Below are 57,671 nucleotides of genomic sequence, written 5' to 3' on the forward strand. Positions count from 1 at the left end.
TTCGCCCGCCGCTTGCAGGGCACGCAAGAGGGTTTCCGAGGCTTGGTCGGGCTGGCGTAGGTCGAAGAACTCGATGCGCCCGGCCAGTAGATAGGACTCGGCAAGGGCGCCGGCCAGGGTCTGGCGAGCAGGGTTCGCCGTCTCCGGCAGGAGAGCGCATCCCAGACGGGCGTGCTCCAGCACTGCGGGGTGCAGTACGGCGGGCGCTACGGACCAGTAGAGGTGCCGGTGAGAACGAGTGACGGCCTCGAAGTCCATGCCCACTGTAACTGGCTGCGTTGCGGGGCCAGCCTGGGCGGGGACGTTAGCTAGCCGCGCTCCCTTCAGAGGCGCATGCGGGGTGTTGCGGACCGTCGAGCCCGCGTGGCGGCTCTCATTTCCCCAGGGCGGGGTGAATCCCAAGTCCTCCATGCTCTGGCCCAGGAGGTGGGTCAGGACTCGGTGGACGTCAGGCTGAGGCCAGGGTGGTGTGGCGGACTCCCAGCGTCGGATCTGACGCACGCCAACAGCAAGCCCCCTGATGCCCAGCTTGGGTGCCGTCTTGGTGATGGCGTCGGCCAGAGCCTGTTGTGAGTTGTATCCGGCCGCCAGGCGGGCGGACTTGAGTCGGGTGTTGCCTGCGGGACGGGACATGGATCTCCTCCGGGGACGAGTTCTCGTCAGAGAGTGACATGCGATGTCCCCGCCGCGGCGCAAAATCATCCGCTGGATCCCAACAAAGCCCTGTGGAAGTCCTCTTGATGACCTGTCAGAGCCCTCGAATAGGACCTGGAGGGCCAGGAAGATGGCATCCACGGGCCGAGGACATCGGCCTCGTCACCACCCACGGCACCTACCGCTCGTCCAGGCGTTCTGCGCCTGCGCTCATCCCCTTCTGTCCACCCTGAACGGGAGTTCGTGATGCTTCGCACGAGCACGACCATCGACAACAGCCACCTCGTCATCGAGACGGGCGGTTCCGCCCCGGACGCCACGACCATCGTGGAGCGCAAGGGCCTCGGCCATCCGGACACCCTCGCCGATCAGCTGGCCGAGCGGCTGTCCCGCGCGTACAGCGCCTACACCGTGCAGAACTTCGGCGCGGTCCTGCACCACAACTTCGACAAGCTCGCCCTGCTGGGCGGAGCGAGTGAGGTCCGGTACGGCGCCGGCCGCATGACCGCCCCGGTCCGGGTGCTCGTCAACGGCCGTGCCGCGCCCACGTGCGGCGGTGAGCGGATCCCCGTCGAGGAGATCGTGGAGGCCGAGGTGCGGGCGTTCTTCGCCCGCCGGCTCCCCGAGGTCGCCGACCACCTCGACATCACCTTCAACATCACCAGCAACTCCAGCCCCGGTGCCGTCCTCACGGGCGACGAGGTGCCCGACCGGACACGCTGGTTCAACCCGCGGTCCATCGACGACCTCCGGGAGCGGCGCGTGCGGCTCTCCAACGACACGTCGCTGGGCACCGGCTGGGCGCCGGAGAACGTCTTCGAGTCCTTCGCGCGGGAGCTGGTCGACCACTTCTCCGGGGAGAGCGACTTCACCCTCTCCCACGCCTGGTGTGGATCGGACGTGAAGCTCATGGGCTACTGGGACGGGGAGCGGGCGGATGTCGTGCTCTGTGTGCCGCAGAAGTCGCGGCTCGTCGCGAGCCGAGCGGAGTACGTCCAGAACACAGAGAGCGTCCTGGCCGAGTGCTACCGGCTCGCCGGCCTCCACCTGCCCGGCGCCGAGGCGAGCTTCCGGCTCAACGCACGCGACGTGCCGGAGAAGGACGAGCTGTACCTCACCTACACCGGGAGCTCGATCGAGTCCGGCGACGAGGGCGTCGTCGGCCGCGGCAACCGCGTCAACGGGCTCATCACCCCCCTGCGACCGATGAACCTGGAGGGCGCCAACGGCAAGAACCCCGTCTACCACGTGGGCAAGCTCTACAACATCGCCGCCCGCCGGCTCGCTCAGCGGCTCCACGAGGCGACGGGAGGGCACGCCGAGGTCCATCTGGTGAGCACGACCGGGCAGCGCCTCGACCAGCCGTGGCGTGTGCTCGTCCGTCTGTCGTCCCCGGACGCCGAGGTGGACAAGGTGCAGGCGCTGGTGGCGGAGGCGCTGGGCGAGTTCCCGGCGCTCACCGACGAACTGGTCTCCGACGGGATCGTGCTGAGCTGATGAAGAAGCGGATGCTCGGCGAGGTCTCCCCGGAATGTCGGCGTCGGCTGGTCACTCACTACGGCCCCGAAGTCTCCGGGTGGCTCGATGCGGTGCCCACCCTGCTGGAGGAGGCTGCGGATCGTTGGAAGCTCACCCTCGATGGCTACCACGACGCCGGGTATGCCTCCGTGGTCGTCATGGCCGGAACCCTCGAAGGTCGTCCGCTGCTCCTCAAGGCGTGGGCCGATCCCACGCGGTTCCGCAACGAGGTCACCGCCTTACGTCTGTGGGCGGGCGGGCCGACCACAGGCGTCGTCGAGGCGGCGGACGACCTGGCCGTGGCGGCCCTGGAGATGATCGGGGGCCGCCCCGGTGGCGACGAGCGGCCGCCTCGGGAGCTGCAGACCGTGGCCGCCGCCCTCCAGGGCCTCCACACCATCGGCCGGCGCCAGCGCCGACCGCGTGAGCTTCCTTCCCTGACCTCGTACCTGCATCAGGAGGTACGTCCGAGGGTGCGCCGCCGTCTGGAATCGGTCGATGCCGGCCAGTGGCAGGAGCATGTCGACGCGGCTCTCCCGGCCCTCGTGACCCTGGAGGAGGACGGCGGTCGGGCGACGGTCCTGCACGCGGATCTCTACCGCGAGAACGTGCTCTTCGACTGGCTGGGCCACCCTCGCCTGATCGACCCCCTCCCGATGGTGGGCGATGCGGCCTTCGACTGGGCCTTCTGGACCGTGTACTACGAGCTTGGACACGGCACGGACGCCCGCCTGGCTGCTGCCGCCCGGATTTCCCGCATCCCCGTGCCCGTCCTGGCGCCATGGTGCCGAGCCCTGGCCCTGGACGGCCTTCTCTTCTACCTCGAAACCGGTGATCCGCGCGGAGTGACGATGGCCGAAGTCCTTGCGTGGCTGTCGGCGCCGACCCCAAGGAGCCGAGTATGACGACCTACGTCCTCCGTCACGGACAGACGAATTACAGCCGGCGCTACCTGGTCAACGGCGACCCGACGAAGCCCATCCGCTTGAGCGAGGACGGCCGTCGGTCGCTGAGCAAGGGCTGGAGCAGCGTTCCCCTCCACAGCGTGAAGACGTGGCTGGCCAGCGATTTTCCCCGCGCCCAGCAGACCGCCAACCTGCTGATGGGAGTCCCCGGACCGGAACTGATCACCGATCCGCGGCTGAACGAACTCGACTACGGGGAATTCGAGGGAAGCCCGTTCCTGGAATACGCCGTCTGGCTCGACGGGCACGGCGCCCACGAGCGGCCGCCCGGCGGCAGCGAGTCGCAGCGCGAGGGCATCCGCAGGATGCTCACCGGGGTGCTCGCGGCCCTGGAGCACCCGGGCCCCCGCGTCCTGGTGGCCCACGGCCTGCTGGTCTCCGTGCTGCTGTGGCACCGCGAACGGACTCCTGGCGGGGCCATGTCCCTCTTCTTCCCGGAAGCCCCGTACATCGAGCCCGTCGCCATCCCCGATGACGAGTTGCCGGAATTCATTGGGGCCCTGATGAACGATCTTGAAACTGGCGTTCTCGATCACGCGGTCGGCTCCGGTGGCAGGAAGGTAATGCGGATCGGCGAAGGGGCCGCGGTTGCTACCGTCGATCCCGTATCCCACCACTCGCCGGATCAGAAGGATCTTCCTCATGCATGATGCCCGCGCCCTGATTGAAATGGGTGCCGAAGCGGTTCGTCGGCTCGCTCGTCGCGGTTACTCCCTGGACCTGTCCGAGCTGGAGTCCCTCCAGTCTCGTCGCAACCAGAGCATCCGCTCGGCCGATGAGCTGCGGGCCGAGTCCAAGCGGGTGGCGAGTGAGGTTCAGCAGATGGCCAAGCAGGGCGGCGACATCAGCAAGCTGAAGGAGCGCGCCCGCGAGATCAAGGAGCAGGTCCGCGACATCGAAGCAGGGCAGGAAGAGATCGAGGCCCAGCTCCGTGATCTGCTCCTGAGCATCCCGAACCTGCCGGACGATTCAGCGCCTGATGGCGACTCCGAGGAGTTCGCCATCGAGATCCGGCGCCACGGCACGCCTCCAGCGTTTCCGTTCGAGCCGAAGGACCACGTCGATCTCGGAGAGGCCACGGGCATCCTCGACTTCGGCCGCGCGACGAAGCTGTCCGGCCCGCGCTTCGCGGTCTCCCGCGGCGCCGGCGCCGCCCTGGAGCGGGCCCTGGCCACGCTCTTCCTCGACATCCACACCCGCCGACACGGGTACACCGAGTACGCGGTCCCCTACCTGGTCACCCGCAAGACCATGACCGGTACCGGACAGCTCCCGAAGTTCGAGGAGGACCTGTTCAAGACCGGCGTCGCCGACCGCGAGCTCTTCCTCATCCCGACGGCCGAGGTCCCGCTGACCAACCTCTACGCCGACGAGATCATCCCGCCCGCCGAGCTGCCGCTCGCGTTCACGGCGCACACCCCGTGCTTCCGGTCCGAGGCCGGCTCGTACGGCCGCGACACCCGCGGCTTGATCCGCCAGCACCAGTTCGCCAAGGTCGAGATGGTCAAGATCGTCGACCCGGAGACGGCTGACGCCGAGCTGGAGACGATGGTCGGCCACGCTGAGGCGTGCCTCAAGGAGCTCGGCCTCGCCTACCGGGTCATCAAGCTGCCCGCCGGCGACACGGGCTTCTCCGCCCAGCTCACGTACGACCTCGAGGTCTGGATCCCGAGCCAGAACACGTACCGCGAGATCTCCTCGGTCTCCAACTTCGGCACCTTCCAGGCCCGCCGGGCCAACATCCGAACCCGAGGCGAGGACGGCAAGCCCAAGCTCGTCGCCACCCTCAACGGTTCCGGCCTGCCCGTCGGCCGCACTCTGGCCGCGCTCCTGGAGCAGTGCCAGCAGCAGGACGGCTCGATCGTCCTTCCCGAATCTCTCTTCCCGTACCTCGGCTTCCGCCGTATCTCGGCGGACGGAACACCGGAGGCATAACGTGCTCGTCGGCGTCTGCGACTTCCCTGGTAGCTACGCCTTTCCGCCCGCCGGTTACGGCGGGATCGAACGATGGCTGTGGGCGGTCGCCGTAGGCGCCCGTGCCGCAGGCGCCGACGTACACCTCCTCGGGCCGGGCTGGCTCACGGACCTGGAACACGACTGGGTCCGCAAGCCGGTCCGCCTGGAGGACCTCACCCCCGGCTCGCTCGCCGAGGGCGACCTGCGTGACAGCGGGTACGACCTCCTGGTCGTCGGCCACGAGTACCCGTCGCTTCCCGCGTGGACGCGCACCTGGAACGAGCTGGACTGCGACGTCGCCACCTTCCAGCACTCGCCGGTCTTCAAGCACGCCGCCACCGCCTTCGATGGCCGGCGGTCGCGCCTGTACTGCTACTCGCCCGAGATGATCGAGCGCTACGCCGAGCATCAGCCGATCCCTGAGCTCGCCGTCCACCTCGGCCTCCACGAGGAGGAGCCACCGGCCACTGCGGGCACGGACCTCGTCTGGCTCGGCCGGATCGATGAGGAGAAGGCGCCGCACATCGCCGTACGCGCCGCGCAGATCCTCGGCCGCCGCATCCGGATCGTCGGCCCCGTCTTCGACGAGGAGTACGTGCGCCGGCACGAACGCCTCCTGACCGCCGGCCACGTGAAGTGGGTCGGGGAACTCGGCGGCCCCGCCAAGACCGCCGCCATCGCCGATGCCTCAGTCTTCGTTTACACCTACGCCCGTGACTACGTGGAAGCCGGTGCGGCGGTCTTCGGCGAAACCCTCCGCGCTTGCACCCCCATGGCCGCCCTGACCTGGCGCGAAGGAACCTGCGCCCACGCTGCCCTGTGCGACGAGACGGGCGCGGTCGCGGTCGTTGACCCCAGGGAGGAGGACGAGACCGCGGCACGAAGCCTCGCCGACGCGATCGAACAGGCGGAAAGCCTCGACCACCAGCGCGTCCAGGCGATCGGAATGCAGCGCTTCGACCCGGCGCGCCACTTCCAGGCGATGTCGGCCCGATCGTGCTGACCCGCGCGGCCGGCACCGTCGGAGACGACCTGGCCCAGCGGATACCCGGCGTACTGAGCGCCGCGTTGGGCCCCCACTGGGAGTTCACCGCCGACGGCCCCCACATCGAGATTCTTCACCCGCACCGGGGCAGCCCCTACCAGCCGCCACGCAGATCACCCACGTGGAGGGAGATCCTCGACTCCCTGGAAGCCGGCTTCGCGCGCGACGGCGCCCCGCGTGACGCCTGCCTCCCGCTCCGGTGGGGCAAGGAGACCGAACTGACGATCTCCGCTATCCAGGCCCTGGATCCGCTCCTCAAGGACGGCCAACCCCGTACGTATCGAAGCGGATTCATCCCGCAGCCGGTCGTCCGCTTCACCGGCCAGCGGGACGCGGAAGGCCAGTTGAAGGACGGCTTCCTGACCTCCTTCGTCAACGTCTCCCGAGTCCAACCCATAGGCGGCCTGGACGAGTACGGCGCCATCCTCGACAGCTGGCTGACCGTCCTCTCCCAACTCGGCTTCCACGCACGACACCTGAGCATCTACGGAACGCTCACCCCGTGGCGCCGACGGCAGGTCGAAGGCATCACACTGCGCTTCCGCCACCTGGACCTCACCCTCGGCGACATCGTCCTCCTGTGGAACACGGACTACCCGGACCGGATGGCCGTTGATCTCGGCACTGGGCTGGAACGCCTGGCATGGGCGCGGACCAGGGCGAGCTGGCACCCCCTGATCTTTGGGCGCTTCGCACGGATGGCGACACCACCGACGCTGGATGCCATCCGTACCGCCACACTCCTGCTCGGCCACGGGATCGCCCCAGTAGCTCGGGGTGCCGGCGGAATCACACGGCGCGTCATAGGTGCCATCGATCCCGAAGCCGCCCGCCTCGGCGTCAGCGCCATGGTTCGAGCCGCCTACGACTACTGGTCGCTCTTCGGTGCCTTGCGCGCTCCGTGGCCGGAGATCGCTCGCGTCATCGAGGGAGAGTGGGAGGCGACACACTCGGCCCTGGCGGCATAGCAGTTGTGTGCATCGCTCGTTCTCGACCCAAGCCTCGAAACGGCTGAAGCCGGTAGGTCGAGCCGTAAACGCGCAGGTCGAACGACGAGCGACGGATAGGGTGCGGGGTTCTTCTGACCGAAAACCCATCACTCCCGGTGATCGACTTATTACATGCTGTCGGTGGTGCGTGCTGTCATACGACCGGCGCGGGGATGCACCAACGGTCTTGGACAGAGGGGGAATTCCTTCATGGCGGTTCAGCTTGCGGACCACGTTCGGGGTGATGTCCCGGTGTGGGCTCAGACACGGTGGGATGTGGGATCAGCCGCGGTAGGCGTTGCCACGTGCACGCCGCACCTGTGTGCTTCCTCCGCCTCGGTGCAGCTGGGCGGGACTCGATGAGCCGCCGCCCGATACGGCGCTCGGCCCGGCGCCGACCGGTCCGCGGTTCCAAGAAGCAGGACGAGCAGGTCGCCCTGGTCGTGGGTGTGGTCGTGGCGGTCGGCTTGGTCGTCACCGTCGTCCAGTGGCTGCTCACGCACTGGTGGGTCCTCGTCATCGTCGCCGTGGCCGCCTCGGCTGCGGGTGGCCTCTGGTACCAGAAGGCACAGCAGCGGGCAGTTTGGGCTCGCGTACGCGCCCAAGCCTTGCGGCTGCGGATTGCCGAGCTCGACGCACTGGATCACCGCGCCTTCGAGTTCGCTGTACGGGACCTGATGCGCCGCGACGGCTGCAAGGCCGCGCAGCTCGGAGGTGCTGGCGACAACGCTTGCGATGTACGCGCCGTCGACCCCGCCGGTCGCGTCTGGGCGATCCAGTGCAAGCGCCGCCGGGATGGGGATCGTGGTGCCGCGGTCGGTGTCGGGGTGCTGCAGCAGGTCAACGGCACTGCACGCCAGATCCACGGGGCGGACGTCGCGGTCGTGCTCACCAATGGCCGCTTCTCCTCCAAAGCGATCCCCTGGGGTAAGCAGAACCGAATCCACCTCGTCGACCGCCGCGTGCTCGGCGAGTGGGCCGCAGGCTCCCGCCCCTTGTGGGACCTGCTCGACCGCATCCCACCGCCGCGCCGGCCGACTGCTCTGTCCTGACGTGACAGGTGCCTGGCAAATCCAGCCCAAGACCAGCGCTTTGTTGCCAACCACTGGTGACCGAACCCTTGCACCGCCCAGTTCGGACTATGCAGGAAGGCTGGGATGTCCGTTGTCTTGCCTGACAGGAGGGCTGGCAGGGTGATTCTGACCATCAACGTGGCGGTCCTGCTGGCTGTCGTCATCGTCCTGCGACTACGCCGACGCACACAGGCCCGAAGCCGATTGGACGAGAAGCTGACCGTGATCGTGGTGCTGGTGTTCGGCGTCTCGGGACCTGTCCCCGAGTGGTGGACACCTCTGAGCCCGGCCCCGGCAGGGGCCGGGTAGGAGGCATCTTTTATGGTGATGAAGGTCTACTCGCCCGAGTTCAAGGCGAACGCTGTCGCGCTGTACCTGTCGTACCCGAGCCACACCTTCGAGGGCATCGGCAAGGATCTGGGGATCAGCCGGGAGACGCTGCGCAACTGGGTGCGGGCCGAGCGGGCCCGCCGAGGTGAGAGCGGCACGACGAGCACGAACACGAAGGACGTCCCGGTGAGCGAGGCCACGAGGCAGGACCTGGAGGCCGAGATCGCGGCCCTGCGAGCGGAACTGAAGAGCGTGCGCAAGGAGAACCAGAAACTGGCCACTGAACGGGACATCCTGCGCAAGCCGACGAAGTTTTTCGCACAAGAGATGACCTGGTGACCAGCCGCTTCCAGTTCGTCGAGGACCACCACCGCGCCTGGGGCGTGAAGCGGCTGTGTCAGGCGCTGGAGGTCGCCCGCTCCAGCTTCTACAAATGGCGGGCCACCCGCGCGGCCCGCGCCGCGCGCGAGCGGGCCGACGCGGCGCTTGCCGAGCGGATCCGGGCCGTGCACGCCGAGTGGGACGGCACCTACGGCCGGCCGAGGATCACCGCGAGCTGCACGGCGACGGTGAGCGCGTGAACCACAAGCGCGTCGGACGGGTGATGCGGAAGTACGGCATCGCCGGGCTGCGGCTGCGCAGGCGCCAGGTCACCACGGTGCCCGAACCGTCCGCCACACCGGTGCCCGACCTACTGGGGCGCGACTTCACCGCGAGCGCACCAAACACGAAGTACGTCGGCGACATCACCTACCTGCCGGTGGGCGACGGCGAGTTCCTGTACTTGGCGACCGTGATCGACTGCTTCTCGCGCCGCCTGGTGGGCTGGTCGATCGCCGACCACATGCGCACCTCGCTGGTCACCGACGCGCTCCGGGCAGCCGCTCAGGTCCGCGGCAGCCTATCCGGCGCCGTCTTCCACAGCGATCACGGAGCCCAGTACACCTCTCATGAATTCGCCGGTTTCTGCGCCGAGTTGGGAGTGCGGCAGTCCATGAGAGCGGTCGACACGAGCGCGGACAACGCGCTCGCCGAGTCGTTCAACGCGACCCTCAAACGCGAGACGCTCCATGGTGCCCGCCGTTTCGACAGGGCCCGCGCCTGCCGCCTGACGGTCTTCCGCTGGACCACCCGCTACAACACCCGCCGACGGCACTCGGCAAACGGACAGCGGGCACCGATCGTCTACGAACAACAGTCAGCTACCCTGACACTTGCCGCATAACAACACGAACGGGTGTCCACCCTCCAGGGACAAGGCCCTTCCCGTGCAGCGGCTTCTCGGTGAACACCTTTACTTGGACCAGACCGTCGGCGAGCTGTCCGCGCAGGGCCTCCAGGGTGGCGCGCCCCTGTTTGGTTGCCAGTCCGCGCATCAACTGGTTGCGCAGGTGCTTGACCAGCTGCTCCTTGCGCGAGTGTGCCGTCTGCATGTCGTGGTACTGCTCGTCGTCGCTATGGGGGGACTGCACGTCCTGCTGCAACGACTCGAGGATGGTCTCTGAGTCGCTTGGGGCGACCATGCCGACGAGCAGGCGAACCACCGGATCCCCGGCTGCTTTGGCTCCCTCAGCGTCGCGCTTGGCCTCGACGAGGTCTTTGAACGAATCCCAGCCGCGCATGTCGAAGTACCCGGTCGCGACGTCGACGGTCGTGAAGCCGGCCAGCGACTGCTTTAGGGCGGTCCCCAACTGTTGGTTGTCGAGGTTGTCAAAGATCTCAGAAGCCGTATCTCAACCGATCATGGAACGCGCGGTTCGAACAGGCTTCCCACCCGGGTGATCTTCCCGTTGTACGCGCATGAAGACAGGGCCTCTCGGTAGCTCGGGGATGCGAATCTGATCGAGCAGTACCGGGAGGCCCTGGTGTCCTTGTTCTACGTGTCCGAGCCCGTCCAGTTCAACTCGGCCGCACCATCGTGTGATTGCCTCGCGCACGTGTACGGCAACGCGGCGGACCATCCCGACCGGGTGCGGCGGTATCCGTCGGACATGACGGACGCGGAGTGGGCGGCCGTGCGGCCGTTGCTGCCGGTCCCGGCCTGGCTGAACGGGCGGGGTGGACGCCCCGAGGGTTACTGCCACCGCCAGCTGCTGGACGCAATCCGCTACCTGGTCGCGGGCGGGATCTCCTGGCGGGCGATGCCCGCGGACTTCCCCGCCTGGGGCCGGGTCTACGCCTTCTTCCGCCGCTGGCGCGAGCACGGGCTGATCACCGAGTTCCACGACCGGCTGCGCGGGAAGGTCCGTGAACGCGAAGGCCGCGAGGCCGAGCCCACGGCAGGGATCATCGACGCCCAGTCGGTGCGGGCCGCCGCGACAGTACCGGCCGCCTCACGCGGCTACGACGGCGGAAAGAAGGTGCCGGGCCGCAAGCGCCACATCGTGACCGACACCCTCGGCATGCTCCTGGTCGTCGCGGTCACCGCCGCGAACATCGGAGACCGGGACGCCGCGGCAGGACTGCTGACCCGCCTGCGCCGCCTGCACCGCGACATCACCCTCGTCTGGGCCGACGGCGGCTACACCGGAGGCCTGGTCGACTGGTGCCGGGACAAACTCGCCCTGACCCTGGAGATCGTCAAGCGCACCGACGACATGACGGGGTTCGTGGTGCTGCCCAGACGCTGGGTGGCAGAACGCACGTTCGCGTGGTTGATGAACTCCCGTCGACTGGCCCGGGACTACGAGACGTTGCCGGCCAGCAGTGAGGCCGTGATCCGGTGGTCGATGATCACGCGGATGAGCCGGCGTCTGGCACGGCCACAGGCCGCCGGCCGGCACTGAACATCCCCGACGCCTCCAAGAGGAGCCACCCACGTTCCGCCAGGCGCCTGGCCTTCGACCGCACCCCCTCGACCTTCCCCGGCGCCGCCCCAAGGCCCAGCTCCGCCGCGATCTCCTTGGCCTTCACCGGTCCCTTGCCCGCGGACCGCCGCTCCTCCAGCACGCCCAGAATCCGCCGGTAGTCGGGCGCGAGCACGGCCACCGACAACCCGTCCCGCCAGGGCGGCACCACCGACCCCGGCACCGGTGAGGACACCGCTTCCTGCTTCGCCTCGGTCACGGCAGTCGTCTCGGCGGCGGACACGGCCAGGGCCTCGACCAGCTCCTCCCGCGCGATCACCCGCCGGTCCAGCTCGATCTCCGCGGCCTCCAACACCTCAGCCAACCGCGCGACTTCCTCCCGCAGCCCCTCCACCCGCACCCGGGCAGCCGCCTCCCGCTCCTCCAGCATTCCCAGCACCGACGCCACCGCGCACCCCTCGCCCATGAAGCGAACACAAGACGCGACATGCCTCCCTCACCCCGAGCTAGACCATGCCTGACCAGCAGAAATCAACCGATCACGTTCGGTTGAGATACGGCCTCTCAGGCACAGAGCTTGCTCCTGGCACCGGTGGCTGGATTGGCGCCGCGCGGGAGGCGCGGAGCTCCGATGCTACGGCCGAGCGCTGCGTTTCAAGGCTCTATCGACAGGCTGCGGTGCCATGGTGATCAGCCAGCGTGTACTGATCCAACTAGTCCGGGAGTCTCTGAGGGCAGCGGCTTCGGCGAGGACTGGTCGGTGGCGTGCTCACTGGCCAGGGCGCTGGCGCAGGCAAACGACCGGGTCGGGTCCTTCGGGACAGCAGCAGGAGAAGCAACTGAGACCAAAACTGAGACCACACATGTCGAAGGGCCCCACCGCGAACGGTGGGGCCCTTCGACAACGTGCCCGGTGAGGCACTGGCGGAGGATACGAGATTCGAACTCGTGAGGGGTTGCCCCCAACACGCTTTCCAAGCGTGCGCCCTAGGCCTCTAGGCGAATCCTCCGCGGATGACATTACATGACGCCGAGCGGTGCGAGCGAACTCGTTCGCGGGCCCCCGGATCGGGTACTCTGTGCGGAGCCCCTCACGTGGCGCTATCTGACTGAACTCCCCCAGGGCCGGAAGGCAGCAAGGGTAGGTCGGCTCTGGCGGGTGCGTGGGGGGCGTTCGCGTGTGCGGGGGAGCGGTGTCGTCCGCTTCGGGCCCGGGTTGTCGGTGGGCGCCTATAACCTCGTAGGTGTGTCGTCTCTCGCGCTGTACCGCCGCTATCGCCCGGAGTCGTTCGCCGAGGTCATTGGGCAGGAGCATGTCACTGCGCCCCTGCAGCAGGCCCTGCGGAACAACCGGGTCAACCACGCGTACCTGTTCAGCGGGCCGCGCGGGTGCGGCAAGACCACCAGCGCGCGCATCCTCGCCCGCTGCCTGAACTGCGAGCAGGGCCCCACGCCCACCCCCTGCGGCACCTGCCAGTCCTGCCGGGACCTCGCGCGCAACGGGCCGGGCTCCATCGACGTCATCGAGATCGACGCCGCCTCCCACGGAGGCGTGGACGACGCCCGTGACCTGCGGGAGAAGGCGTTCTTCGGGCCGGCCAGCAGCCGCTACAAGATCTACATCATCGACGAGGCCCACATGGTCACGTCGGCCGGCTTCAACGCCCTGCTCAAGGTCGTCGAGGAACCGCCGGAGCACCTCAAGTTCATCTTCGCGACCACCGAGCCCGAGAAGGTCATCGGCACGATCCGCTCGCGCACCCACCACTACCCCTTCCGCCTGGTCCCGCCGGGCACCCTGCGGGACTACCTCGGAGAGGTGTGCGGCCGGGAGGACATCCCCGTCGAGGAGGGGGTGCTGCCCCTCGTCGTCCGGGCCGGGGCCGGCTCCGTCCGGGACTCCATGTCCGTCATGGACCAGCTCCTCGCCGGCGCCGACGAGCACGGTGTGACGTACGCCATGGCCACCTCGCTGCTCGGGTACACCGAGGGCTCGCTGCTCGACTCCGTCGTGGACGCCTTCGCCGCCGGGGACGGGGCCGCGGCCTTCGAGGTCGTCGACCGGGTCATCGAGGGCGGCAACGACCCCCGCCGCTTCGTCGCCGACCTGCTGGAGCGCCTGCGCGACCTGGTCATCCTGGCCGCCGTCCCGGACGCCGCGGAGAAGGGGCTGATCGACGCCCCCGTGGACGTCGTCGAGCGGATGACCGCCCAGGCCGGCGTCTTCGGGGGCGCCGAGCTGAGCCGGGCCGCCGACCTGGTGAACGAGGGGCTCACCGAGATGCGCGGGGCCACTTCACCGCGCCTCCAACTGGAACTGATCTGCGCCCGCGTGCTGCTCCCCGCGGCCTACGACGACGAGCGTTCCGTCATGGCCCGCCTGGAGCGCCTGGAGCGCTCGGGGGTCGCCGCCCCCGGCGCCGCGGCCGTGGCCGCCGCCCCGCTGCCGCCCGTGCAGTACGCCCCGCCCCCGCCCGGCCCCGCCGTGGCCTACGCGCCCCCGGTCCCGGCCGCACCGGCAACCCAGGCCCCGCCCGTCGCACCCTCCGCCCCGCCCGCCGAACAGGTCCCGCCGGCCGCCGCGCCCGCCGGCCCGCCGCCGGATCAGGGGGCTGCCGCCCCCGCGGCCCGGCGCCCGGGCGGATGGCCCACGGCCGCCGCCGCGGGCGGCGGCCGGCCCGCCGCGACGGCCCCCGCCCCGCAGCCCGCGGCCCCGCAGGCGCCGGTCGCCTCCCCGCCGGCCGCGCCCTCCGCGGCCGTCGGCGGCTACGCCGCGCCGCCCGCCGGCGGGCTCGACCCCCGTGCCCTGTGGCCGAACATCCTGGAGGCCGTCAAGAACCGGCGCCGCTTCACCTGGATCCTGCTCAGCCAGAACGCGCAGGTGACCGGGTTCGACGGGAGCACCATCCAGCTCGGCTTCGTCAACGCCGGGGCCCGTGACAACTTCTCCGGCAGTGGCAGCGAGGACGTGCTGCGGCAGGCCCTGCACGAACAGTTCGGCGTGGACTGGAAGGTCGAGGCCGTCGTCGACCCCTCGGGCGGATCGGGCCCGCCGCCCGGTGCCGGGAACTTCGGCGGCCGTCCCGCACCACAAGCCCCGCCCGCCCCCTACGGAGCGCCCGCGCCCGCGATGCCCCCCCGCCCGGCGGCGCCGCCCGCGGCGGCCCCCGCGACGCCCAGCGCGCCCCCGGCGCCCGGAGCGCAGTCGGGGCCGCCCGCCCCGAGCGCCGGCCCGCCCCGCGGCCGGGCGCCGGAGCCGCCCCGGCCGGCGCCCATCGCCCCCGAGGACGACATCCCCGAGGACGACGACCCCGACCTCGACGAGTCCGCGCTCTCGGGTCGCGACCTCATCGTCCGCGAACTCGGTGCGACCGTCCTGGAGGAACAGTCCCGCGACTGACCCCGCCCCGCCGCGGCGCGGAGCCCGGCCCACCCCGCGCGCGGGCCCGCAGCGAGGGCCGCCGGGCCGTCCGCAGCGACCCCGACCCACCCCGGTCCTGGCGGAACCTCCAACTCCACGGGCGTCCGAGCATCGGACGGGCACACGAGGCGCGCGGGGGCGGCGGTTAGGCTGACGGGCGTGAAGGTCCTCGTCATCGGCGGCGGCGCCCGCGAACACGCCCTGTGCCGCTCCTTGTCCCTCGATCCCGACGTCACCTCCCTGCACTGCGCGCCCGGGAACGCAGGCATCGCCGAGGTGGCCCAGTTGCACGCGGTCGACGCGCTCGACGGGGCGGCCGTGGCCGCGCTCGCCACGCGCCTCGAAGCAGATCTCGTCGTCGTCGGCCCGGAGGCCCCCCTGGTCGCCGGGGTGGCCGACGCCGTGCGCGCCGCGGGCATCGACTGCTTCGGCCCGTCCCGGGAGGCCGCCGCGCTGGAAGGTTCCAAGGCGTTCGCCAAGGACGTGATGGCCGGCGCCGGGGTGCCCACCGCCCGCAGCTACGTGTGCACCACCCCGCAGGAGGCCGACGAGGCGCTGGACGCCTTCGGCGCGCCCTACGTCGTCAAGGACGACGGGCTCGCCGCGGGCAAGGGCGTGGTCGTGACCGGGGACCTGGAGGCCGCGCGGGCGCACGCCAACGCCTGCGAGCGGGTGGTCATCGAGGAGTACCTCGACGGCCCCGAGGTCTCCCTCTTCGCGATCACCGACGGGACGACGGTGCTCCCGCTCCAGCCGGCCCAGGACTTCAAGCGGGCGCTCGACGGCGACGAGGGCCCCAACACCGGCGGCATGGGCGCGTACTCGCCGCTGCCGTGGGCCGACCCCAAGCTGGTCCAGGAGGTGCTGGAGACCGTCCTCCAGCCGACCGTGGACGAACTGCGCCGCCGCGGCACCCCGTTCTCCGGGCTGCTGTACGCGGGGCTGGCGATCACTTCGCGTGGGGTGCGGGTCATCGAGTTCAACGCCCGCTTCGGCGACCCCGAGACCCAGGTGGTCCTGGCCCGGCTGCGCACCCCGCTGGCCGGGGTGCTGCGGGCCGCCGCCCGGGGCGCCCTGGACGACCTCGAACCGCTGCGGTGGAGCGGCGAGGCGGCCGTCACGGTCGTGGTGGCCTCGCACAACTACCCCGACACCCCCCGCACCGGCGACCCCATCGAGGGACTGGACGCGGTGGCGACCGAGGACGCCCCGCACGCCTACGTGCTGCACGCCGGCACGAAGCGGGACGGCGACCGGGTGCTCAGCGCCGGGGGGCGGGTGCTGTCGGTGACGGCCACCGGAGCAGACCTGGCCCAGGCCCGTGAGCGGGCGTACGCGGCGGTCGGCCGCATCGCCCTGGACGGCGCCCAGCACCGTACGGACATCGCGGCGAAGGCCGCGGCGGACGCCTGACCCGCAGGGTCGCCCGCCGGTGACCCGCGGTGCACGGCCCCGGTCGTCCCCTCCGGCCCGCGCACCCCGTGCGCGCGGGCCGAGGGGCCCGGGGCCGTTCGCCTGTCCGGAGACGGAGACGGAGACGGAGACGGAGACGGAGACGGGAGACGGGAGACGGGAGACGGGAGACGGGAGACGGGACGGGGCCGAGGTCGGGCCGGGGCCGGGGGCAAGGCGCAGGAGAAGGCGAAGGCGAAGGAGAGGGGGAGTGAGGGGCAGGGAAGGCACTGGTGTGGAGCCGCTCGCACGGCGCGCCCGCCCGGCGTGCGCATACGGTCCCGTGGGTGCGCAGTCATCGCGCGCGCCCGCTTCCACCTCGCGCACCTGTTCGCTTTACCGTGCGGATTTGCCCCCCACCTCTACCCAAAGCCATTCCATCGGGTGACCGGTGCGCCATACGGCTGACGGCGACCGGGGGCCCAACTAGGGTGCGGCGCATGTGTTCCGGCACATGGCCCACCGGCATTGCGGTGTCCGGGGTCGGTGCCACAGTGGGGGAGTGAGCAACGCCAAAGGAGTCCGTCGGCGCCCGAGCGCGCCCGGCGGACGGTAGGGGGCGAGACCCGGTCGTGTCCGACAACGGTGTGGAGACGAGTGCGCTGTCCGCGCGCTCCCGGGCCCTCGACGTGCTGCGGGTCCGCAGTCGCGCCACGGCCGTCGCCCTCCTGCCCGCGGCGGCGGCGATCGTCCTGTTCACCGCCCGGACCAGCGGACACCTCGACGGCGGCGGCGCCCTGGACGCCCTGCTGTGGGTGCTCACCGCCCTCGCGGTGGCGATCCTGCTCGCGGCCGCGGGCATCGGCTTCGTGGTGGCGCGCTCCCGCCCCGCGGTCAGCCCCACGGTGCCGGTCGACGAGCGTTCCGCCCCCGACCTGTACCGCATGGTCCGCGAACTCGCGGACCGGCTCGACGTGCCCGCCCCCTCCGCGATAGCCCTCACCCCGGACTGCGACAGCTGGCTGGAGGACCGCACCCACCGGGCCCAGCAGCCCCGCTCCGAACGCCCCGCCGCCCCGGGCGGCCCGGACGGCGGCCCCCGGCGCGCCCGCCGCCGGGAGGCCCCCGTACTGATCATCGGATCGCCGTTCCTGTGGTGGATGCGGGTCGCCGAACTGAGGGCCGTCCTCGCCCCCGTCGTGGCCGGCACGGGACCCTCCGCACACCCCGACGTCGCCGCCGCGCGCCGGTTCGTGCGCGGCCTCGACGCCGCGGTCGCCGTCGCGTCGCGCCCCGGCCGCGGCCCGCTCGCACGGCTCGCGCTCGGGGTGACGGGGTCCATCGCGCGCCTGCTGCTGCGCGCCTGCCGCGGCTACGCCACCGAGATGGAGCGCGGAGTGGCCGCCGCCGCGGCGGCCAGGGCCCAGGACGTCGACTACGGGCTGCGGATCGTCGCGCAGGAGCAGGTGGGGCTCGCGTACGCGGGCTGGGACCGGCTGCTGACCCGGGTCGCGCTGCCCGCCTGGCGGGTCGGACGCTGGCCCTCGCGGCTGGACGCCGGCGTGGTCGCCGCGCTGACGGAACTCTCCCGGCGCGACCGGCTCGCCGAGGGGTTCGCCTCCCGGTTGGCCGAGCGCCCCGCGTGCGACCTGCTGGAGGAGCCGGGCGCGGTGGACGAGGCCGCGTCCCTGCTCGCCGCCCGGCTGTTCCACGGCGGGCCGGCCGAGCCGGGGCGGGACTGGGCGCCCGTGGGCTGGGAGGCGTACCCGGAGGAGGTCGTCGACCGCACCTGGCGCACCGAGGCGGCCCGACTGCACCGGGTGCTCGACGGCGCCGGTGCCCGACAGGGGCCCGAGGGCCCGACCCTGGCCCGGGTTCTCGACCACCTGGCGCTGCCCGAGCCGTCCCCGACCCCGCCGCGGACCGGGATAGCCGGGCCGGTGGCCGCCCACCGCCCGGCCACCGGAACCCCGCCGACCGCCACCCACCCGCCGGCCACCGAAGCCGAAGCCGAAGCAGAAGCCGACACCGACGCCCCGGCCGCCCACCGGGCCGGGTCGGCCCCCCGCACCGAAGACGCCGCCGAGCAGCACCCGACGGAGCACCCCGCGGATGACCTCGCGGGACTCCCCGCGGACGAGGCAGTGACCGAAGCCCGGGAACAGGAAGCGGCCGTGGCCGAAGCCGGAGCCGAAGCCGGAGCCGAGGAAGAACAAGAGCAAGAACGAGATGAAGAGGAAGAGGAAGAGGGCACCCGGCCCGCCGGGGAACTCGCCGCCGCGCTGACCGCCGCGCTCGCCCGCGAGGAGGGCCCGCCCCGGACCGGCACCGCTCCCGCCGACGCGGGCACCGACGAAGTGCTGTGGAACGAGGGGACGTTGCCCCTCTTCCCGCTCCAACCCCCGCGCAGCGGGCGGGACCTGCTCGCCGAGCACGTCATGGCGACGGTGTGCTGCGCGGCCGTCGACACCGCGGGCGCCGCACCCGCACTGGACTGGTTGGACGGTCCCTCGCTGCTCGTCGACGGCGCCCGGGCGGCCGATCTGTCGCACTGCGTGCGCACCCTGGTGGACCGGGGCGACCCCGCGCCCCTGCGCCGCTGGTTGGCGGCCCGCTCCGTGCGCACCGACAAGCCCCTGCGCCTGGTCTGAACGCCGGCCCCGCGCCGTCCGGTTGGGCCCCGCGGTCGCGCCCGTGCGTCGAGCCGGGGAACGCCTGAACGTCGTACGGGCGGTCGTCGGGAGCCCTCGAACCTTCCCCCGTACGGGCCGTGTTCCGGGTGCGGGGCTCCCGGAACACCACCAAATAACGACGAACGGTGACGGAACGCGTGCGTTATGTGATGTGCTGGGTTCCGCCCGCCGGCGACGGCAGCCCCGGGTGAGGTCGGCCCGGGGGACTCAGGGAGGGGACCGCATGGCGCCGTACGAACAGAACCACATCCCGCGCGGGGGACCGGAGCACATCCGTCGCTGGGAGTCCGGCGCCCTCGCCCACGCGGTGAACGATCCGTTCGGGATGGGCCCCCTGCCCTGGCTGCGCGGCAGCGAGCACTACTTCGGCGACACCGGGCAGGTGGTGCCCTGGTACGTCGACACCCCGCCGGACACGGCCCGCCCCCGGGACAGTCCGGAGGCGGCCGGTGCGGCGCGCGCCGCCCGGCTCGCCGAGGCCCGGCCGCCGTACGGGCTGCGCACCGCCAACGACGTGGGCCAGCAGATCAAGGGCTTCGCGTCGGCGGCCGCGGTGGCCCCCGGCGGGGCGATCGACTTCCACATCACGGTGAACCCGCCGCAGCAGTTCGGCGTGGACGTGTACCGCATCGGCCACTACGCGGGCGACGGCGCCGCGAAGATCACCACGAGCCCCCGGCTGGCGGGCATCGTGCAGCCGGCGCCGCTCGCCGCCGACCGCACGGTCTCCTGCCACCACTGGTGGCTGTCCTGGCGGCTCCAGGTGCCGTCGTACTGGAACCCGGGCGCCTACGTCGCGGTGCTGACCACCCTGGACGGGTACCGCTCGCACATCCCGTTCACGGTGCGCGACGACCGTCCCGCGGACCTGTTGCTGCTGATGCCGGACGTCACCTGGCAGGCGTACAACCTGTACCCGGAGGACGGCCGGACCGGGGCGAGCCTCTACCACGCCTGGGACGGGGAGGGGCGGCTGCTGGGCGAGGCGGACGCCGCGGCGATGGTCTCCTTCGACCGGCCCTACGCGGGGGCGGGGCTGCCGCTGCACGTGGGGCACGCGTACGACTTCATCCGCTGGGCCGAGCGGTACGGCTACGACCTGGCGTACGCGGACGCCACCGATCTGCACGCGGGCCGGGTGGACCCCACCCGCTACCGGGGCCTGGTCTTCCCGGGGCACGACGAGTACTGGTCGGTGCCGATGCGGCGCACCACCGAACGGGCCCGGGAGCAGGGCACCTCGCTGGTGTTCCTCTCCGCCAACACCATGTACTGGCAGGTCGAGTTGAGCCCGTCCGCCTCGGGCGCCCCGGACCGGTTGCTGGCCTGCCGCAAGCGCCAGGGGCCGGGCCGCTCGACGCTGTGGCGGGAGGTCGACCGACCGGAGCAGCACCTCCTCGGCATCCAGTACGCGGGTCGGGTGCCGGAGCCGCAGCCGCTGGTCGTCCGCAACGCGGGGCACTGGCTGTGGGAGGCGACCGGCGCCCACGAGGGCGACGAACTGGGCGGGCTGGTCGCGGGCGAGGCCGACCGGTACTTCCCGCGCGCCCCGCTCCCCGAGCACCGGGAGCGCATCCTGTTGGCGCACTCCCCGTACCGGGACGCCGAGGGCGGTCGGCGCCACCAGGAGACCTCCCTGTACCGGGCGCCCTCGGGGGCGCTGGTCTTCGCCTCGGGCACCTTCGCCTGGTCGCCGGCGCTGGACCGGCCCGGGCACGTGGACGCCCGGGTGCAGCGGGCCACCGCCAACCTGCTGGACCGCATCTGCAAGCGGGACTGAGCCGGCGGCCCCCGAGTGCCGCCCCCGTTTCGCGGCCGGTCCGACCGGTGCGGGAGAATCGCGGCAGCACTCGTACAGAACCACGGGGAGGCACCGTGTCCGGATTCGTCGAAAAGCCCGAACCGCTTCAGGTTCCGGGGCTGGTGCACCTGCACACCGGGAAGGTGCGCGATCTGTACCGCAACGAGGCCGGTGACCTGGTGATGGTGGCCTCCGACCGGATCTCGGCGTACGACTGGGTGCTGCCGACGGAGATCCCCGACAAGGGCCGGGTGCTGACCCAACTGTCGCTGTGGTGGTTCGACCAGTTCGCCGACCTCGCGCCGAACCACGTGCTGAGCACCGAACTGCCCGTGGGGGCCCCGGCCGACTGGGCGGGCCGCACGCTGGTGTGCAAGGCGTTGCGGATGGTGCCGGTGGAGTGCGTGGCCCGCGGTTACCTCACCGGCTCCGGGCTGGTCGAGTACGGGCGGACGCGCACGGTCTGCGAGGTTCCGCTGCCCGAGGGGCTGGTGGACGGCTCGGAGCTGCCGGAGCCGATCTTCACGCCGGCGACCAAGGCGGAGGTCGGCGAGCACGACGAGAACGTCAGCTTCGAGGAGGTGGTCCGCCGGGTCGGTGCGGAGACCGCCGAGGTGCTGCGGGAGACCACGCTCGCGGTGTACGGGCGGGCCCGGGACATCGCACGGGAGCGGGGCATCGTCCTCGCGGACACCAAGTTCGAGTTCGGCTTCGACGGGGACGTGCTGACCCTCGCGGACGAGGTGCTGACCCCCGACTCGTCCCGGTTCTGGCCGGTCGAGAGCTGGCAGCCGGGCCGGGCGCAGCCGTCCTTCGACAAGCAGTTCGTCCGGGACTGGCTGACCTCGCCGGCCTCCGGCTGGGAGCGGGCCGCGGAGTTGCCGCCGCCGCCGATGCCCGAGGACGTGGTGGCGGCGACCCGGGCGAAGTACCTGGAGGCCTACGAGCGGCTGACCGGGGCCGCCTGGGAGTGAGCGGGACGGAAACGACGGGGACCCCGGCCGATGGGCCGGGGTCCTCCCGCGTACGGAGTACGAACTGAGCGGACGACGAGGCTCGAACTCGCGACCTCAACCTTGGCAAGGTTGCGCTCTACCAACTGAGCTACGTCCGCCGGTGCCCCGAGGGGCGCCGCCCACTATACCCAACCGCGTCGCCGCGCGAGCCGCACCGCCGTGTGCCGGTTGTCGGCGCCCAGCTTGGCCATCGCCGACGAGAGGTAGTTGCGGACCGTGCCGGGAGAGAGCGACGCCCGCTGGGCGATCTCCGCGATCGGCGCCCCGTCCGCGGCGAGTTCCAGCACCTCGGCCTCCCGCGCGGTCAGCGGGGAGTCCCCGGCGGAGATCGCGTCGGCCGCCAACTCGGGGTCCACGTACCGGTTGCCGGCGTGCACGGTCCGGATGATCTCGGCGAGCCGTTGGGCGCTGACGGTCTTGGGGACGAAGCCCCGCACCCCGGCGGCCAGGGCCCGCTTGAGGTGTCCGGGGCGGCCGTGACTGGTGACGATCAGCACCCGGCAGTCGGGGAGTTGGGCGCGCAGCGATGTGGCGACGCTCACACCGTCCGCGCCGGGCATCTCCAGGTCGAGGACGGCGACGTCGGGACGGTGCGCCAGCGCCATGGCGAGCGCCTCCGGGCCGGACGCGGCCTCCGCGGTCACCAGGAGGTCGTCCTCCAGCGCGAGCAGGGCCGCCAGGGCGCCCCTGATCAGGTGTTCGTCGTCGGCGAGCAGGATCCGTACCCGGTGGGTGCCGGGAGCGGCGGTCATTCCGCCACCTCCTTCGTGGGGACGGCGTCCGGGTGCGGGTCGTCGGGGGCGAGCGGGACCCGGGCGGTGACGCGGAAGGTCCGGCCGCCGACCCGGTCGGCGGCCCCGACGGGGCCCGCGTCCAGGGTGCCGTCGAGGTCGGCCAGTCGTTCCCGCAGCCCGGCGAGTCCGGTTCCGTCGGTGGAGGCGGCGGAGGTCTCGGTCATCCCGTCGTTCTCGACGGTGAGGGTCACCGCGGTGGGGGTGCGCACCAGGCCGACGGTGCAGTGCTCGGCGGCGCCGTGCCGCAGCACGTTGGTGGTGGTCTCGCGGACCACCCAGCCGAGCACGGCCTGCACCCGGGCGGGCAGTCCGGCGGCGGAGCCGGTGAGGCGGCAGTCGATCCCGGCGGCGGTGAGGACGCCCTGCGCCCCGGAGAGTTCCACGGAGAGGTCGGCTTCGCGGTAGCCGCGGACGACCTCCCGCACCTCCCGCTGGGACTCCTGCGCGATCCGCTGCACCTCGACCATCTGCGTCACCGCCTCGGGGCGTTGCCGGTGGGCGAGTTGCACGGCGAGTTCGCTCTTGAGGGCGATGACGGCGAGGTTGCGGCCCAGCACGTCGTGCAGGTCGCGGCCGAACCGGAGGCGCTCCTCGGCGACGGCGAGCCGGGCGCGGGTCTCGCGTGCGGCGTCGAGTTCGATGACGACGGTCAGCAGCCACACGGAGAGCGCGGCGGCCAGCGCCATGAACCCGCTGCCGAGGGTGACGGTCACGGTGGTGATCGCCGCCGGCAGCAGCGGGACGCCGGCGACGAAGGCGCCGATCCCCGCGCACGCCCCCAGCCCGCAGACGGCCCGGACGATCTGCCGGGCCCCGCGCAGCCCGAGAGTCAGCGCGCCGGTGCCGAAGACGAAGACGATCAGGTAGGCGGTGGCGGAGGCGGCGACCTGCTTCTCCTCGGCCGCGGAGGGGGAGCCCAGGTCGAGCCCGCGGGTGGTGACGAGCAGCAGGGCCACGGCGATCAGAACGGTGGCCGCGGCCACCACCGCGGCGGCGCCGAGGGGTCGGCCGCGGCTTCCGCAGATCCAGTCCAGCGCCCGGGCCCCGGCGAAGGAGCCGATGCCGGCGTGCGTCAGCAGCAGGGCCAGCGCCAGCAGGGCGGTGGGCCGGTCCAGGACGTTCAGCAGCCCGGGCGCCAGCACGCCGACCTCGATCGCCGAGAAGGAGTGGAAGGTGCCGCGGGTGTACGACTCGACCTTCGCGGTCGTGCTCTTCCCCCGCCACCAGGCACCCGGTCTGCGCATCACGCCGTTCTTCCTCACGTCCGTCGTCCGTCACCGGTGCGGGCGGGCCCCGGCCGGTGGGGCCCGGGCCCGCCCGCACGGTTCAGCGCCGCGGCTCCCAGCGGAACCACCGGCGCACCCCGTACAGCGAGAGCGCGGTCCAGACGCCCGCGGTGACCAGCGCGGTCAGGGTCTCGCCGCCGGACAGGTCGCCGGTCATGCCGCCGCGGAGCAGGGTGATCGGGCCGCTGAGCGGCAGCAGTTCGCCGATCCGGGCGAGGTTGTCGGGCAGCAGTTCCAGCGGGAAGGTGATGCCCGAGCCGAGCAGGGAGACCATCATCATCGGCATGACCGTGACCTGGGCGCTCTCCACGCTCTGGCTGAACGCCGCGGTGACGGCGCCGGCCGCCGCGCAGAGCACGATGCCGAGCAGCAGCCCGAGCACGGCCAGGTGCGGGGCCCCGGGCGCCTCGACGTCGAGCAGGGCGTAGAAGCCGACCGTGAGCAGGACGGTCTGGAGGAGCGCGATGGTCACCGCGGGCAGCGCCGAGCCGCCGAGGATCTCCAGGTCCCGCAGTTCGCCGACCCGCAGCCGCTTGAGGACGAGTTCCTCCCGGCGGGCGACGTAGATCGCGGTGAGCGCCATGTAGACGGCGAAGACCAGGGCCATGCCGATCGCGGAGGGCAGCAGGAACGTGCCCACGGAGAGCCCGGCGGATTCGAGGTCCATGGTCTTGGTCACGGAGTGCACGCTCAGCGGCAGGATGAACGGGATGACCACCGCCGCGAACAGGGTGCCCTTGCTCCGCACCAGCAGGGTCAGCTCCGCCCGGGCGAGCGAGGTCATCCGGCCCGCCGCGGTGGTGGTGGTGCTGACGGCGCCGTCGCGGGGCGCGGTGCGGGGGTGTCGGGGGGTGGTGGTGTTCACAGCACCTGCTCCTTCGCCTGGTGGTCGGTCCGGTGGTCGCTGTCGCCGGGGTGCTCCTCGGCTTCCCGGGCGATCCGCAGGAACGCTTCTTCCAGGGAGGCGGACCGGATGTCCAGGGCCTTGAGGGTCAGTCGCTCCTGCTCGGCCCAGACCAGCAGCGCGGTGGCGGCCCGCTGGAGTTCCCGGGTGCGCAGCCGCACCGTCCCGCCGCTGACCTCGTGGTCGATCACCCCGAGCCGGGCCAGCGGCGGCAGATCGCCGACGTGGTACCCCTCGGGGAGCCGGAACGAGATCAGCGAGGGCTGGGCGGCGACCACGTCCGCGACGCGCCCCTCGGCGGCGATGCGGCCGTGGTGCAGGATCGCGAGGCGGTCGGCGAGGTCCTCGGCCTCCTCCAGGTAGTGGGTGGTGAGCAGCACGGTGGTGCCGTGGTCGCGCAGTTCGCGCACCAGCTCCCAGGTGTCCCGGCGGCCCTCGGCGTCCAGTCCGGTGGTCGGCTCGTCGAGGAACAGCACCTCGGGCCGGCCGAGCAGGGCGAGGGCCAGGTCGAGACGGCGGCGCTCGCCGCCGGAGAGCTGCTTCACCCGGACCGCGGACCGCCCCAGCAGCCCGACGATGTCCAGGGCCTCGTCCTCGGGCCGGGCGCCGCTGGTGCACCCCGCCCACATCCGCACGGTCTCCCGCACCGTCAGCTCGCTGGGGAAGCCGCCCTCCTGGAGCATGACGCCGATCCGCGGGCGGATGCGGGAGCGTTCGGCGTACGGGTCGTGGCCCAGGACCCGCACCCGCCCGGAGGCGGGGAGGGCGAGGCCCTCCAGCAGTTCCAGGGTGGAGGTCTTGCCGGCGCCGTTCGTGCCGAGCAGGGCGAAGAGTTCGCCCCGCGCCACGGAGAAGGTCACGCCCCGCACGGCCTCGAAGGTCTTCTGCGGCTGTCCGCCGGGCGTGCCGCCGCTCGCGCCGCCGGCCTCGTCGCGTCCGGAGGGACCGCCCCCGTAGACGCGACGCAGATCGGTGACGTCGATCACGCGCTCTTCGGTCGCTTCGGTTGTCATGCCCCGATTTTCTCCTCTGGTCCGTGCCGGTGGACGGTGCGGGGTGTCACCACTGCTCATGACAAATGTCAGACCGTCCACCGCGAAAGCAGAAGGCCCCGGTCATTGACCGGGGCCTTCTGGAAATGCTTCTCACATGGAGCGGACGACGAGGCTCGAACTCGCGACCTCAACCTTGGCAAGGTTGCGCTCTACCAACTGAGCTACGTCCGCAGGGCATCCGAACGGCTTCCACCGATCGGCGCGAGCACCACCCTACCTGATCCACTCATGTGGTCGGTAAGCGATGCAGAGCGGGTGACAGGGATCGCACACTGCGCCTTCCCCCTGGAAGGGGGATGTTCTACTACTGAACTACACCCGCACGGCCTCTGAGCTGGGATTTCCTCCCAGCCCCGTTGGCGTGACCAAACTCTAACGGATCACGGGGGGTGCTGCGCAAGTCGACGGCCGCCACCCCCGCGCCCCGCGACCTGACGGGCCGTCGGCCCGCCCGCCGGTTCCCCGACGGACAGAGCCGAGCCCGACCTAGTTGGCCGCGTCGAACGCCTCGTACACCCGCTTGGGGATGCGCCCCCGGGGCGGCACCTCCACCTGGTGGGAGCGGGCCCAGGCCCGCACCGCGGCGGGATCGGGCGTCAACGCCGTGTGCCGGTACGCCTTGGGGGCCGGCTGGCCGCCCGCCCGGGCCTTGCGGCCGGCGTGCACGTACGGGGCCAACGCCTTCCTCAGTTTCCTCGCATTGGCCTGATTGAGATCGATCTCGTACGACTTCCCGTCCAGCCCGAAGACGATCGTTTCCGCCGCTTCCCCGCCGTCGATGTCGTCATGGAGAGTGACTACGACTCGCTGCGCCACGAATATCGGTCCCTTCGTGCGGCCCCACCGCGTTGAGGTGCGGTGATGCCGTCTGTCCGGCTGTTTGAGGCAAAGTATCGGGATTGCCATTTCCTTTGTACAGGGCCGAGCATTGAATGGGGAAGACCCATTATTGTGTTGCGCGTGTCCGGCACGTGTCGGTCCTATTGCCGACCTAGGGATTTTCCAGGAGTTTTTGTGGAGGTTGCCCGGGCGGTCCGGGCGGTGTCCGTGGTAGGTGAGGGCCGTCACGTAGGTACCTACGAATCTACGCGTGTAGAAATTTTGTGCGGGTAGTCTGAAGTGACCTGCTCAGCACCACACACCGGGAGTGCCAGTGGCACGCGTCGTAGTCGACGTCATGCTCAAGCCGGAGATCCTCGACCCCCAGGGGCAGGCCGTGCAGCGCGCGCTGCCTCGCCTGGGTTTCGACGGTATCGCCGACGTACGTCAGGGAAAGCGTTTCGAACTTGAGGTCGAGGGGCCGGTGGACGAAGCCGCCCTCGCCCGCATTCACGAGATGGCCGAGACGTTCCTGGCCAACACCGTGATCGAGGACTTCGTCGTCCGTGTGGACGAGACCGCCGGAAAGGCCGGAGCCAAGTGACCGCACGTATCGGCGTCGTCACTTTCCCGGGCACCCTGGACGACCGTGACACCCAGCGCGCGATCCGGGTCGCCGGTGCCGAGGCCGTCCCGCTGTGGCACCGCGACAAGGACCTGAAGCAGGTCGACGCCGTCGTCCTCCCGGGTGGATTCTCGTACGGCGACTATCTCCGCGCCGGAGCCATCTCCCGCTTCTCGCCCGTGATGGAGACGATCATCACGGAAGCCAAGTCGGGAATGCCGGTCCTGGGAATCTGCAACGGATTCCAGGTGCTGACCGAAACCCACCTGCTGCCCGGCGCGATGCTGCGGAACAACCACCTGCACTTCATCTGCCGCGACCAGAAGCTGCGGGTCGAGACCACCGCCACCGCCTGGACCGCCGACTACGCCGCCGGCCAGGAGATCTCCGTCCCGCTCAAGAACATCGACGGCCGTTACGTCGCCGACGAGCGCACCCTCGACGAGCTGGAGGCCGAGGGCCGGGTGGCCTTCCGCTACCTGGACGTCAACCCCAACGGCTCGCTCCGCGACATCGCCGGCGTCACCAACGCCGAGGGCAACGTCGTCGGCCTGATGCCGCACCCCGAGCACGCCGTCGAGGGCCTGATCGGCACCGGCCGCACCGACGGACTCGGCTTCTTCACCTCGATCCTGAACAACCTCGTGCGGAAGGGAGCCGTGGCATGACGCTCGACACGGTCAAGCACGCGGCCGGCACGCCCGAGGCGGAGCAGCCCTGGCAGGAGCTCGGCCTCAAGCGCGACGAGTACGACCGCATCCGCGAGATCCTGGGCCGCCGCCCGACCGGCGCCGAACTCGCCATGTACTCCGTCATGTGGTCCGAGCACTGCTCCTACAAGAGCAGCAAGGTCCACCTGCGCCAGTTCAGCGAGAAGGCCCCCGAGAACGACGCCCTCCTCGTCGGCATCGGCGAGAACGCCGGCGTCGTCGACGTCGGCCAGGGGTACGCGGTGACCTTCAAGGTCGAGTCGCACAACCACCCCTCGTACATCGAGCCCTACCAGGGCGCGGCCACCGGCGTCGGCGGCATCGTCCGCGACATCCTCGCCATGGGCGCCCGTCCGGTCGCCGTCATGGACCCGCTGCGGTTCGGCGCCGCCGACCACCCCGACACCAAGCGGGTGCTGCCCGGCGTGGTCGCCGGCGTCGGCGGCTACGGCAACTGCCTGGGCCTGCCCAACATCGGCGGCGAGGTCGTCTTCGACTCCTGCTACCAGGGCAACCCGCTGGTCAACGCCCTCTGCGTGGGTGTGATGAAGCACGAGGACATCCACCTCGCCAAGGCGTCCGGCACCGGCAACAAGGTCATCCTCTACGGGGCCCGCACCGGCGGCGACGGCATCGGCGGCGTCTCCGTGCTCGCCTCCGAGACCTTCGAGTCGACCGGCCCGGCGAAGCGCCCGGCCGTCCAGGTCGGCGACCCCTTCCAGGAGAAGCTGCTCATCGAGTGCACCCTGGAGATCTTCGCGGAGAAGCTGGTCGACGGCATCCAGGACCTCGGCGGCGCCGGCCTGTCCTGCGCCACCAGCGAGCTGGCCAGCGCCGGCTCCGGCGGCATGCGCGTCGACCTGGAGACCGTGCCGCTGCGCGACGCGACCCTCTCGCCCGAGGAGATCCTCATGAGCGAGTCGCAGGAGCGCATGTGCGCCATCGTGGAACCCGCCAAGGTCGACCGCTTCCTGGAGATCTGCGAGAAGTGGGACGTCATCGCCACCGTCATCGGTGAGGTGACCGAGGGCGACCGGCTGGAGATCTTCTGGCACGGCGAGCAGATCGTCGACGTCCCGCCGCGCACCGTCGCCCACGAGGGCCCCGTCTACGAGCGCCCCTTCGCCCGCCCCGGCTGGCAGGACGCCCTCCAGGCGGACGACGCGAACGCGCTGCCCCGCCCGGCCGGCGGCGACGAGCTGAAGGACCAGGTCCTGCGCCTCGTCGCCTCGCCCAACCAGGCGTCCAAGGCGTGGATCACCGACCAGTACGACCGGTTCGTGCAGGGCAACACCGTCCTCGCGCAGCCCGAGGACTCCGGCATGATCCGCATCGACGAGGAGACCGACCTCGGGGTCGCGGTCGCCACCGACGGCAACGGCCGCTACGCCAAGCTCGACCCCTACGCCGGCGCCCAGCTCGCCCTCGCGGAGGCGTACCGCAACGTGGCGACGAGCGGGGCCAAGCCGCTCGCCGTCTCCAACTGCCTCAACTTCGGCTCCCCCGAGGACCCCGCGGTGATGTGGCAGTTCGCGGAGGCCACCCGCGGCCTCGCCGACGCCTGCCAGGTGCTCGGCACCCCGGTCACCGGCGGCAACGTCTCCCTCTACAACCAGACGGGCGACACCGCGATCCACCCGACCCCGGTCGTCGCGGTGCTCGGCGTCATCGACGACGTGAACCGCCGCACCCCGGTCGGCTTCGCCGAAGAGGGGCAGCTGCTGTACCTCCTCGGCGACACCCGCGAGGAGTTCGGCGGTTCGGCCTGGGCCCAGGTCGTCCACGACCACCTCGGCGGTCTGCCCCCGGCGGTCGACCTGGAGCGGGAGCGGCTGCTCGCCGACATCCTGATCTCGGCCTCCCGCGACGGCATGATCGACGCCGCGCACGACCTCTCGGACGGCGGCCTCGTCCAGGCGGTCACCGAGTCCTGCCTGCGCGGCGGGCACGGCGCCCGGCTGGTCGTCCCGGACGGCCTGGACGCCTTCACCTTCCTCTTCTCCGAGTCCACGGGACGCGCCGTCGTCGCGGTGCCCCGCTCGGAGGAGGTCCGCTTCACCGACATGTGCGGGGCCCGCGGCCTGCCGGCCGCCCGCATCGGCGTCGTCGACGGCGACGCGGTCGAGGTGCAGGGCGAGTTCGCCCTCCCCCTCGCCGAGCTGCGGACCGCCCACGAGGGGACGATCCCGGCCCTGCTCGCCTGAGGGTCCGGCACGCTCCGTCGAGCCCCCCGCCCCGGCGACCGCCGGGCGGGGGGCTCCGTCGTGCCCGTGCCTCCCCCCGCCCACGCCACCCGTACGAGGGATTGAACGTCATTACGTAACTACGTAATCTAGCCCCATGGACCTCGAACAGCGCCTCACCGCCCTCGAACGCAGACTCACCGCCCTGGAGGGCGCGGACCCCCCGAGCACCTCGACGCCCCCCGCCCCCCCGACCCCGCCCGGAGACCCCGCCCGCGCCGAGCCCCGCGCCGACCTGTGGGCCCTCGACGGCTTCCGGGAACAACTCGCCGACGCCGGCCCCGAAGCGGCGGACGGAGGCGTCCTGTTCACGGGGACGGTCGCACTGCCCACCGGAGCCCGCTACGAATGGCAGTACGGCGAACTGACCGAACGCCTCGTCGAAGCCGACTGGTCCCCCCGCGCCGAGGTCTTCGCCGCCCTCGGCCACCCGGTGCGCCTGAGACTCCTACGGGAAGTCCTCTCCGGCAGCAGCACCGCCGCCGAACTCAGTGAGCTGGAAGGACTCGGCACCACCGGCCAGATCTACCACCACCTCCGCCAACTCGCCGGCGCCGGCTGGCTCCACACCACCGGCCGCGGACGTTACGAGGTGCCCGCCACCCGCGTGGTGCCCCTCCTGGTCGCCGTCACCCTGGCGGGCTCCCCGTGACCACCGACCCCCAACGACCCGCACCCCACGGGAAGAAGACCCCCGCCCCCTCCTCCCGCAGACCCGCGACCCGCACCCTCCACAAGGTCCTCAACCGCACCTACCGAAGCGTCCTGTTCCTCCTCCTGGCCCTGATCGCCGCCAGCTTCGTCGTCGACCGACTGAACGAGCCCCCGTTTCCGCTGCTCTGGCCCCTCCTCGGGCTGACCGCCCTGATCGTCCTGTTCCTCGCCCGGCTGACCGGCCCGTCCCGGAGGAGAACGACCCGGCCCGCCGACGAACCGGTCGAAGTGGCCCCGCCCGTCACCGGCCGCTGGACCGCGGTCAACAGCCCCGCGGACAAGGTCCCCAGCCACGGCACCCACAGCTACGGCCAGACCTACGCCATCGACATCGTGGCCGAGCCGGCAGCCACCCCCGACCCCCCCGACCCCACCGATCCCGCCCGTCCCGCTGCCTCCGACGCCCCTGCCGACCGTGCCGCCGCCCGGCGCCCTCCGTTCGCCTGGTTCTGGCCACTGATACGTCGCCCCGACGCCTACCCCGCCCACGGGGCACCGCTGTTCGCGGTCGCCGACGCCACCGTGGTCCGTGCTCAGGACACCCAACGGGACCACCTGAGCCGCGGCTCGCTACCGATGCTGGCGTACCTGATGGTGGTCGAAGCCCCGGCCCGTGCCCTGTGGGGGCCCACCCGGGTCACCGGCAACCACCTCGTCCTCGACCTGGGGGAGGGCACCTACGCCATGTACTGCCATCTCCGCCGGGGCTCGCTCCGGGTGCGCGTCGGCGACCGCGTCCGCCTCGGGCAACCCGTCGCCGCCACCGGCAACTCCGGCAACTCCACCGAACCGCACCTCCACTTCCAGCTGATGGACGCGTCCGACCTGGACGAGGCGCAGGGCGTGCCGTTCCGCTGGCACGGAGTGGGCCTACCGGCGAACGGCGAGACCTTCACCGTAGAAGCGAGGAGCGAGGAGGTCACCCCGGGCTGACGCGACCCCGCACGGGCACCCGGGCACCGGCGCCGGAGCACGACGAAACCCGGCACCCAGTGCCATGTGCGGGAGCGGGCGAGGGAGCCGCCGGCCGCGGCCCGCCGAGCCCACGAGGCCGTGTGCACGGTGCTCGGGGCATCGCGCCGCCAGCCGGGGCAACACGGAGGGGGCGGGGGGAGGGGAGGGGGGAGGGACCCCGGCAAGGAAATCCACTCAACGCCCCCACCCCACCTGGATTAGGGTCACCCCATGCCTCCCCGTAGCAAGCGCGTCCGCACCTTCGATCCGGCGAGGACCCGGGCCGCCGTGCTCGCCCAGTACCGGCACGTGCGGGAGGCGGTGTCGCAGCTCACCCCGGAGCAGTCGGCCGCTCCGACCCGACTCGGGGACTGGACGGTGCGGGAGCTCGTCGCCCATCTGTCGATCGCCGTGGGGGTGGTCACCCGGGCCCTGGAGCTGCCCGAGCCCACCCGGCTGGAACTCCCGCTGGACGCCTACGCGGCGGCCACGTTCGCCGGGGCCGGAGCGGTCGACGAGGCGGCGCACACCGCGTCGGCGGAGACGGACCCGGACGTGCTGTTCGCCCGGGCCGACCGGGTCGAGGAAGTGCTGGCCACGGTGCCCGACGAGCGTCTCGTCCCGTTGCTGCCGGGGGCGATGAGCTTCGCGGACTTCCTGGTCACCCGGGTCGTGGAGTTGGTGGTGCACACCGACGACCTCAACGACGCCGGCCTGGACGTGCCGATCGACCCCAAGGCGCTGGCGATCGTGACCCGGTTCCTCGCGGACAGCCTGGCCGTGAAGGCCCCGGGCGGGTCGGTGGAGGTCCGGATCCCGCCGTACGCGGTGGTCCAGTGCGTGGCCGGCCCGAGGCACACCCGGGGAACCCCGCCGAACGTCGTCGAAACCGATCCGCTGACCTGGGTCCGGCTCGCCACGGGGCGCGCGGACTGGGCGACGGAGGTCCGGGCGGCCAGGGTGTCGGCGAGCGGTGAGCGCGCGGACCTCGCGGAGGTGCTGCCGCTGATGGGCTGACGCGGACGGGCCGAGAGTGCCGGGGCCGAGCACGTCGGGCCGAGCACGCCGGGGCGGAGGACGACCGGGCGGAGCAGTGGCCCGCCCGCCGCGGGTCACGGGTCACGGAGGGCCAGGAGCCGCCACGGAACGCCACCCGGTGCAGGGAGCGCGGGGGGTGGCGGGGTGCCGGAGGGCGCGGACCCGGCCGTCATCGAACCGGCCGGTAAGTGATTCCCCTTACGGAACCCGTCCTCAATTCGGACCAGTGGTCGATCTCGCCTACACTCGGTGCCGTGCCACGTGGTGACGGTCGACTCAATCACGATCTGCTCCCCGGGGAGAAGGGCCCGCAAGACGCATGTGGCGTCTTCGGTGTCTGGGCTCCGGGCGAAGAGGTCGCAAAGCTCACGTACTTCGGGCTCTACGCCCTCCAGCATCGGGGCCAGGAATCCGCGGGTATCGCGGTCAGCAACGGCTCCCAGATCCTCGTCTTCAAGGACATGGGCCTGGTCTCCCAGGTCTTCGACGAGACCTCCCTCGGCTCCCTCCAGGGCCACATCGCCGTGGGACACGCCCGCTACTCGACCACCGGGGCCTCGGTGTGGGAGAACGCGCAGCCCACGTTCCGCGCGACCCCGCGCGGCTCCCTGGCCCTCGGCCACAACGGCAACCTGGTGAACACGGCCCAGCTCGCCGAGATGGTCGCCGCGATGCCCAAGCAGGAGGGGCGCGCCACCCAGGTGGCCGCGACCAACGACACCGATCTGGTCACCGCGCTGCTGGCGGGCCAGGTCGACGACGACGGCAAGCCGCTGACCATCGAGGAGTCCGCCGCCAAGGTGCTGCCCTCGGTGAAGGGCGCGTTCTCGCTGGTCTTCATGGACGAGCACACCCTGTACGCGGCCCGTGACCCGCAGGGCATCCGGCCGCTGGTGCTGGGACGCCTGGAGCGGGGTTGGGTGGTGGCCTCCGAGTCCGCCGCCCTGGACATCTGCGGTGCGACGTACGTCCGGGAGATCGAGCCGGGTGAGCTGGTCGCCGTCGACGAGAACGGCATCCGCACCTCACGATTCGCGAAAGCGAAGCCCAAGGGTTGTGTCTTCGAGTACGTGTACCTGGCCCGTCCGGACACGGACATCGCCGGGCGCAACGTCTACCTCTCCCGGGTGGAGATGGGCCGCCGGCTCGCCGCGGAGGCGCCGGTCGAGGCCGATCTGGTCATAGCGACCCCGGAGTCCGGAACCCCGGCCGCGATCGGCTACGCCGAGGCCTCGGGCATCCCGTTCGGCGCCGGACTGGTGAAGAACGCGTACGTGGGTCGGACGTTCATCCAGCCCTCGCAGACGATCCGCCAGCTCGGCATCCGTCTGAAGCTGAACCCGTTGAAGGAAGTCATCAAGGGCAAGCGGTTGGTCGTCGTCGACGACTCGATCGTGCGCGGCAACACCCAGCGCGCCCTGGTGCGGATGCTGCGCGAGGCGGGCGCCGCCGAGGTGCACATCCGGATCTCCTCCCCGCCGGTGAAGTGGCCGTGCTTCTTCGGCATCGACTTCGCCACCCGCGCCGAGCTGATCGCCAACGGCATGAGCGTCGAGGAGATCGGCAAGTCCCTCAGCGCCGACTCGCTCGCGTACATCTCCCTGGACGGCATGATCGAGGCCACCACCATCGACAAGCCCGACCTCTGCCGGGCCTGCTTCGACGGCGAGTACCCGATGGAGCTGCCCGACCCGGAGCTGCTCGGCAAGCAGCTCCTGGAGACCGAGCTGGCCGCCGGTCCCGCGGCCACCGCCGCGGTCGACGCGCTCCGCCGTCCGTGATGATCCCCCGTAGAACACACACGAAGGCTCCGCACGCATGTCTGGTGAATCCCCTGTGAGCACCCCCGCTTCCGGCTCCGGCGCGAGCTACGCGAGCGCGGGCGTCGACATCGAGGCGGGCGACCGCGCGGTCGAGCTGATGAAGGAGTGGGTGCGCAAGACGCAGCGCCCCGAGGTCGTCGGTGGTCTCGGCGGCTTCGCCGGGCTCTTCGACGCGTCCGCCCTCAAGCGCTACGAGCGTCCGCTGCTGGCTTCGGCGACGGACGGCGTCGGCACCAAGGTCGACATCGCCCGCCGGCTGGGCGTGTACGACACCATCGGGCACGACCTGGTGGCGATGGTGATGGACGACATCGCGGTGTGCGGTGCCGAGCCGCTGTTCATGACCGACTACATCTGCGTGGGCAAGGTCCACCCGGAGCGGGTCGCGGCGATCGTCAAGGGCATCGCCGAGGGCTGCGTCCTGGCCGGTTGCGCCCTGGTCGGCGGGGAGACCGCCGAGCATCCGGGGCTGCTGGGTCCCGACGACTTCGACGTGGCCGGTGCCGGCACGGGCGTGGTGGAGGCCGACCGGCTGTTGGGCCCGGACCGCATCCGCGAGGGTGACGCGGTGCTGGCGATGGCCTCCTCGGGCCTGCACTCCAACGGCTACTCGCTGGTGCGGCACGTCCTCTTCGACCGGGCCGGCCTGGCCCTGGAACAGCAGGTGGACGAGCTGGGCCGGACGCTGGGCGAGGAACTGCTGGTGCCGACCCGGATCTACTCGCTGGACTGCCTGGCGCTCACCCGGGCCGCCGAGGTGCACGCCTTCAGCCACATCACCGGCGGCGGGCTCGCCGCGAACCTGGCACGGGTGGTCCCGGACGGCCTGCACGCCGTCGTGGACCGCGCCACCTGGGCGCCGGGGGCGATCTTCGACCTGGTGGGCACGGCGGGCCGGGTGGAGCGCCTGGAGCTGGAGAAGACCCTGAACATGGGCGTCGGCATGATGGCCGTGGTGCCCGCCGAGTCGGTGGAGGTGGCGTTGACGCTGCTCGCCGACCGCGGGGTCGACGCCTGGCAGTGCGGCGAGATCACCGAGCGCGGGGCGCACACCACGGGCGCTGCCCTGGTCGGCGACTACGCCCGGTAGGGGTCCGGACCGGACACCGGCCCACCTTCCCGATGATGTTCCAGTACCCCCAGGCCCCCATGGCGGCGGCGACGGCAGGGGCTCCGGCGAGGGCCGGGGCCCGGTCGGCCGCGGCCTGCCGGGTGGGCGCGGGGACAGCACGAAACCCGGTCCGGCGCTACGGGCCCGGACCGGGAAAGGTGCGGCTGTTCGACGATGCCCCGATCGAGGCGTCCGCTCGGGCGGACGTTCCGGTCGGCGGCGGCGCCGATGGTTGTGGACTGCTACTGGATGCGGAGGACGTGAGCGGTCTTCGCGTCAAGCACCGCGACGGTGCGCATGCGACGGGGATCCGGGCTCGTCGTCCTCGTCCTCGTCGTCATCGACGTTGTAGAGATCCGCGTACCGTGCGTACGGGTCGTTGTCCTCGTCGTCCTCGATCGGCTCGCCGTTCGGCGGCTGGCTCGAAGTCGATGCGCCCAGCTCGTTGGCCAGACGTGACAGGTCCGTCCCGCCGCCGCTGTTGTACTTCAGCTGGCGGGCGACCTTCGTCTGCTTGGCCTTGGCCCGGCCGCGCCCCATGGCTCGACCCCCTCGGTGACGGGGCTCGACGGCCCCAGAGTCTTGACACGCGTTCATGATCGGGAACGGGCTCTCCGTGGAGAGACCGGTCCGTAGGGCTTCCACGGTACCTGCTCCCGCGGCCATACGGTACGTCGCCCGTAGGACGCGCGGCTGTGCAGAACCCGCGAGGCGCCCCGTCCTCGCTGGTCAACCGCGATTTTAACCTCTTCTTGGCGCACGACCCGCCGACATCGGGTGAGTCTCATGTCTCAGCCGTCACCAACGGTTTTCCGCCGTCACCGAGGGCGCCGCGCCGGCGGGGCCGGTCCGCGACACGCCCGGGAGCCGGGTCGGCCCGGGCGGTCGCGGACCAGCGCCTCAGCGGGCCGCGGAGCGGGCGTCGGCCATCCGCTGTTCGGCGATCCGGTCGGCGGCGACCGCCGGCGGAACCCCGTCGCTCTTCGCACGTGCGAATATGTCGAGCGTGGTGTCGTAGATCTTCGACGCCTTCGCCCGGGCCCGCGCGAAGTCGAAGCCGTGCAGTTCGTCGGCGACCTGGATCACGCCGCCGGCGTTCACCACGTAGTCGGGTGCGTACAGGACGCCGCGGTCGGCGAGGTCCTTCTCGACCCCGGGGTGGGCGAGTTGGTTGTTGGCGGCACCGCACACCACCCGGGCGGTGAGCGCGGGCACGGTGTCGTCGTCGAGCGCGCCGCCGAGCGCGCACGGCGCGTACACGTCGAGCCCGTCGACCCGGATCAGGGCGTCGGTGTCGGCGACCACCCGGACCTGCGGGTGCAACCGCGTCACCCGGCGCACCGACTCCTCGCGCACGTCGGTCACCACGACCTCGGCGCCGTCGTCCAGCAGGTGGTTCACCAGGTGGTGGCCCACCTTGCCGACGCCGGCGACGCCCACGGTGCGTCCGCGCAGCGTGGGCTCGCCCCACAGGTGCCGGGCGCTGGCCCGCATGCCCTGGAAGACGCCGTACGCGGTGAGTACCGAGGAGTCGCCGGCCCCGCCGTTCTCGGGCGAACGGCCGGTGGTCCAGCGGCACTCGCGGGCCACCACGTCCATGTCGGCGACGTAGGTGCCCACGTCGCAGGCGGTCACGTACCGGCCGCCGAGGGAGGCCACGAACCTGCCGTAGGCGAGGAGCAGCGCCTCGGTCTTGATCCGTTCGGGGTCGCCGATGATGACGGCCTTGCCGCCGCCGTGGTCGAGTCCGGCGAGGGCGTTCTTGTACGACATCCCGCGGGCGAGGTTCAGTGCGTCGGCGACGGCTTCGGCTTCGGTGGCGTAGGCGTGGAAGCGGGTGCCGCCGAGTGCGGGGCCCAGGGTGGTGGAGTGCAGGGCGATCACGGCCCTGAGGCCGGTGGCGCGGTCCTGGCAGAGGACCACTTGCTCGTGGCCCCCCTGATCGGTGTGGAACAGGGTGTGCAGGACGCCGTCGGATGCTTCGGTCACGGTGGTGACTCCCGGGTGCGTAGCGGCGGTTGGGAACGGGCCGTTCGGGTGGTGGGCCCGGTGGTGACGAGAGTAGGGCCTGGACGGCGCCGGGTGGGGCCCGCCCGGGACGGACCCCCCGCCCGGAGTACGGTGACCGACCGGGTGCGCGGTCCCGGACGGGGTTGCCGCGCCGGTGGACGGGGGAGGGAGCAGGGGTGCCCAAGGTGTCCTCGGTGATCGTGCCGTACGCGTCCTACTTGCGGGTGTACGAGCCGCTCGCCGCCTTCCCGCAGCCGGAGCGCGGTCACTGGGAGCGGTACGCGCGCCGCGGTGACCGGCCTTCCTACCAGGACGAGCTGCGTCGTTCGCTGACGGACCTGGTCTCCACGCCGCCGGTGGCGGTGCCGGTGCACGAGAGCCGGGACGCGTTCGTGGTCGAGGTCGACGGGGTGGTGTGCGTGTGCCCGTGGCGGACCCGGTTGCGGGGGTGGCAGGCGCTCGACGAACTGGAGTCGGGCGGGCGGTTGCCCCCGGCGGTGCTGGACGCGGTGGTGCCGCCGGTGGTCCGCAGGGAGAACGCCGACGACTACGAGCGCTGGCGGGCGGCGAATCCCGATGCCCGGCCGTGGATCCGCTCGGCGACCTGGCAGGTGCCGCTGGTGTGGTTCGTGCTGGTGGCGGACGAGGAGCGGGAGCACCGGCCGCCCGGGGCGCGGCCGGAGGGGGCGGCGGGCGCGGAGGCGCCGCCGGCCTCGCTGGTGCGGTACCGGACGCCGATGGTGGAGGCGCGGCGTCGGGTGGCGCGCGGATTGAAGACCCTGCGGACTGCCTGGGGGGAGGGGCCGTTCATCGACGGGCTGACGGAGGTGGGTCGTTGGCTGGAAGAGTTTCATCCGCGGTCCTGGGTGGAGCTGGACTACGGAGGTCTGGTGCACACCGTGCCCGCCGAGGAGTTGGCCGCCGATCGTTCGGCGGCGGACGTGGCCGAGGGGTTGGAGGCGCTGGGGCGCGGGGACGGCGTGGTCGCCGGGGAGGCGTACGGACGGTTGGCCGAGCGGTGGCGGAAGGTGCGGGACCGGCAGTTCGCGAGTTGACCGGGAGGGTGCGGGGCGCGGTTCCGCCTCGGCCGCACAATTGTCCGTCGATTTCGCGCCAGATTCTTGGTGGTGCGGTGGTCGGTTCTCGGGGGTGCTTCCCCCTGGCCTCCGCCGCCGTTTCGTCCGCCCGGGCGGCCTTGCGGACCGGAGGCCCGGTGTCGTCCCCGTCCTCCGGTTCCTTCCCGTTCCCGACGCCCCGCCCGCTTCGGTCCCCCCTCCCCGGCAGCCCTCCCGGGCCCTTCTGATCTCCTCTGCTTCCTCGTGTCGCCCCGCTCGTCGCCCCTCGCGGAGCGGGTCCCGCCGGCGGTGCGGCTTCCGGTGCGCGGGGTCGGCGGGCGCCGCGGGCGTACGGGGCGGTCGGTCCGTTGGAGGGGGTCGGCGGGGCCGGTGAGGGGGTCACGAATTCGGTCGTGTGTGCCCGAAGTGGCCGGTGACCGGTCGTACTGTCCTGACATGCTGTTTCCTGGCAGGGTGGGGGCCTGTTCGGGGGGTGGGCGTGCCGGTGGGCGCGTCCGGGCCGGGTCGGCGACGGATTCCGTCGTCGCAGGTCGACGGGGGTCGAGGACGGACCGGGAACGGTCCGCCGGTGCCGGGTCGGATTCCGGGGCGGGCGGACGGAGGACTCGGGACGTAGGACGTAGGTCCCGATCCGGTCTTTTGCGTCAAGCGTGACGGACCGCACTAACCCGGGCCTTGCGCCCATCGCCCGTCCTCGTGCCAAAATAGGACAAGGAGTCCGGGGAGGGCTCCTTCCATCCGACTCTGGGCGGAATGCTCTGCATTGCACGCTATAGGGGGGTCTGCTGGCCTCTGCTCGCTGTGTGACGGATCGTCACGGGGGTGTGACTGTCCGTTATGAGGTGGTCCATCGGCATCCGTCGGTGATGAACACCTGGGAGGGCAATTCCATCGGTTTGGCCGACGCGGCTGGACAGATGGTGTAGTTGTAGTGCCGAGGACAAGCCGTTCGTCCTATAACCGACTCGACCCGCGTCCGCCATTTCGGGCAACGCGTGTCAAGGTGCAGAATTTAGAGGAAAGAACCGAGAAGGTTCGGTTCTCCCGAGGAGGCCGCTCATGACAGCTCGCACCCCTGATGCCGAGCCGCTGCTGACCCCGGCTGAGGTCGCCACGATGTTCCGCGTCGACCCGAAGACGGTCACGCGCTGGGCCAAGGCTGGCAAGCTCACGTCGATCCGCACGCTCGGCGGGCATCGCCGCTATCGCGAAGCCGAGGTTCGCGCACTGCTCGCGGGTATTCCGCAGCAGCGCAGCGAAGCCTGAACGACCGTACGACCGGGCCGATTCACCGGGTCCCCCACTCGGTGCGCACGCCCTGAAACACAGCTCCACTGACGTTGGTCCTGCCCCAACAGGACCGTGTCGGGACGGGTGATCCCCGTCGTGACCGTGACGTCGATCGCGCTGGACTCCGCCGGGTCCAGCGCGATTTTTTTGTGCGGACCCACCGGCTCCCGTTGTGCGGATTCCGTGGCGGTCGGGGTGTCCCTGTGCCCGCTGTGCCCCTCGACGCTCCCCGGGGCCGTCCTGACGGCCCCTCAGGCCCCGTGGCCCGGGCGGCCGGAGGGGCCCAGCCCGCGGGCGCGTGCCCGTCCCCCTCGTCCCCCGTGACGGGCCGGGGCGGTCGGGGTGCGTCCGGGCGCGGGCGGCCCCGCGGGGCCTGCCAGTGGTCCGGACCACTCCTGTGGGCGCCCCCGCCCGTCGGGCGGGGGCGCGGGCGGCGGCGGGAACGGTCGAGGGAGGGCGGAGCGGGGCGCTCCGGCCGGCTCGGCGGCGCTGCCGTGGCGGTGGGTCCGAACGGGCTTCGATGGAGCTTCTGTGCGGTGCTGCGGGGGGCTTGGTGAACCCTCTTGAAGCTTGGTGCAATTGCACATATTAAATTGACCCCTTGGTGGGCGGGGGTGGGGCCGTGGGTTCTCCAAACTCTTACGGTGACTCCCATCACACCGATGGCGGCTTGTTGCCCGAGCGGCAACTGCGGTAAGGCGTACGGCGGATGGGCGGCGGGTGGTCGGACGATCCGCTCATCGTGGGGAGGTCGGGCCCCTTCCCGAGGTCCGCACGGCGACGACCGTCACGCCTTCGGGTGAGATTCCGGGCCGAGGCCCCGCAGGCCACGGTGGTCCGGTAGGCGTCGGGCCCGGCGAACGGGCCCGGAGGGCGGCGAAGGGCAAGAGAAAGGCCCGCATCCTCGAAGGATGCGGGCCTCGATGCGGTCCTGACGGGATTTGAACCCGCGGCCTCCACCTTGACAGGGTGGCGAGCACTCCAAACTGCTCCACAGGACCAGGTGCTGCGGCGCTCCGCTCCGCGTTGCGCTGCGAGACAGGACTGTACAGCAGGGCTGGCCGTGCGGTCGAACTCACTCCGTGCGCACGGTCCGCTACCGGCCGCCGGTGCCGCCGCCCGGGCGTCGCCGCGGCGGACCGCCCCCGGGTCAGGGCACCGCGGCGTCGATCGCCTTCACGATCCGTTTGTCCGAAACCGGATAGGCGGTACCCAGGGAGTGCGCGAAGTAGCTGACCCGCAGCTCCTCGATCATCCACCGGATCTCCCGCACCGGCTGCGGCACCGGACGGCCCCGGGGCAACTGCTCCAGCAGCCACCCGTACTCGTCCCGCATCTCGTGCACCTTGGCCATCCGGGTGGTGTCCCGCTGGGCGTTGGCCGGCATCTGCTGGAGGCGGCGGTCGACGGCCACCAGGTAGCGCATCAGGTGTGCCAGCCGCCCGATGCCCACCTCGGTGACGAAACCGGGCTTCACCAGGGCGTCGAGCTGCCCCCGGACGTCCGCGACGTTCGCCAGCAGGGCGGGGCTGGTGGTCGCCCGCAGTCGCCGCTCCGCGGCCTGCCAGGCGGCGAGCACCTGACGCACCTGGCCCACCGTCCGCACCGTCAGGTCGACGATGTCGGCGCGCACCCGGTCGTACAGCTTCCGGTAGGACTCCTCGTCCCACACCGGCCCGCCGGCGTCGGCGATGAGCCGGTCGGCGGCGGCGGTGGCGCAGTCCTCGAAGAGCGCCTGCACCGATCCGTGCGGATTGGCGGAGAGCGCCAGCTTGCCGGCGTTGCCCAGCTTGTCGAGGGCGAACTTGGCCGGATTCACCGGGATGTTGCGGACGATCAGCCGGCGGACGCCCCGCCACATCGCCTCCGCCTGCTCCGCCTCGGAGTCGAAGAGCCGCACCGACACCGTGCCGTCGGCCTCGTCGACGAGCGCCGGGTACGCCTTCACCGGCTGGCCCGCGCGTCGGGTCTCGAAGACCCGGTCGAGGGAGCCGATGGTCCAGTCGGTGAGGCCGGAGCGTTCCACGGCGGCCTGCCCGGAGCGCTCCGCGGTCGCCGCCGCGGCCCGGGAGAGCGCCTGCCGGGCCCGGGGCCGCAGCCGCTGGCGCAGCGCCTCCAGGTCCTTGTCCTCGGCGTCGGCGGAGACCTTGCGACGGCGCTCGTCGACGATCCGGAAGGTGATCCGCAGGTGGTCGGGGACCCTCGCCCAGTCGAAGTCCTCGGGCGTGAGGGGGACCCGCACCATCGCGTGCAACTCGCGGGCGAGCGTCACCGTCAGCGGTTCCTGGAGGGGCCGTGCGCGACGCAGGAAGCGCTGGGCGAAGTCCGGGGCGGGCACGTAGTGGCGGCGGATCGGCTTGGGCAGCGAGCGGATCAGCTCGGTCACCACCTGCTCGCGCAGCCCGGGGATCTGCCAGTCGAAGCCCTCGGCCGTGACCTGGTTGAGGACCTGGAGCGGCACGTGGACGGTGACGCCGTCGGCGTCCGCGCCGGGCTCGAACTGGTAGGTGACCCGCAGCCGGAGTTGTCCCTGCGTCCAGGTGTCCGGGTAGTCGGCCTTGGTGACCGCCTCCGCCGACTCCCGGATCAGCATCTCCCGCTCGAAGTCGAGGAGCTCGGGCTCCTCGTGGCGCTTGTGCTTCCACCAGGAGTCGAAGTGCGCCCCGGACACCACGTGGGCGGGCACCCGCTGGTCGTAGAAGTCGAACAGGGTCTCGTCGTCGACCAGGATGTCCCGGCGGCGGGCCCGGTGCTCCAGCTCCTCGACCTCGGTGAGCAGCTTGCGGTTGTCCGCGAAGAACTTGTGGTGGGTGCGCCAGTCGCCCTCGACCAGGGCGTGCCGGATGAACAGGTCGCGGGACGCCTCCGGGTCGATCCGCCCGTAGTTGACCTTGCGGTGCGCGACGATCGGCACCCCGTAGAGGGTGACCCGCTCGTAGGCCATCACCGCGGCCAGGTCCTTCTCCCAGTGCGGTTCGCTGTGGGTGCGCTTGACCAGGTGCTCGGCGAGCGGCTCGATCCACTCGGGCTCGATCTTCGCGTTGACCCGGGCCCACAGCCGGGAGGTCTCCACCAGCTCGGCGGACATCAGGACCTTGGGCTGCTTCTTGAACAGCGCCGAGCCGGGGAAGACCGCGAACTTGGCGCCGCGGGCTCCGAGGTACTCGTTCTTCTCCGGGTCCTTGAGGCCCACGTGCGAGAGCAGTCCGGCGAGCAGGGAGGTGTGCACGGCCTGGTCGGAGGCGTCGGTGTCGTTGAGGACGACGCCCATCGACTTGGTCACCGAACGCAGTTGGGCGTAGATGTCCTGCCACTCGCGGATGCGCAGGAAGTTGAGGTACTCCTGCTTGCACATGCGGCGGAACGCGGACGAGCCGCGTTCCTTCTGCTGCTCCCGCACGTACCGCCACAGGTTCAGCAGGGCGAGGAAGTCGCTGGTCTCGTCCTTGAACCGGGCGTGCTGCTGGTCGGCCTGGGTCTGCTTGTCGACGGGGCGCTCGCGGGGGTCCTGGATGGACAGCGCGGCGGCGATGACCATGACCTCGCGGACGCAGCCGTTGCGTTCGGCCTCGACGACCATCCGGGCCAGCCGCGGGTCCACCGGGAGCTGCGCCAGCTTCCGGCCGAGCGGGGTGAGCCGCTTGCGCTGGTCCTTCTGCGTCGGGTCCAGGGCGCCGAGTTCGGTGAGCAGGTGCACGCCGTCGCGGATGTTGCGGTGGTCCGGCGGGTCGATGAACGGGAACTTCTCGATCTCGCCGAGGCCGGCCGCGGTCATCTGGAGGATGACGGAGGCGAGGTTGGTGCGCAGGATCTCGGCGTCGGTGAACTCGGGGCGGGCGAGGAAGTCGTCCTCCGAGTAGAGCCGGATGCAGATGCCGTCCGAGGTGCGTCCGCAGCGGCCCTTGCGCTGGTTGGCGCTGGCCTGGCTGACGGGTTCGATCGGCAGCCGCTGCACCTTGGTGCGGTGGCTGTAGCGGGAGATCCGGGCGGTGCCCGGGTCGATGACGTACTTGATGCCGGGGACGGTCAGCGAGGTCTCGGCCACGTTGGTGGCGAGCACCACCCGGCGGCCGGAGTGGGGCTGGAACACCCGGTGCTGTTCGGCGTGCGACAGCCGGGCGTACAGCGGCAGCACCTCGGTGGAGCGGCGGACCGCGCTGCCCGCGCGGGTGAACATCTTGTTCAGCGCGTCGGCGGTGTCCCGGATCTCCCGTTCGCCGGAGAGGAACACCAGGACGTCGCCGGGCGCCTCGCCCTGGAGCTCGGTGACCGCCTCGCAGATGGCGGTGATCTGGTCGCGGTCGGCGGCCTCCTCGCCGTGCTGCGCGGCGTCCTCCAGCAACGGGCGGTAGCGCACCTCCACCGGGTAGGTGCGTCCGCTGACCTCCACGATCGGGGCGTCGCCGAAGTGGCGGGAGAAGCGCTCGGGGTCGATGGTCGCCGAAGTGATGATGACCTTGAGGTCGGGGCGGCGGGGCAGCAGCTGGGCGAGGTAGCCCAGCAGGAAGTCGATGTTGAGGGACCGTTCGTGGGCCTCGTCGATGATGATCGTGTCGTAGGCGCGCAGTTCGCGGTCGGTCTGGACCTCCGCGAGGAGGATGCCGTCCGTCATCAGCTTCACGAAGGTGTCCTGGCCCACCTGGTCGGTGAAGCGGACCTTCCAGCCCACCGCCTCGCCGAGCGGGGTGCGCAGTTCCTCCGCGACGCGTTCGGCGACGGTGCGGGCCGCGATCCGCCGGGGCTGGGTGTGGCCGATCATGCCCCGCACGCCCCGGCCGAGCTCCAGACAGATCTTGGGGATCTGGGTGGTCTTGCCGGAGCCGGTCTCGCCGGCGACGATCACCACCTGGTGGTCGCGGACGGCAGCCAGGATCTCGTCCTTCTTCTGGCTGACCGGCAGTTCTTCGGGATAGTCGATCGCCGGGACGCGGGCTGCCCGGGCCGCGATGCGGGCCTCGGCCGCCTCCGCCTCGGCGGCGATCTCGGCGAGGACCGCCGCGCGGGCCTCGGGGGTGCGGATGCGGCGGGTGCCGTCGAGCCGCCGGCCCAGCCGGAGGGCGTCCTTCGGGGCGAGTTCGGCGAGTCGGCGGCCGAGGTCGTCGGGCGCGGTGGCGGTGCCGGGATCGCCGGGGTCGGCGAGGACACGGCGGTCGCGCCGGGCGCCGCGCGGACGGCGGTCGCCCCGGGCGCCGGGGGCGGGAGCGGGCTGCGTAGACATACGCCCTCCAGGGTCTCACCTCGGCCCGGAACCCGACGAGCCCTTTTCCGCGCGGTCGCGCCGGGTCCGATGCGGCGGTGCGGAGGCCGCGGAGCGCGGGTGGGGCCCCCGGAGCTATAAGAATCCTATAAACGTGCAGCTCAGAAGGGGCGATTGCGGTAAGCGTCAGATAAAAGTTGAGCGGTACCCACTCAGGTCTGTTGACCGGGCCCCGGGCTTCGTGCATTCTTGAGCCTGTCCCGCTCAGGTTCCCCGTGCACCACGGGCCCCGGGCGGAGCGCAGCCAGCCGAGCAAGTTCTCTGGAGGAAACCGAAATGGCACGTGCGGTCGGCATCGACCTGGGCACGACTAACTCCGTCGTCAGCGTTCTGGAGGGCGGCGAGCCCACCGTCATCACCAACGCAGAGGGCGCCAGGACCACGCCGTCCGTCGTCGCCTTCGCCAAGAACGGCGAGGTGCTCGTCGGCGAGGTGGCCAAGCGCCAGGCCGTCACCAACGTCGACCGGACCATCCGGTCCGTCAAGCGCCACATGGGCACCGACTGGCGCGTCGACATCGACGAGAAGGCGTTCAACCCGCAGCAGATCTCGGCGTTCATCCTCCAGAAGCTGAAGCGCGACGCCGAGGCGTACCTGGGCGAGAAGGTCGCCGACGCGGTCATCACCGTCCCGGCGTACTTCAACGACTCGGAGCGCCAGGCCACCAAGGAGGCCGGCGAGATCGCGGGTCTGAACGTCCTGCGCATCGTCAACGAGCCCACCGCCGCGGCCCTCGCCTACGGCCTCGACAAGGACGACCAGACCATCCTGGTCTTCGACCTCGGCGGCGGCACCTTCGACGTCTCGCTGCTGGAGATCGGCGACGGCGTGGTCGAGGTGAAGGCCACCAACGGCGACAACAACCTCGGCGGCGACGACTGGGACCAGCGGGTCGTGGACTACCTGGTCAAGCAGTTCAACAACGGCCACGGCGTGGACCTCGGCAAGGACAAGATGGCGCTCCAGCGCCTGCGCGAGGCCGCCGAGAAGGCCAAGATCGAGCTCTCCTCGTCCACCGAGACCTCGATCAACCTGCCGTACATCACCGCCTCCGCCGAGGGCCCGCTGCACCTGGACGAGAAGCTCACCCGGGCGCAGTTCCAGCAGCTCACCTCGGACCTGCTGGACCGCTGCAAGACGCCGTTCCACAACGTCATCAAGGACGCCGGCATCGCGCTGTCCGAGATCGACCACGTGGTCCTGGTCGGCGGCTCCACCCGCATGCCCGCCGTCGCCGACCTGGTGCGCGAGCTGACCGGCGGCAAGGAGGCCAACAAGGGCGTCAACCCGGACGAGGTCGTCGCCATCGGCGCCTCGCTCCAGGCCGGTGTCCTCAAGGGCGAGGTCAAGGACGTCCTGCTCCTCGACGTCACCCCGCTGTCCCTCGGCATCGAGACCAAGGGCGGCATCATGACGAAGCTCATCGAGCGCAACACCACGATCCCGACCAAGCGCTCGGAGATCTTCACGACGGCCGAGGACAACCAGCCGTCCGTGCAGATCCAGGTCTACCAGGGCGAGCGCGAGATCGCCGCGTACAACAAGAAGCTCGGGATGTTCGAGCTGACCGGTCTGCCGCCCGCCCCGCGCGGCGTCCCGCAGATCGAGGTCTCCTTCGACATCGACGCCAACGGCATCATGCACGTGACCGCGAAGGACCTGGGCACGGGCAAGGAGCAGAAGATGACCGTCACCGGCGGCTCCTCGCTGCCGAAGGACGAGGTCAACCGGATGCGCGAGGAGGCCGAGAAGTACGCGGAGGAGGACCACGCCCGCCGCGAGGCCGCCGAGACCCGCAACCAGGGCGAGCAGCTCGTCTACCAGACGGAGAAGTTCCTGGGGGACAACGAGGACAAGGTCCCGGCCGAGGTGAAGACCGAGGTCGAGGGCGCGCTCGCCGAGCTGAAGGAGAAGCTCAAGGGCGAGGACTCCGCCGAGATCCGCACCGCCACGGAGAAGGTCGCGGCCGTCTCCCAGAAGCTGGGCCAGGCGCTGTACGCCGACGCCCAGGGCGCTCCGGGCGCCGCGGGCGGTGCCGAGGGCGCTGCCGGCGGCAAGGCCGATGACGACGTCGTCGACGCCGAGATCGTCGACGAGGACCGCAAGGGCGGTGCGGCGTGACCAAGGAGACCCCGGGCTTCGACGAGAAGGACGAGCCCACCGACGTCTCCGGCACCGCCGCCGACCAGGCCGAGAACGAAGCCGAGGCCGCCGAGGCCGCCGGGTCCTCCACCGAGGAGGGCCCGGCGGGCCGGGCCGGGGACGCCGAAGCGAAGGGCTCCGAGAACGCCGGGGCCGTGGCCGAGCTGGACCAGGTGCGCACCGCGCTGAGCGAGCGCACCGCGGACCTCCAGCGACTTCAGGCCGAATACCAGAACTACCGCCGCCGGGTGGAACGGGACCGGATCGCGGTCAAGGAGATCGCCGTGGCGAACCTCCTGACCGAGCTCCTTCCGGTGCTCGACGACATCGGCCGCGCCCGTGACCACGGGGAGCTGGTGGGCGGTTTCAAGTCGGTGGCCGAGTCGCTGGAGACGGTCGTCGCCAAGATGGGTCTCCAGCAGTTCGGCAAGGAGGGCGAGCCCTTCGACCCGACGGTGCACGAGGCCCTGATGCACAGCTACGCGCCGGACGTCACCGAGACGACCTGCGTGGCGATCCTCCAGCCCGGGTATCGGATCGGGGAGCGCACCATCCGCCCCGCGCGGGTGGCGGTGGCCGAGCCGCAGCCGGGCGCGTCGGCCGCGAAGGCGGACGGCGAGACGGAGGCGGACGAGCCCGAGGCCGGGGACGGCAAGGCGGCCGGTGCCGCCGACGGCAAGGACAGCGGTGCGCCCGACGAGGGCTGACCGCACCACGCACGGGAAGGAGGGACGTCGGGGATGAGTACCAAGGACTTCATCGAGAAGGACTACTACAAGGTCCTCGGCGTCCCCAAGGACGCCACCGAGGCCGAGATCAAGAAGGCGTACCGGAAGCTCGCCCGCGAGTTCCACCCGGACGCCAACAAGGGCAACGTCAAGGCCGAGGAGCGCTTCAAGGAGATCTCCGAGGCGAACGACGTGCTCGGCGACCCGAAGAAGCGCAAGGAGTACGACGAGGCGCGCGCCCTCTTCGGCAACGGTGGCTTCCGACCCGGACCGGGCGCGGGCGGCGGCTCGTTCAACTTCGACCTGGGCGACCTCTTCGGCGGCGGCCAGCAGGGCGGTGGCGCGGGCGGCGGCTTCGGCGGCGGTCTGGGCGACGTGTTCGGCGGGCTGTTCAACCGGGGCGGCGCGCCGGGCGCCGGTCGGGTGCAGCCCCGGCGGGGCCAGGACGTCGAGTCCGAGGTCACGCTGAGCTTCACCGAGGCCGTGGACGGGGCGACGGTGCCGCTGCGGATGTCCTCGCAGGCGCCCTGCAAGGCGTGTTCGGGCACCGGGGACAAGAACGGCACCCCGCGGGTGTGCCCCACCTGTGTGGGCACCGGGCAGGTGTCCCGGGGCGGCGGGGGAGGCTTCTCCCTCACCGATCCGTGCGTGGACTGCAAGGGCCGCGGCCTGATCGCCGAGACCCCCTGCGAGGTGTGCAAGGGGTCGGGACGGGCCAAGTCCTCGCGGACCATGCAGGTGCGCATCCCGGCGGGCGTCTCGGACGGGCAGCGGATACGGCTGCGCGGCAAGGGCGCCCCGGGCGAGCGCGGCGGCCCGGCCGGTGACCTGTACGTGGTCGTCCACGTGGACGCGCACCCGGTGTTCGGCCGCAAGGGCGACAACCTGACCGTGACGGTGCCCGTCAGCTTCGTCGAGGCGGCCCTCGGCGGCGAGGTGCGGGTGCCGACGCTGGGCGGTCCGCCGGTGACGTTGAAGTTGCCGCCGGGCGTGCCCAACGGCCGCACCATGCGGGCCCGCGGCAAGGGCGCGGTCCGCAAGGACGGCACCCGCGGGGACCTGCTGGTGACCGTGGAGGTCGCGGTGCCCAAGGACGTGACCGGCAAGGCCCGGGACGCCCTGGAGGCGTACCGGGAGGCGACCGCGGACCTCGATCCGCGGGCGGAGCTGTTCGAGGCCGCGAAGGGAGCATGAGCGCCATGGACGGGATGGGCACGGGCGGCCGACGCCGCAACCCCTACCAGTTGACCGACGACTCGCCGGTGTACGTCATCTCGGTGGCGGCCCAGCTCAGCGGGTTGCACCCGCAGACCCTGCGGCAGTACGACCGCTTGGGCCTGGTCTCCCCGGACCGCACCGCGGGCCGGGGCCGCCGCTACTCGGCCCGGGACATCGAACTGCTCCGTCAGGTGCAGCAGTTGTCCCAGGACGAGGGCGTGAACCTGGCCGGGATCAAGCGGATCATCGAGCTGGAGGCCCAGGTGGCCGCGTTGCAGGCGCGGGTCGCCGAGCTCCAGGACGCGGTGGAGGGCGCCGCGGCGACGCTGCGCCAGCGCGAGGCCGCCGTGCACGCCTCGTACCGTCGGGACCTGGTGCCCTACCAGGAGGGCCAGACCAGTGCGCTGGTCGTCTGGCGTCCGGGGCGCAGGAAGGACTAGTCGCGCCCGGGGCGCGACGGAACACGGGGCCGGAAGGAACGAACCTTCCGGCCCCGCGGCCGTGCCCGGCCGCGATCGGCCGGGGACACACCTTGATTAACCCCCCTGTAGCTAACCCGGGTGTGACCGTCTGTGAGGTGTGCGAGGCTGGGCGTGCCCGGGCCCCGGCGGTTCGCCGGACGCACGGGCCGGCGGCCTCGGCCCGGGACCGCACCACGGCGGTCCCGCCGTCGTAGGGTCGTCCGGGCGGGTCGGTCGACGTCGACCGTGGCTCGCCGAACGGGTGTCCCGGCCTGGGCGTCCCGGGCCGGCCAGGGGGATTGGCCGACACGGGGACAACCCGGGGCGACCGAGAATTCCCCTCCCCTCGCCCCGCACCAACTCTGCCGGTCACCGGTCGGTTGCACCACCCTCCGCTTGTTGCACTGCGCCAAGCGGAGGGGGGACGCAAGGGGAAAGAAGCGGACGGACCGGTGACAAGCCCCTCCGGAGGTGGGGGCGGAGATATGGCTGAGGCGCATGTGCACGGAGTGGACCAGCTCTGCGAAGAAGGCGACCGGGTGTACGTGAGCGCCCTGAAGGGGGGCCGGGTGGCGCGGGCGGTGGCGGCCGGGGCTCCCTGCCTGGTCGACCTGGGATTGCTGTACCCGGACCCGGAGGACACCGGGTGGCTGGTGCCCGAGCCGCCGGGGGCGGTGGTCGGCCGGTTGGCCCGCGGGCTCGACGAGGAACTGGCGCAGGCCCGGGACCGGGCGTACGCGGTGGTCCGGCTCGCCGAGCGCTACACCGGCTACTGCGGCCCGGCGGCGGTCGGCGGGGTGTCGGGGGTGCCGGGGCTGCGGGTGCTGGAGGGCAAGCCCCGCATCCGGGAGGCGATCGCGCAGGCATCGGACGAGTGCGCGGTCGAGCACCTGGCGATCCAGCCGGGCGGGGTGCGCCGGGAGGGGGTGCTCAGCGACGCGCTGCCGCTGGCGCTGGACATGGCGGGCCGCGGGGTGCGCATGCGGACCCTGTACACGCACGCCGCACGGCACGGGCAGGGCCTCTTCGAGTACGTGGAGCGGGTCGGGGGCGCGGTGCGGGTGCGCACCCTGGACGAGGTCACCGAGCGGCTGCTGATCTTCGACCGGGCGGTGGCGTTCGTCCCGGCGACCGAGGACCGCACGACCGCCCTGGAGCTGCGCCACCCCGGGCTGGTCGAGTTCCTCGCGATCGTCTTCGAACGGTTGTGGCGGCTGGCCCACCCGTTCGGCGAGGCGGTGCCGACGATGACCCCGGTGGACGGGATCACCCGACGGGAGTGGGCCATCGCGGCACTGCTCGCCGAGGGGCACACGGACGCCGAGATCGCCCAGCGGCTCGGCATCAACGTCCGCACCGCCCGGCACCACATCCGCAAGCTCGCCGAGGAGTTGGGGGCGGTGAGCCGTGCCCAACTGGGGGTGCGGATCGCCCAGGCCGGTCTGGACGTCCCGCCCCGGCCGCCCGTGCCCGGCGGCTGACGGGCGGGGCGGCCGGGGCGCACGGCGGTCACTGCTCGCGTTCCAGGATGCCCGAGCGGGCGATGAGGTAGCCGAGTTGGGCGCGGCTGCCGCTGCCGAGCGCGGCGGCGAGCTTGGCGATGTGGGCGCGGCAGGTGCGGACGTTCATCCCGAGCCGGCGGGCGATGGCCTCGTCCACGTAGCCCTCGACGAGGAGCTTGGCGATGGACTGCTGGACGCCGGTGATGCCGTCCGGGGTGGACTGGTACGGGACTTCGTCGAGGAGGGGGGTGGCGCGCCGCCACAGCTGTTCGAAGACGCGGATCAGATAGCGCACCAGCCCCGGGTGGCGCAGCTCCAGGGCGGTGGTGTCCTTGCCGGCGTCGGGGGCGACGGGGATGAACGCCACGGTGTCGTCGCAGATGATGAGCCGCTCGATCAGCTCTTCCAGGGTGCGGATCTCGATCAGCCCGTCGGCCATGTGGTCGACGTAGGCCATGGTGCCCTGGCTGTGGCGGACGGTGTGTTGGTAGAGGGTGCGGATCCGGACGCCGCGGTCGGTCAACGGGCGGTCCCGTTCCAGGGCTTGGTTGAGGATGTGTTCGCTGCGTCGGCCGCCGGGCTGGATGGTGAGCACTTCGGAGCGCACCTCGGCGGTGGCCACGTTCAGCGCGGTGTTGATGCGGTCGATGCCTTCGAGCACGGTGATGGCGTGGGTGGGCGCGGGGCTCTGCGCGCTGATGGCCATGAACGGCTCAAATGATTCGGTCAGTTCGATGGACAGTCGGCGCCTGTCCAGGATCTCCCGTTCCAGCGGGTGGAGCCGCTGTGCCAGGGCGACCGACGGGGGAACCGGACGCAGCCAGTTCGCATCGTCCGGATCGGGGTGGAGAAGAGCGAATTCCAGAAGGCACGGAGTCGCCGCAACCTCTGCCCGCGCGATGCGTCCGGCACTCAGTGCGCTCGCGTAGAGCTGTCCGCCTTCGGCGCACAGCTCGGCCATGGAGTGGTGATGTGTCGGATGTGTGTCGGTTATGGGCAAATCTCCACCCCCCAGGGTCTTGTACGTGCAAGAACATGATGCATCGCTCCAGTGGTGTTGACATGCCTGAATGAGCCATCGTCTTGTTGCACCGGGGGAGAGGACTCATCAGGTGAGGACGAAGCCGACTATGTTCAAGGGAATGCTTCGCTCAGTGCTGGCGACTTTCTCCGTGGTAGTGGCCGCGGGTGCACTCGGTGCCGCCGGCGCTACGACCGCGCACGCCGATACGGGTTGGGGTTACGTGGCCCCCGCTCGGAGCGGCCCGGTCACGGACAAGCCCGCCGACACCGGCTGGGGCTACAGCGTGCCCGCGCGGACCAAGGACACGGGTTGGGGTTACGACGCCCCGGTCCGGACGACCGACACGGGTTGGGGCTACAGCGTCCCCGTGAAGGTCACCGACACCGGTCGGCGATCATGAGCACGCCGCCCGACGACCGGTCGTTCCGGCGCGAGATGGCCACCGCCTATCGCTCCGGATGGCACTTCATCGACCTGGTCACCGCCATCCCCCACCAGGGGGACTCGCTGATGGTGACCCTGTTCGGGGAGCCGGTCGTGGTGGTGCGCGACGAGGACGAGGACGTCCGTGCCTACCGGTGCCTGCGCAGGCCGCGAGGTGCGCCCCGACCCGTTCGGTGCGCCATCCGTTACGGGATGATCTTCGTGAACCTCGACCAGCGCGACCACGAACAACTGGTGGACCGCGACGCCCCGGCGCCGCGCGACGCCCTGAAGACCATTTCCGCCACCCCCCGCAGTGCCTGAAGCGATTCCCCCGTCGTTATAGATCGCTTCAGGTGCTTCCCCCCGCAGCGGCGCCACCGTGGACCTGAAACTCGGTGGCGCCGCTGTCGTTCCCGCGTACGGTCGGCCATCCGCGCCCCGCGCCCCCTCCCGGGCCCGGGGCGTTCTCGTGCTTCCCGGACCTCCGGGAGTCCTCCTCAAGGCTGAGCGGAATGGACTCAACTTTGTGTAAGTTGGGATGGTCAGGTACGCGCGACAGGAGGAGAGAGCGCACGTGGACGCCGAGCTGACGAACCGGAGCCGGGACGCCCTGAACACGGCGAGCAACCGCGCCGTCGCCGAGGGGCACCCCGACCTCACCCCCGCCCACCTGCTGCTGGCCCTGCTGGGCGGGGAGGGCGACGCGGCCGAGAACCTCACCGATCTGCTGGCCGCCGTGGAGGCCGACCAGGCGGCCGTGCGGGGCGGCGCCGAGCGGCTGCTCGCCGAGCTGCCCAGCGTCACCGGATCGACGGTCGCGCCCCCGCAGCCCAGCCGCGAGACGCTGGCCGTCATCGCCGACGCGGCACGGCGTGCCAAGGAACTCGGCGACGACTACCTCTCCACCGAACACCTGCTGGTCGGGCTGGCCGCGAAGGGCGGCCGGGCCGGTGAGATCCTGGCCGAGCAGGGCGCGACGGCGAAGAGACTGCTGGCCGCCTTCGAGGAGAACAGGGGAGGGCGCCGCGTGACCACACCGGACCCGGAGGGCTCGTACAAGGCCCTGGAGAAGTTCGGCACCGACTTCACGGCCGCCGCCCGCGAGGGCAAGCTCGACCCGGTCATCGGCCGTGACCAGGAGATCCGCCGGGTGGTCCAGGTGCTGTCCCGCCGCACCAAGAACAACCCCGTCCTCATCGGTGAACCCGGCGTCGGCAAGACCGCGGTGGTCGAGGGACTCGCCCAGCGCATTGTCAAGGGCGACGTGCCGGAATCCCTGAAGAACAAGCGGCTGGTTTCCCTGGACCTCGGGGCGATGGTGGCCGGCGCCAAGTACCGGGGCGAGTTCGAGGAGCGGTTGAAGACCGTCCTCGCCGAGATCAAGGACAGCGACGGCCAGGTCATCACGTTCATCGACGAACTGCACACCGTGGTCGGCGCGGGCGCCGGCGGCGATTCGGCCATGGACGCCGGCAACATGCTGAAGCCCATGCTGGCCCGCGGCGAACTGCGCATGGTCGGCGCCACCACCCTGGACGAGTACCGCGAGCGCATCGAGAAGGACCCCGCGCTGGAGCGCCGCTTCCAGCAGGTGCTGGTCGCCGAACCCACCGTCGAGGACACCATCGCGATCCTGCGCGGGCTCAAGGGCCGCTACGAGGCCCACCACAAGGTGCAGATCGCCGACAGCGCCCTGGTCGCCGCCGCCACCCTCTCCGACCGGTACATCACCTCCCGCTTCCTGCCCGACAAGGCGATCGACCTGGTCGACGAGGCCGCCTCCCGGCTGCGCATGGAGATCGACTCCTCGCCGCTGGAGATCGACGAGCTCCAGCGCTCGGTGGACCGGCTGCGCATGGAGGAGCTGGCCCTCGCCAAGGAGACCGACCCGGCCAGCCGGCAGCGCCTGGACAAGCTCCGCCGCGACCTCGCCGACAAGGAGGAGGAACTGCGCCACCTCACCGCCCGCTGGGAGAAGGAGAAGCAGTCCCTCAACCGGGTCGGCGAACTCAAGGAGCGCCTCGACGAGCTGCGCGGACAGGCCGAACGGGCCCAGCGCGACGGCGACTTCGACACCGCGTCCAAATTGCTCTACGGGGAGATCCCCGGCCTGGAGCGCGATCTGGAGGCCGCCTCCGCGGCGGAGGAGCAGGCCGCCCGCGACACCATGGTCAAGGAGGGGGTCGGCCCCGACGACATCGCCGACGTGGTGGGCTCCTGGACGGGAATTCCGGCCGGACGGTTGCTCGAAGGGGAGACGCAGAAGCTGCTGCGCATGGAGGAGGAACTCGGCCACCGGCTGATCGGACAGGCCGAGGCGGTCCGCGCGGTCTCCGACGCGGTGCGCCGCACCCGGGCCGGCATCGCCGACCCCGACCGGCCCACCGGCTCGTTCCTCTTCCTCGGCCCCACCGGCGTCGGCAAGACCGAGCTGGCCAAGGCCCTCGCCGACTTCCTCTTCGACGACGAGCGGGCCATGGTCCGCATCGACATGTCGGAGTACGGGGAGAAGCACAGCGTGGCCCGACTGGTCGGGGCGCCCCCCGGTTACGTGGGCTACGAGGAGGGCGGTCAGCTCACCGAGGCGGTCCGCCGCCGCCCGTACAGCGTGGTGCTGCTGGACGAGGTGGAGAAGGCCCATCCCGAGGTCTTCGACGTGCTCCTCCAGGTCCTCGACGACGGCCGGCTCACCGACGGCCAGGGCCGCACGGTCGACTTCCGCAACACCATCCTCATCCTCACCTCCAACCTCGGCAGCCAGTACCTGGTGGAGCCGCTGACCAGTGAGGAGGAGAAGAAGCAGCAGGTCCTGGAGGTGGTGCGGACCTCGTTCAAGCCCGAGTTCCTCAACCGGCTGGACGACCTGGTGGTGTTCTCCGCGCTCGACCGGGACCAGCTGGCCCGGATCGCCCGGCTCCAGATCGACCGGCTCGCCGGGCGACTGGCCGAGCGGCGGCTCACACTGGAAGTGAGCGAGGAGGCGCTCGCCTGGCTGGCCGACGAGGGCAACGACCCCGCCTACGGGGCCCGGCCGCTGCGCCGGCTGGTGCAGACGGCGATCGGCGACCGACTCGCCAGGGAGATCCTCGCGGGCGAGGTCCGCGACGGCGACACCGTCCGGGTGGACGCCGTCGGCGACGGCCTCCTCGTGGGCCGGGCGACCGGGGCCGAGGAGGCCGACGCGGCCGGTGGGAAGACGCTCTGAGCGAAACCCCGACGCGCTCCCCGGCCCAATTCGGCCACCGGGGCGCAAAGAGCGCCGGGCGGGGCTTGCCAGCACCCGCCCGGCATGGGGGAGGATGACTCAATCCGTTCGAAGGGAAATACACGGTGAGCATCGACCCGTCCTCGATTCCGAACTTCGGGGGTCAGCCCGAGCCCGAGCCCGGTGGGCCGGCCGGTCCCGTCATCCCGGATCAGGACCTCGTGAAGCAGCTCCTGGAGCAGATGGAGCTGAAGTACGTCGTCGACGACGAGGGTGACCTCGCGGCGCCGTGGGAGGAGTTCCGCACCTACTTCATGTTCCGCGGCGAGGAGGAGCAGCAGGTCTTCTCGGTGCGGACGTTCTACGACCGGCCGCACTCCATCGAGGACAAGGCCGCGCTGCTGGAGTCCGTCGACGACTGGAACCGTCGCACCCTGTGGCCCAAGGTCTACAGCCACACGCACGACGACGGCACCGTCCGGCTGATCGGCGAGGCGCAGATGCTGATCGGCACCGGCGTCAGCCTGGAGCACTTCGTCTCCTCCACGGTGAGCTGGGTGCGGGCCGCGATCGAGTTCGACCGCTGGCTGGTGGAGCACCTGGGCCTGGAGAAGGACGTGGACTCCGCGGACGGCGAGGACTAGCAGCCCCGGGGGCGCGGCGCGCGGCCCGTCACAGCGGGGCGCGCCCGAAGCCGATCAGGAACACCCCGTAGGACAGGGAGAGCCCGGTCAGGAACGCGATCACCACGATCGCGGGCCCGGACCGGGCTCTCGTCGTGCGCGCCAGCGCCCGGCCCAGCGGGATCAGCAGCGGGAACGCGGGCAGCAGGAACCGCGGCTTGGACTCGAAGAACCCGGCACCGCCGAGCGCCACCAGCAGCAGCACCCCCGCGTAGACGACGAGGGGCAGCGGGGTGCGCTCGACCAGCAGCAGCACGAAGAGCAGCACCGCGAGCAGCACGATCAGCAGGGCCATCGGGAACACGAACTTGCTGGTGCGGGTGAGCAGCACCCCCACGAAGGTGGCGGCGCCCTGCCCGAAGTCGAAGCGGGACCCCCAGTCGCGCTGCACCCCGAAGTAGCCGCCGAGCGGATCGCCCCGGCGCCACCCCACCCACAGCACGTAGCCGACCCAGCCCGCCGGGGCGAGCAGCGCCCCCGTCCACAGCCTGTGGACGGAGGGCGGCCGGCCCCGCGCCGCGACCCCGTCCCCGGCGCGGGACCGCCGCCACAGCTCCAGGGCCGCCGCCGCGATCACCGCCGCCGCCACGGCGAACCCGTTGGGCCGGGAGGCCCCGGCGAGCGCCGCCAGGACGCCCGCCCACACCCAGCGCCCGGTGACCGCGGCGTACAGCGCCCAGGCGGCGAACGCGGTCAGCAGCGGCTCGGTGTACCCCAGGGACAGCACCACCGAGTGGGGCAGCGCCGCCCACACCACGACCACCAGCACCCCGGTGCGCCGGTCGTACAACCGGCTCACCAGGGTGTAGATCCCCCAGGCGGCGACGGTCGCGGACGTCCAGGACACCAGCAGCCCGGCCGCCCCCCAGGACACCGGCAGCACCGTCGCCACCGCACGCACCAGGGCCGGGTA

Annotated in this window: 46 protein-coding genes, 5 tRNA genes, 1 other RNA gene and 1 pseudogene (2 of these 53 running past the window's edge); 35 read left to right on the plus strand and 18 right to left on the minus strand. The window is 71.6% G+C overall.

All coding sequences use genetic code 11. The features are described 5' to 3' along the window. Positions 1-633: the beginning of a transcriptional regulator gene (locus tag ACSMX9_RS15050; protein ID WP_445402806.1), read on the minus strand. Its footprint begins 642 nt before the window's first position; 633 of the gene's 1,275 nt are visible here — the first part of the coding sequence; the start codon lies at positions 631-633; its stop codon lies beyond the left edge, outside the window. 267 nt (positions 634-900) lie between these two features. On the opposite strand from ACSMX9_RS15050, the gene ACSMX9_RS15055 reads away from it, so the two are divergent. The 9 genes and pseudogenes from ACSMX9_RS15055 to ACSMX9_RS15095 all read left to right on the plus strand — a co-directional run bounded on the left by ACSMX9_RS15055 (position 901) and on the right by ACSMX9_RS15095 (position 9,755). Next, positions 901-2,151, plus strand: a complete 1,251-nt coding sequence (locus ACSMX9_RS15055; protein WP_445402807.1) for a methionine adenosyltransferase — start codon at positions 901-903, stop codon at positions 2,149-2,151. Further along, entirely contained in the window at positions 2,151-3,077 is a 927-nt protein-coding gene (locus ACSMX9_RS15060; RefSeq protein ID WP_445402808.1) for an aminoglycoside phosphotransferase family protein, read from the plus strand. Before ACSMX9_RS15055 ends, ACSMX9_RS15060 begins: the two co-directional genes overlap by 1 nt. Further along, positions 3,074-3,787 carry a histidine phosphatase family protein gene (locus ACSMX9_RS15065; RefSeq protein WP_445402809.1) on the plus strand — a complete coding sequence of 238 codons (714 nt, stop codon included), beginning with the start codon at positions 3,074-3,076 and terminating at the stop codon, positions 3,785-3,787. Before ACSMX9_RS15060 ends, ACSMX9_RS15065 begins: the two co-directional genes overlap by 4 nt. Next, positions 3,780-5,072: a serine--tRNA ligase gene (gene serS, locus ACSMX9_RS15070; RefSeq protein WP_445402810.1), complete on the plus strand. Its 1,293-nt coding sequence runs from the start codon at positions 3,780-3,782 to the stop codon at positions 5,070-5,072. The genes ACSMX9_RS15065 and serS overlap by 8 nt, the downstream gene beginning before the upstream one ends. Position 5,073: 1 nt before the next feature. Further along, positions 5,074-6,096 (plus strand): glycosyltransferase, encoded by a 1,023-nt coding sequence (locus tag ACSMX9_RS15075; RefSeq protein ID WP_445402811.1) that lies wholly within the window; start codon positions 5,074-5,076, stop codon positions 6,094-6,096. Continuing rightward, positions 6,090-7,106: a hypothetical protein gene (locus ACSMX9_RS15080; protein WP_445402812.1), complete on the plus strand. Its 1,017-nt coding sequence runs from the start codon at positions 6,090-6,092 to the stop codon at positions 7,104-7,106. Before ACSMX9_RS15075 ends, ACSMX9_RS15080 begins: the two co-directional genes overlap by 7 nt. 380 nt (positions 7,107-7,486) lie before the next feature. Continuing rightward, entirely contained in the window at positions 7,487-8,179 is a 693-nt protein-coding gene (locus ACSMX9_RS15085; protein WP_445402813.1) for a restriction endonuclease, read from the plus strand. A 144-nt stretch (positions 8,180-8,323) separates the two neighbouring features. Then, positions 8,324-8,509, plus strand: coding sequence for a hypothetical protein (locus ACSMX9_RS15090; protein WP_445402996.1), 186 nt, complete (start codon positions 8,324-8,326; stop codon positions 8,507-8,509). A gap of 12 nt (positions 8,510-8,521) precedes the next feature. Next, a pseudogene (locus tag ACSMX9_RS15095) lies at positions 8,522-9,755 on the plus strand (IS3 family transposase). Here the strand turns inward: ACSMX9_RS15095 and ACSMX9_RS15100 are convergent. After that, positions 9,733-10,221, minus strand: a complete 489-nt coding sequence (locus tag ACSMX9_RS15100; protein ID WP_445402814.1) for a hypothetical protein — start codon at positions 10,219-10,221, stop codon at positions 9,733-9,735. The pseudogene ACSMX9_RS15095 and the gene ACSMX9_RS15100 overlap by 23 nt on opposite strands. Positions 10,222-10,521: 300 nt before the next feature. Between ACSMX9_RS15100 and ACSMX9_RS15105 the strand changes: the two genes are divergently transcribed. Beyond that, positions 10,522-11,316 (plus strand): IS5 family transposase, encoded by a 795-nt coding sequence (locus tag ACSMX9_RS15105; protein ID WP_445402961.1) that lies wholly within the window; start codon positions 10,522-10,524, stop codon positions 11,314-11,316. Here ACSMX9_RS15105 and ACSMX9_RS15110 read toward each other — a convergent pair. Continuing rightward, entirely contained in the window at positions 11,264-11,803 is a 540-nt protein-coding gene (locus ACSMX9_RS15110) for a hypothetical protein (RefSeq protein WP_445396964.1), read from the minus strand. The two genes, ACSMX9_RS15105 and ACSMX9_RS15110, sit on opposite strands and share 53 nt — an antisense overlap. A gap of 456 nt (positions 11,804-12,259) precedes the next feature. Continuing rightward, positions 12,260-12,347: transfer RNA gene (locus ACSMX9_RS15115), tRNA-Ser, on the minus strand. A 73-nt stretch (positions 12,348-12,420) separates the two neighbouring features. Between ACSMX9_RS15115 and ffs the strand changes: the two genes are divergently transcribed. The 6 genes from ffs (at position 12,421) to ACSMX9_RS15145 (ending at position 21,618) form a co-directional block, all read left to right on the plus strand. Next, positions 12,421-12,515, plus strand: an RNA gene (gene ffs / locus ACSMX9_RS15120) — signal recognition particle sRNA small type. Positions 12,516-12,583: 68 nt separating this feature from the next. Further along, positions 12,584-14,737: a DNA polymerase III subunit gamma and tau gene (locus ACSMX9_RS15125; protein WP_445402815.1), complete on the plus strand. Its 2,154-nt coding sequence runs from the start codon at positions 12,584-12,586 to the stop codon at positions 14,735-14,737. Between the two features lie 180 nt (positions 14,738-14,917). Further along, entirely contained in the window at positions 14,918-16,171 is a 1,254-nt protein-coding gene (gene purD / locus ACSMX9_RS15130; protein ID WP_445402816.1) for a phosphoribosylamine--glycine ligase, read from the plus strand. A gap of 611 nt (positions 16,172-16,782) precedes the next feature. Then, the gene (locus tag ACSMX9_RS15135) at positions 16,783-18,801 is read left to right on the plus strand and encodes a hypothetical protein (RefSeq protein WP_445402817.1); all 2,019 of its coding nucleotides are present in this window, start codon (positions 16,783-16,785) and stop codon (positions 18,799-18,801) included. A gap of 265 nt (positions 18,802-19,066) precedes the next feature. Further along, the gene (locus ACSMX9_RS15140) at positions 19,067-20,623 is read left to right on the plus strand and encodes a N,N-dimethylformamidase beta subunit family domain-containing protein (RefSeq protein ID WP_445402818.1); all 1,557 of its coding nucleotides are present in this window, start codon (positions 19,067-19,069) and stop codon (positions 20,621-20,623) included. A gap of 95 nt (positions 20,624-20,718) precedes the next feature. Further along, on the plus strand, positions 20,719-21,618 hold the full coding sequence (locus ACSMX9_RS15145; protein WP_445402819.1) for a phosphoribosylaminoimidazolesuccinocarboxamide synthase: 900 nt from the start codon (positions 20,719-20,721) through the stop codon (positions 21,616-21,618). Positions 21,619-21,685: 67 nt separating this feature from the next. Here ACSMX9_RS15145 and ACSMX9_RS15150 read toward each other — a convergent pair. The 8 genes from ACSMX9_RS15150 to ACSMX9_RS15185 form a co-directional block, all read right to left on the minus strand. Further along, positions 21,686-21,758 (minus strand) — tRNA-Gly (locus ACSMX9_RS15150). Positions 21,759-21,782: 24 nt separating this feature from the next. Then, entirely contained in the window at positions 21,783-22,412 is a 630-nt protein-coding gene (locus tag ACSMX9_RS15155) for a response regulator (RefSeq protein WP_445402820.1), read from the minus strand. Continuing rightward, on the minus strand, positions 22,409-23,698 hold the full coding sequence (locus ACSMX9_RS15160; protein WP_445402821.1) for a sensor histidine kinase: 1,290 nt from the start codon (positions 23,696-23,698) through the stop codon (positions 22,409-22,411). Before ACSMX9_RS15160 ends, ACSMX9_RS15155 begins: the two co-directional genes overlap by 4 nt. 82 nt (positions 23,699-23,780) lie before the next feature. After that, entirely contained in the window at positions 23,781-24,524 is a 744-nt protein-coding gene (locus tag ACSMX9_RS15165) for an ABC transporter permease (RefSeq protein WP_445402997.1), read from the minus strand. 77 nt (positions 24,525-24,601) lie between these two features. Continuing rightward, complete coding sequence (locus tag ACSMX9_RS15170; RefSeq protein ID WP_445402822.1) at positions 24,602-25,657, minus strand: ABC transporter ATP-binding protein; 1,056 nt, start codon at positions 25,655-25,657, stop codon at positions 24,602-24,604. A gap of 137 nt (positions 25,658-25,794) precedes the next feature. Further along, positions 25,795-25,870: transfer RNA gene (locus ACSMX9_RS15175), tRNA-Gly, on the minus strand. A gap of 79 nt (positions 25,871-25,949) precedes the next feature. Continuing rightward, a tRNA-Gly gene (locus ACSMX9_RS15180) sits at positions 25,950-26,021 on the minus strand. Positions 26,022-26,185: 164 nt separating this feature from the next. Next, on the minus strand, positions 26,186-26,515 hold the full coding sequence (locus ACSMX9_RS15185; RefSeq protein WP_445402823.1) for a histone-like nucleoid-structuring protein Lsr2: 330 nt from the start codon (positions 26,513-26,515) through the stop codon (positions 26,186-26,188). A 337-nt stretch (positions 26,516-26,852) separates the two neighbouring features. On the opposite strand from ACSMX9_RS15185, the gene purS reads away from it, so the two are divergent. The 8 genes from purS to purM all read left to right on the plus strand — a co-directional run bounded on the left by purS (position 26,853) and on the right by purM (position 35,715). Then, positions 26,853-27,122, plus strand: a complete 270-nt coding sequence (purS, locus tag ACSMX9_RS15190) for a phosphoribosylformylglycinamidine synthase subunit PurS (RefSeq protein ID WP_351245254.1) — start codon at positions 26,853-26,855, stop codon at positions 27,120-27,122. Beyond that, positions 27,119-27,811: a phosphoribosylformylglycinamidine synthase subunit PurQ gene (purQ, locus tag ACSMX9_RS15195; RefSeq protein WP_445402824.1), complete on the plus strand. Its 693-nt coding sequence runs from the start codon at positions 27,119-27,121 to the stop codon at positions 27,809-27,811. The genes purS and purQ overlap by 4 nt, the downstream gene beginning before the upstream one ends. Then, complete coding sequence (gene purL / locus ACSMX9_RS15200; RefSeq protein ID WP_445402825.1) at positions 27,808-30,057, plus strand: phosphoribosylformylglycinamidine synthase subunit PurL; 2,250 nt, start codon at positions 27,808-27,810, stop codon at positions 30,055-30,057. Before purQ ends, purL begins: the two co-directional genes overlap by 4 nt. A gap of 136 nt (positions 30,058-30,193) precedes the next feature. Then, positions 30,194-30,748, plus strand: coding sequence for an ArsR/SmtB family transcription factor (locus ACSMX9_RS15205; protein ID WP_351245248.1), 555 nt, complete (start codon positions 30,194-30,196; stop codon positions 30,746-30,748). Positions 30,749-30,861: 113 nt separating this feature from the next. Continuing rightward, the gene (locus ACSMX9_RS15210; protein ID WP_445402998.1) at positions 30,862-31,743 is read left to right on the plus strand and encodes a M23 family metallopeptidase; all 882 of its coding nucleotides are present in this window, start codon (positions 30,862-30,864) and stop codon (positions 31,741-31,743) included. A 252-nt stretch (positions 31,744-31,995) separates the two neighbouring features. Then, complete coding sequence (locus ACSMX9_RS15215; RefSeq protein WP_445402826.1) at positions 31,996-32,781, plus strand: sterol carrier family protein; 786 nt, start codon at positions 31,996-31,998, stop codon at positions 32,779-32,781. Positions 32,782-33,056: 275 nt separating this feature from the next. Next, complete coding sequence (gene purF, locus ACSMX9_RS15220) at positions 33,057-34,583, plus strand: amidophosphoribosyltransferase (RefSeq protein WP_351245242.1); 1,527 nt, start codon at positions 33,057-33,059, stop codon at positions 34,581-34,583. Between the two features lie 37 nt (positions 34,584-34,620). Continuing rightward, complete coding sequence (gene purM, locus ACSMX9_RS15225; RefSeq protein WP_351245240.1) at positions 34,621-35,715, plus strand: phosphoribosylformylglycinamidine cyclo-ligase; 1,095 nt, start codon at positions 34,621-34,623, stop codon at positions 35,713-35,715. 297 nt (positions 35,716-36,012) lie between these two features. On the opposite strand, the gene ACSMX9_RS15230 is transcribed toward purM, so the two are convergent. Next, on the minus strand, positions 36,013-36,276 hold the full coding sequence (locus ACSMX9_RS15230) for a DUF3073 domain-containing protein (RefSeq protein ID WP_351245238.1): 264 nt from the start codon (positions 36,274-36,276) through the stop codon (positions 36,013-36,015). Positions 36,277-36,636: 360 nt separating this feature from the next. Next, positions 36,637-37,725 carry a Leu/Phe/Val dehydrogenase gene (locus ACSMX9_RS15235; RefSeq protein ID WP_445402827.1) on the minus strand — a complete coding sequence of 363 codons (1,089 nt, stop codon included), beginning with the start codon at positions 37,723-37,725 and terminating at the stop codon, positions 36,637-36,639. A gap of 197 nt (positions 37,726-37,922) precedes the next feature. Here ACSMX9_RS15235 and ACSMX9_RS15240 point away from each other — a divergent pair, with 197 nt between their 5' ends. After that, positions 37,923-38,801: a hypothetical protein gene (locus ACSMX9_RS15240; RefSeq protein WP_351245234.1), complete on the plus strand. Its 879-nt coding sequence runs from the start codon at positions 37,923-37,925 to the stop codon at positions 38,799-38,801. Positions 38,802-39,881: 1,080 nt separating this feature from the next. Then, positions 39,882-40,088, plus strand: coding sequence for a developmental transcriptional regulator BldC (gene bldC, locus ACSMX9_RS15245; protein ID WP_003949541.1), 207 nt, complete (start codon positions 39,882-39,884; stop codon positions 40,086-40,088). Positions 40,089-41,038: 950 nt separating this feature from the next. On the opposite strand, the gene ACSMX9_RS15250 is transcribed toward bldC, so the two are convergent. Both ACSMX9_RS15250 and hrpA read right to left on the minus strand, forming a co-directional pair. Further along, positions 41,039-41,113: transfer RNA gene (locus tag ACSMX9_RS15250), tRNA-Asp, on the minus strand. 149 nt (positions 41,114-41,262) lie between these two features. Beyond that, the gene (hrpA, locus tag ACSMX9_RS15255) at positions 41,263-45,330 is read right to left on the minus strand and encodes an ATP-dependent RNA helicase HrpA (protein WP_445402828.1); all 4,068 of its coding nucleotides are present in this window, start codon (positions 45,328-45,330) and stop codon (positions 41,263-41,265) included. 315 nt (positions 45,331-45,645) lie between these two features. Here hrpA and dnaK point away from each other — a divergent pair, with 315 nt between their 5' ends. The 5 genes from dnaK to ACSMX9_RS15280 all read left to right on the plus strand — a co-directional run bounded on the left by dnaK (position 45,646) and on the right by ACSMX9_RS15280 (position 51,399). After that, positions 45,646-47,490 carry a molecular chaperone DnaK gene (dnaK, locus tag ACSMX9_RS15260; RefSeq protein ID WP_445402829.1) on the plus strand — a complete coding sequence of 615 codons (1,845 nt, stop codon included), beginning with the start codon at positions 45,646-45,648 and terminating at the stop codon, positions 47,488-47,490. Further along, positions 47,487-48,218 carry a nucleotide exchange factor GrpE gene (grpE, locus tag ACSMX9_RS15265; protein ID WP_445402830.1) on the plus strand — a complete coding sequence of 244 codons (732 nt, stop codon included), beginning with the start codon at positions 47,487-47,489 and terminating at the stop codon, positions 48,216-48,218. Before dnaK ends, grpE begins: the two co-directional genes overlap by 4 nt. A gap of 33 nt (positions 48,219-48,251) precedes the next feature. After that, positions 48,252-49,433, plus strand: a complete 1,182-nt coding sequence (gene dnaJ, locus ACSMX9_RS15270; RefSeq protein ID WP_445402831.1) for a molecular chaperone DnaJ — start codon at positions 48,252-48,254, stop codon at positions 49,431-49,433. 14 nt (positions 49,434-49,447) lie between these two features. Further along, positions 49,448-49,897 carry a heat shock protein transcriptional repressor HspR gene (locus tag ACSMX9_RS15275; protein ID WP_445402999.1) on the plus strand — a complete coding sequence of 150 codons (450 nt, stop codon included), beginning with the start codon at positions 49,448-49,450 and terminating at the stop codon, positions 49,895-49,897. Between the two features lie 506 nt (positions 49,898-50,403). After that, positions 50,404-51,399, plus strand: coding sequence for a LuxR C-terminal-related transcriptional regulator (locus ACSMX9_RS15280; protein ID WP_445402832.1), 996 nt, complete (start codon positions 50,404-50,406; stop codon positions 51,397-51,399). A gap of 28 nt (positions 51,400-51,427) precedes the next feature. On the opposite strand, the gene ACSMX9_RS15285 is transcribed toward ACSMX9_RS15280, so the two are convergent. Further along, entirely contained in the window at positions 51,428-52,381 is a 954-nt protein-coding gene (locus ACSMX9_RS15285; RefSeq protein ID WP_351245220.1) for a helix-turn-helix transcriptional regulator, read from the minus strand. A 283-nt stretch (positions 52,382-52,664) separates the two neighbouring features. Here ACSMX9_RS15285 and ACSMX9_RS15290 point away from each other — a divergent pair, with 283 nt between their 5' ends. The 4 genes from ACSMX9_RS15290 (at position 52,665) to ACSMX9_RS15305 (ending at position 56,719) form a co-directional block, all read left to right on the plus strand. After that, a complete protein-coding gene (locus ACSMX9_RS15290; protein ID WP_445402833.1) occupies positions 52,665-52,844 on the plus strand; it encodes a hypothetical protein in 180 nt (59 codons plus the stop codon). Beyond that, the gene (locus ACSMX9_RS15295; RefSeq protein ID WP_351245216.1) at positions 52,841-53,191 is read left to right on the plus strand and encodes a hypothetical protein; all 351 of its coding nucleotides are present in this window, start codon (positions 52,841-52,843) and stop codon (positions 53,189-53,191) included. Before ACSMX9_RS15290 ends, ACSMX9_RS15295 begins: the two co-directional genes overlap by 4 nt. 253 nt (positions 53,192-53,444) lie before the next feature. Beyond that, entirely contained in the window at positions 53,445-56,075 is a 2,631-nt protein-coding gene (gene clpB / locus ACSMX9_RS15300) for an ATP-dependent chaperone ClpB (RefSeq protein ID WP_366114519.1), read from the plus strand. 125 nt (positions 56,076-56,200) lie between these two features. Beyond that, positions 56,201-56,719, plus strand: a complete 519-nt coding sequence (locus tag ACSMX9_RS15305; protein ID WP_445402834.1) for a YbjN domain-containing protein — start codon at positions 56,201-56,203, stop codon at positions 56,717-56,719. Positions 56,720-56,747: 28 nt separating this feature from the next. Here ACSMX9_RS15305 and ACSMX9_RS15310 read toward each other — a convergent pair whose 3' ends face one another. Then, on the minus strand, positions 56,748-57,671 hold the 3' portion of the coding sequence (locus ACSMX9_RS15310; protein WP_445402835.1) for a hypothetical protein. The gene runs 336 nt beyond the window's last position; only the last 924 of its 1,260 coding nucleotides appear in the window; its start codon lies off the right edge, out of view; it ends in the stop codon at positions 56,748-56,750.

This window comes from Streptomyces sp. LE64, from assembly GCF_052606915.1.

Excerpts from the sequence above, each read along its gene's own strand:
- ACSMX9_RS15055 (WP_445402807.1), top strand. The coding sequence starts at position 901 with ATGCTTCGCACGAGCACGACCATCGACAACAGCCACCTCGTCATCGAG.
- ACSMX9_RS15060 (WP_445402808.1), top strand. The coding sequence starts at position 2,151 with ATGAAGAAGCGGATGCTCGGCGAGGTCTCCCCGGAATGTCGGCGTCGG.
- ACSMX9_RS15065 (WP_445402809.1), top strand. The coding sequence starts at position 3,074 with ATGACGACCTACGTCCTCCGTCACGGACAGACGAATTACAGCCGGCGC.
- serS (WP_445402810.1), top strand. The coding sequence starts at position 3,780 with ATGCATGATGCCCGCGCCCTGATTGAAATGGGTGCCGAAGCGGTTCGT.
- ACSMX9_RS15085 (WP_445402813.1), top strand. The coding sequence starts at position 7,487 with ATGAGCCGCCGCCCGATACGGCGCTCGGCCCGGCGCCGACCGGTCCGC.
- ACSMX9_RS15105 (WP_445402961.1), top strand. The coding sequence starts at position 10,522 with ATGACGGACGCGGAGTGGGCGGCCGTGCGGCCGTTGCTGCCGGTCCCG.
- ACSMX9_RS15110 (WP_445396964.1), bottom strand. The coding sequence starts at position 11,803 with ATGGGCGAGGGGTGCGCGGTGGCGTCGGTGCTGGGAATGCTGGAGGAG.
- ACSMX9_RS15140 (WP_445402818.1), top strand. The coding sequence starts at position 19,067 with ATGGCGCCGTACGAACAGAACCACATCCCGCGCGGGGGACCGGAGCAC.
- ACSMX9_RS15155 (WP_445402820.1), bottom strand. The coding sequence starts at position 22,412 with ATGACCGCCGCTCCCGGCACCCACCGGGTACGGATCCTGCTCGCCGAC.
- ACSMX9_RS15160 (WP_445402821.1), bottom strand. The coding sequence starts at position 23,698 with ATGCGCAGACCGGGTGCCTGGTGGCGGGGGAAGAGCACGACCGCGAAG.
- ACSMX9_RS15165 (WP_445402997.1), bottom strand. The coding sequence starts at position 24,524 with ATGACCTCGCTCGCCCGGGCGGAGCTGACCCTGCTGGTGCGGAGCAAG.
- ACSMX9_RS15170 (WP_445402822.1), bottom strand. The coding sequence starts at position 25,657 with ATGACAACCGAAGCGACCGAAGAGCGCGTGATCGACGTCACCGATCTG.
- purL (WP_445402825.1), top strand. The coding sequence starts at position 27,808 with ATGACGCTCGACACGGTCAAGCACGCGGCCGGCACGCCCGAGGCGGAG.
- ACSMX9_RS15205 (WP_351245248.1), top strand. The coding sequence starts at position 30,194 with ATGGACCTCGAACAGCGCCTCACCGCCCTCGAACGCAGACTCACCGCC.
- ACSMX9_RS15215 (WP_445402826.1), top strand. The coding sequence starts at position 31,996 with ATGCCTCCCCGTAGCAAGCGCGTCCGCACCTTCGATCCGGCGAGGACC.
- purM (WP_351245240.1), top strand. The coding sequence starts at position 34,621 with ATGTCTGGTGAATCCCCTGTGAGCACCCCCGCTTCCGGCTCCGGCGCG.
- ACSMX9_RS15230 (WP_351245238.1), bottom strand. The coding sequence starts at position 36,276 with ATGGGGCGCGGCCGGGCCAAGGCCAAGCAGACGAAGGTCGCCCGCCAG.
- bldC (WP_003949541.1), top strand. The coding sequence starts at position 39,882 with ATGACAGCTCGCACCCCTGATGCCGAGCCGCTGCTGACCCCGGCTGAG.
- hrpA (WP_445402828.1), bottom strand. The coding sequence starts at position 45,330 with ATGTCTACGCAGCCCGCTCCCGCCCCCGGCGCCCGGGGCGACCGCCGT.
- dnaK (WP_445402829.1), top strand. The coding sequence starts at position 45,646 with ATGGCACGTGCGGTCGGCATCGACCTGGGCACGACTAACTCCGTCGTC.
- dnaJ (WP_445402831.1), top strand. The coding sequence starts at position 48,252 with ATGAGTACCAAGGACTTCATCGAGAAGGACTACTACAAGGTCCTCGGC.
- ACSMX9_RS15275 (WP_445402999.1), top strand. The coding sequence starts at position 49,448 with ATGGGCACGGGCGGCCGACGCCGCAACCCCTACCAGTTGACCGACGAC.
- ACSMX9_RS15280 (WP_445402832.1), top strand. The coding sequence starts at position 50,404 with ATGGCTGAGGCGCATGTGCACGGAGTGGACCAGCTCTGCGAAGAAGGC.
- ACSMX9_RS15285 (WP_351245220.1), bottom strand. The coding sequence starts at position 52,381 with ATGGCCGAGCTGTGCGCCGAAGGCGGACAGCTCTACGCGAGCGCACTG.
- ACSMX9_RS15295 (WP_351245216.1), top strand. The coding sequence starts at position 52,841 with ATGAGCACGCCGCCCGACGACCGGTCGTTCCGGCGCGAGATGGCCACC.